Annotated in this window: 53 protein-coding genes (2 of these 53 running past the window's edge); 30 read left to right on the top strand and 23 right to left on the bottom strand. The window is 41.0% G+C overall.

Annotated elements, in window-relative coordinates; translation table 11 throughout:
• From MHO82_RS07415 to MHO82_RS07395, 5 genes are all read right to left on the bottom strand, one after another.
• A protein-coding gene (locus MHO82_RS07415) for an ABC transporter ATP-binding protein (protein WP_239183236.1) crosses the window boundary here: on the bottom strand, positions 1–243 show its start. It extends 1,398 nt beyond the left edge of the window; 243 of the gene's 1,641 nt are visible here — the first part of the coding sequence; its start codon is at positions 241–243; the stop codon falls past the left edge of the window.
• A 3-nt stretch (positions 244–246) separates the two neighbouring features.
• Positions 247–1,266 (bottom strand): ABC transporter permease, encoded by a 1,020-nt coding sequence (locus tag MHO82_RS07410; protein ID WP_239183235.1) that lies wholly within the window; start codon positions 1,264–1,266, stop codon positions 247–249.
• Between the two features lie 3 nt (positions 1,267–1,269).
• Positions 1,270–2,358, bottom strand: coding sequence for a microcin C ABC transporter permease YejB (locus MHO82_RS07405; protein WP_239183234.1), 1,089 nt, complete (start codon positions 2,356–2,358; stop codon positions 1,270–1,272).
• A 2-nt stretch (positions 2,359–2,360) separates the two neighbouring features.
• Positions 2,361–4,175, bottom strand: coding sequence for an extracellular solute-binding protein (locus tag MHO82_RS07400; protein WP_239183233.1), 1,815 nt, complete (start codon positions 4,173–4,175; stop codon positions 2,361–2,363).
• A gap of 202 nt (positions 4,176–4,377) precedes the next feature.
• The gene (locus MHO82_RS07395) at positions 4,378–6,966 is read right to left on the bottom strand and encodes a family 20 glycosylhydrolase (RefSeq protein ID WP_239183232.1); all 2,589 of its coding nucleotides are present in this window, start codon (positions 6,964–6,966) and stop codon (positions 4,378–4,380) included.
• Positions 6,967–7,434: 468 nt separating this feature from the next.
• Between MHO82_RS07395 and MHO82_RS07390 the strand changes: the two genes are divergently transcribed.
• The 6 genes from MHO82_RS07390 to MHO82_RS07365 all read left to right on the top strand — a co-directional run bounded on the left by MHO82_RS07390 (position 7,435) and on the right by MHO82_RS07365 (position 16,759).
• Entirely contained in the window at positions 7,435–9,054 is a 1,620-nt protein-coding gene (locus MHO82_RS07390) for a methyl-accepting chemotaxis protein (RefSeq protein WP_239183231.1), read from the top strand.
• Positions 9,055–9,197: 143 nt separating this feature from the next.
• Positions 9,198–10,445: a hypothetical protein gene (locus MHO82_RS07385; RefSeq protein WP_239183230.1), complete on the top strand. Its 1,248-nt coding sequence runs from the start codon at positions 9,198–9,200 to the stop codon at positions 10,443–10,445.
• A 14-nt stretch (positions 10,446–10,459) separates the two neighbouring features.
• The gene (locus tag MHO82_RS07380; protein ID WP_239183229.1) at positions 10,460–10,855 is read left to right on the top strand and encodes a phosphate ABC transporter substrate-binding protein; all 396 of its coding nucleotides are present in this window, start codon (positions 10,460–10,462) and stop codon (positions 10,853–10,855) included.
• A 92-nt stretch (positions 10,856–10,947) separates the two neighbouring features.
• Entirely contained in the window at positions 10,948–14,973 is a 4,026-nt protein-coding gene (locus tag MHO82_RS07375; protein ID WP_239183228.1) for a transporter substrate-binding domain-containing protein, read from the top strand.
• Positions 14,974–15,017: 44 nt separating this feature from the next.
• Positions 15,018–16,193 carry an EAL domain-containing response regulator gene (locus MHO82_RS07370; protein ID WP_239183227.1) on the top strand — a complete coding sequence of 392 codons (1,176 nt, stop codon included), beginning with the start codon at positions 15,018–15,020 and terminating at the stop codon, positions 16,191–16,193.
• Between the two features lie 101 nt (positions 16,194–16,294).
• The gene (locus MHO82_RS07365; protein ID WP_239183226.1) at positions 16,295–16,759 is read left to right on the top strand and encodes a hypothetical protein; all 465 of its coding nucleotides are present in this window, start codon (positions 16,295–16,297) and stop codon (positions 16,757–16,759) included.
• A 196-nt stretch (positions 16,760–16,955) separates the two neighbouring features.
• Here the strand turns inward: MHO82_RS07365 and MHO82_RS07360 are convergent, their stop codons facing one another.
• Together MHO82_RS07360 and MHO82_RS07355 are read right to left on the bottom strand one after the other, a co-directional pair.
• Positions 16,956–18,152 carry a DUF3103 domain-containing protein gene (locus MHO82_RS07360; protein ID WP_239183225.1) on the bottom strand — a complete coding sequence of 399 codons (1,197 nt, stop codon included), beginning with the start codon at positions 18,150–18,152 and terminating at the stop codon, positions 16,956–16,958.
• 208 nt (positions 18,153–18,360) lie between these two features.
• Positions 18,361–20,025 (bottom strand): FAD-dependent oxidoreductase, encoded by a 1,665-nt coding sequence (locus tag MHO82_RS07355; RefSeq protein WP_239183224.1) that lies wholly within the window; start codon positions 20,023–20,025, stop codon positions 18,361–18,363.
• 179 nt (positions 20,026–20,204) lie between these two features.
• Here MHO82_RS07355 and MHO82_RS07350 point away from each other — a divergent pair, with 179 nt between their 5' ends.
• The 5 genes from MHO82_RS07350 to rlmF all read left to right on the top strand — a co-directional run bounded on the left by MHO82_RS07350 (position 20,205) and on the right by rlmF (position 24,424).
• Positions 20,205–20,627: a YeeE/YedE thiosulfate transporter family protein gene (locus MHO82_RS07350; RefSeq protein ID WP_239183223.1), complete on the top strand. Its 423-nt coding sequence runs from the start codon at positions 20,205–20,207 to the stop codon at positions 20,625–20,627.
• Between the two features lie 10 nt (positions 20,628–20,637).
• Entirely contained in the window at positions 20,638–21,078 is a 441-nt protein-coding gene (locus MHO82_RS07345) for a YeeE/YedE family protein (protein WP_239183222.1), read from the top strand.
• 101 nt (positions 21,079–21,179) lie between these two features.
• Complete coding sequence (locus tag MHO82_RS07340; RefSeq protein ID WP_239183221.1) at positions 21,180–21,923, top strand: YggN family protein; 744 nt, start codon at positions 21,180–21,182, stop codon at positions 21,921–21,923.
• 23 nt (positions 21,924–21,946) lie between these two features.
• Complete coding sequence (locus tag MHO82_RS07335) at positions 21,947–23,341, top strand: sensor domain-containing diguanylate cyclase (RefSeq protein WP_239183220.1); 1,395 nt, start codon at positions 21,947–21,949, stop codon at positions 23,339–23,341.
• A gap of 75 nt (positions 23,342–23,416) precedes the next feature.
• Positions 23,417–24,424: a 23S rRNA (adenine(1618)-N(6))-methyltransferase RlmF gene (gene rlmF / locus MHO82_RS07330; protein ID WP_239183219.1), complete on the top strand. Its 1,008-nt coding sequence runs from the start codon at positions 23,417–23,419 to the stop codon at positions 24,422–24,424.
• Positions 24,425–24,487: 63 nt separating this feature from the next.
• On the opposite strand, the gene MHO82_RS07325 is transcribed toward rlmF, so the two are convergent.
• On the bottom strand, positions 24,488–25,387 hold the full coding sequence (locus MHO82_RS07325) for an EamA family transporter (RefSeq protein WP_239183218.1): 900 nt from the start codon (positions 25,385–25,387) through the stop codon (positions 24,488–24,490).
• Between the two features lie 95 nt (positions 25,388–25,482).
• Here MHO82_RS07325 and MHO82_RS07320 point away from each other — a divergent pair, with 95 nt between their 5' ends.
• The 3 genes from MHO82_RS07320 (at position 25,483) to MHO82_RS07310 (ending at position 27,296) form a co-directional block, all read left to right on the top strand.
• The gene (locus MHO82_RS07320) at positions 25,483–25,983 is read left to right on the top strand and encodes a MarR family transcriptional regulator (protein WP_239183217.1); all 501 of its coding nucleotides are present in this window, start codon (positions 25,483–25,485) and stop codon (positions 25,981–25,983) included.
• A 134-nt stretch (positions 25,984–26,117) separates the two neighbouring features.
• The gene (locus MHO82_RS07315) at positions 26,118–26,597 is read left to right on the top strand and encodes a YbaK/EbsC family protein (protein ID WP_239183216.1); all 480 of its coding nucleotides are present in this window, start codon (positions 26,118–26,120) and stop codon (positions 26,595–26,597) included.
• A 12-nt stretch (positions 26,598–26,609) separates the two neighbouring features.
• Positions 26,610–27,296 carry a spondin domain-containing protein gene (locus MHO82_RS07310; RefSeq protein ID WP_239183215.1) on the top strand — a complete coding sequence of 229 codons (687 nt, stop codon included), beginning with the start codon at positions 26,610–26,612 and terminating at the stop codon, positions 27,294–27,296.
• Positions 27,297–27,389: 93 nt separating this feature from the next.
• On the opposite strand, the gene MHO82_RS07305 is transcribed toward MHO82_RS07310, so the two are convergent.
• On the bottom strand, positions 27,390–28,004 hold the full coding sequence (locus tag MHO82_RS07305; RefSeq protein WP_239183214.1) for a hypothetical protein: 615 nt from the start codon (positions 28,002–28,004) through the stop codon (positions 27,390–27,392).
• A 298-nt stretch (positions 28,005–28,302) separates the two neighbouring features.
• Here MHO82_RS07305 and MHO82_RS07300 point away from each other — a divergent pair, with 298 nt between their 5' ends.
• From MHO82_RS07300 to MHO82_RS07290, 3 genes are read left to right on the top strand one after another with little or no spacing between them, the layout of a single operon-like run.
• The gene (locus tag MHO82_RS07300) at positions 28,303–28,863 is read left to right on the top strand and encodes a hypothetical protein (RefSeq protein WP_239183213.1); all 561 of its coding nucleotides are present in this window, start codon (positions 28,303–28,305) and stop codon (positions 28,861–28,863) included.
• 8 nt (positions 28,864–28,871) lie between these two features.
• Positions 28,872–29,771 carry a hypothetical protein gene (locus MHO82_RS07295; protein WP_239183212.1) on the top strand — a complete coding sequence of 300 codons (900 nt, stop codon included), beginning with the start codon at positions 28,872–28,874 and terminating at the stop codon, positions 29,769–29,771.
• A gap of 59 nt (positions 29,772–29,830) precedes the next feature.
• Positions 29,831–30,853 carry an Imm49 family immunity protein gene (locus tag MHO82_RS07290; RefSeq protein ID WP_239183211.1) on the top strand — a complete coding sequence of 341 codons (1,023 nt, stop codon included), beginning with the start codon at positions 29,831–29,833 and terminating at the stop codon, positions 30,851–30,853.
• Positions 30,854–30,970: 117 nt separating this feature from the next.
• On the opposite strand, the gene MHO82_RS07285 is transcribed toward MHO82_RS07290, so the two are convergent.
• The 4 genes from MHO82_RS07285 to MHO82_RS07270 all read right to left on the bottom strand — a co-directional run bounded on the left by MHO82_RS07285 (position 30,971) and on the right by MHO82_RS07270 (position 33,420).
• The gene (locus MHO82_RS07285) at positions 30,971–31,282 is read right to left on the bottom strand and encodes a hypothetical protein (protein WP_239183210.1); all 312 of its coding nucleotides are present in this window, start codon (positions 31,280–31,282) and stop codon (positions 30,971–30,973) included.
• A 9-nt stretch (positions 31,283–31,291) separates the two neighbouring features.
• Positions 31,292–31,612, bottom strand: a complete 321-nt coding sequence (locus MHO82_RS07280; RefSeq protein WP_239183209.1) for a hypothetical protein — start codon at positions 31,610–31,612, stop codon at positions 31,292–31,294.
• 239 nt (positions 31,613–31,851) lie between these two features.
• Positions 31,852–32,634 (bottom strand): transporter substrate-binding domain-containing protein, encoded by a 783-nt coding sequence (locus MHO82_RS07275; RefSeq protein WP_239183208.1) that lies wholly within the window; start codon positions 32,632–32,634, stop codon positions 31,852–31,854.
• A 219-nt stretch (positions 32,635–32,853) separates the two neighbouring features.
• Complete coding sequence (locus MHO82_RS07270) at positions 32,854–33,420, bottom strand: PhnA domain-containing protein (RefSeq protein ID WP_239183207.1); 567 nt, start codon at positions 33,418–33,420, stop codon at positions 32,854–32,856.
• Positions 33,421–33,658: 238 nt separating this feature from the next.
• Here MHO82_RS07270 and MHO82_RS07265 point away from each other — a divergent pair, with 238 nt between their 5' ends.
• Positions 33,659–33,874, top strand: coding sequence for an acetyltransferase (locus MHO82_RS07265; RefSeq protein WP_239183206.1), 216 nt, complete (start codon positions 33,659–33,661; stop codon positions 33,872–33,874).
• Positions 33,875–33,997: 123 nt separating this feature from the next.
• Here MHO82_RS07265 and MHO82_RS07260 read toward each other — a convergent pair whose 3' ends face one another.
• On the bottom strand, positions 33,998–34,972 hold the full coding sequence (locus MHO82_RS07260) for a sensor domain-containing diguanylate cyclase (RefSeq protein ID WP_239183205.1): 975 nt from the start codon (positions 34,970–34,972) through the stop codon (positions 33,998–34,000).
• 529 nt (positions 34,973–35,501) lie between these two features.
• On the opposite strand from MHO82_RS07260, the gene MHO82_RS07255 reads away from it, so the two are divergent.
• Positions 35,502–37,103 carry an AbgT family transporter gene (locus MHO82_RS07255; RefSeq protein WP_239183204.1) on the top strand — a complete coding sequence of 534 codons (1,602 nt, stop codon included), beginning with the start codon at positions 35,502–35,504 and terminating at the stop codon, positions 37,101–37,103.
• A 93-nt stretch (positions 37,104–37,196) separates the two neighbouring features.
• Here the strand turns inward: MHO82_RS07255 and MHO82_RS07250 are convergent, their stop codons facing one another.
• Together MHO82_RS07250 and MHO82_RS07245 are read right to left on the bottom strand one after the other, a co-directional pair.
• Positions 37,197–38,585, bottom strand: coding sequence for an alpha-amylase family glycosyl hydrolase (locus MHO82_RS07250; protein ID WP_239183203.1), 1,389 nt, complete (start codon positions 38,583–38,585; stop codon positions 37,197–37,199).
• Between the two features lie 241 nt (positions 38,586–38,826).
• Positions 38,827–39,390, bottom strand: a complete 564-nt coding sequence (locus MHO82_RS07245; RefSeq protein WP_239183202.1) for a gamma-glutamylcyclotransferase family protein — start codon at positions 39,388–39,390, stop codon at positions 38,827–38,829.
• Between the two features lie 169 nt (positions 39,391–39,559).
• Here MHO82_RS07245 and MHO82_RS07240 point away from each other — a divergent pair, with 169 nt between their 5' ends.
• Positions 39,560–40,114, top strand: coding sequence for a hypothetical protein (locus tag MHO82_RS07240; protein ID WP_239183201.1), 555 nt, complete (start codon positions 39,560–39,562; stop codon positions 40,112–40,114).
• 111 nt (positions 40,115–40,225) lie between these two features.
• Positions 40,226–40,600: a hypothetical protein gene (locus tag MHO82_RS07235; protein ID WP_239183200.1), complete on the top strand. Its 375-nt coding sequence runs from the start codon at positions 40,226–40,228 to the stop codon at positions 40,598–40,600.
• A 44-nt stretch (positions 40,601–40,644) separates the two neighbouring features.
• Here the strand turns inward: MHO82_RS07235 and MHO82_RS07230 are convergent, their stop codons facing one another.
• Positions 40,645–41,262, bottom strand: a complete 618-nt coding sequence (locus MHO82_RS07230) for a hypothetical protein (protein WP_239183199.1) — start codon at positions 41,260–41,262, stop codon at positions 40,645–40,647.
• A gap of 457 nt (positions 41,263–41,719) precedes the next feature.
• Between MHO82_RS07230 and MHO82_RS07225 the strand changes: the two genes are divergently transcribed.
• The gene (locus MHO82_RS07225; protein ID WP_239183198.1) at positions 41,720–41,926 is read left to right on the top strand and encodes a cold-shock protein; all 207 of its coding nucleotides are present in this window, start codon (positions 41,720–41,722) and stop codon (positions 41,924–41,926) included.
• A 91-nt stretch (positions 41,927–42,017) separates the two neighbouring features.
• On the top strand, positions 42,018–42,266 hold the full coding sequence (locus MHO82_RS07220; RefSeq protein ID WP_239183197.1) for a DUF1496 domain-containing protein: 249 nt from the start codon (positions 42,018–42,020) through the stop codon (positions 42,264–42,266).
• 46 nt (positions 42,267–42,312) lie between these two features.
• Here MHO82_RS07220 and MHO82_RS07215 read toward each other — a convergent pair whose 3' ends face one another.
• Positions 42,313–42,612, bottom strand: coding sequence for a YfcZ/YiiS family protein (locus tag MHO82_RS07215; protein ID WP_239183196.1), 300 nt, complete (start codon positions 42,610–42,612; stop codon positions 42,313–42,315).
• Positions 42,613–42,819: 207 nt separating this feature from the next.
• On the opposite strand from MHO82_RS07215, the gene MHO82_RS07210 reads away from it, so the two are divergent.
• The gene (locus MHO82_RS07210) at positions 42,820–45,000 is read left to right on the top strand and encodes a lipoxygenase family protein (protein WP_239183195.1); all 2,181 of its coding nucleotides are present in this window, start codon (positions 42,820–42,822) and stop codon (positions 44,998–45,000) included.
• A 95-nt stretch (positions 45,001–45,095) separates the two neighbouring features.
• On the opposite strand, the gene MHO82_RS07205 is transcribed toward MHO82_RS07210, so the two are convergent.
• Positions 45,096–46,754 (bottom strand): AMP-binding protein, encoded by a 1,659-nt coding sequence (locus tag MHO82_RS07205; RefSeq protein ID WP_239183194.1) that lies wholly within the window; start codon positions 46,752–46,754, stop codon positions 45,096–45,098.
• A 290-nt stretch (positions 46,755–47,044) separates the two neighbouring features.
• Between MHO82_RS07205 and MHO82_RS07200 the strand changes: the two genes are divergently transcribed.
• The 6 genes from MHO82_RS07200 to MHO82_RS07175 all read left to right on the top strand — a co-directional run bounded on the left by MHO82_RS07200 (position 47,045) and on the right by MHO82_RS07175 (position 53,980).
• Positions 47,045–47,506: a TetR/AcrR family transcriptional regulator gene (locus tag MHO82_RS07200; RefSeq protein ID WP_239183193.1), complete on the top strand. Its 462-nt coding sequence runs from the start codon at positions 47,045–47,047 to the stop codon at positions 47,504–47,506.
• Positions 47,507–47,659: 153 nt separating this feature from the next.
• The gene (locus tag MHO82_RS07195) at positions 47,660–49,036 is read left to right on the top strand and encodes a TolC family protein (RefSeq protein ID WP_239183250.1); all 1,377 of its coding nucleotides are present in this window, start codon (positions 47,660–47,662) and stop codon (positions 49,034–49,036) included.
• A complete protein-coding gene (locus MHO82_RS07190; RefSeq protein ID WP_239183192.1) occupies positions 49,033–50,010 on the top strand; it encodes an efflux RND transporter periplasmic adaptor subunit in 978 nt (325 codons plus the stop codon). The genes MHO82_RS07195 and MHO82_RS07190 overlap by 4 nt, the downstream gene beginning before the upstream one ends.
• 9 nt (positions 50,011–50,019) lie before the next feature.
• Positions 50,020–51,180, top strand: a complete 1,161-nt coding sequence (locus MHO82_RS07185; RefSeq protein WP_239183191.1) for an ABC transporter permease — start codon at positions 50,020–50,022, stop codon at positions 51,178–51,180.
• On the top strand, positions 51,177–52,319 hold the full coding sequence (locus tag MHO82_RS07180; protein WP_239183190.1) for an ABC transporter permease: 1,143 nt from the start codon (positions 51,177–51,179) through the stop codon (positions 52,317–52,319). Before MHO82_RS07185 ends, MHO82_RS07180 begins: the two co-directional genes overlap by 4 nt.
• A 347-nt stretch (positions 52,320–52,666) precedes the next feature.
• Entirely contained in the window at positions 52,667–53,980 is a 1,314-nt protein-coding gene (locus MHO82_RS07175) for a dicarboxylate/amino acid:cation symporter (RefSeq protein ID WP_239183189.1), read from the top strand.
• Positions 53,981–54,063: 83 nt separating this feature from the next.
• Here MHO82_RS07175 and MHO82_RS07170 read toward each other — a convergent pair whose 3' ends face one another.
• From MHO82_RS07170 to MHO82_RS07155, 4 genes are all read right to left on the bottom strand, one after another.
• On the bottom strand, positions 54,064–55,296 hold the full coding sequence (locus MHO82_RS07170; protein WP_239183188.1) for a styrene monooxygenase/indole monooxygenase family protein: 1,233 nt from the start codon (positions 55,294–55,296) through the stop codon (positions 54,064–54,066).
• Between the two features lie 266 nt (positions 55,297–55,562).
• Positions 55,563–56,357 carry a heme ABC transporter ATP-binding protein gene (locus MHO82_RS07165; RefSeq protein ID WP_239183187.1) on the bottom strand — a complete coding sequence of 265 codons (795 nt, stop codon included), beginning with the start codon at positions 56,355–56,357 and terminating at the stop codon, positions 55,563–55,565.
• Positions 56,357–57,391, bottom strand: coding sequence for an iron ABC transporter permease (locus MHO82_RS07160; protein WP_239183186.1), 1,035 nt, complete (start codon positions 57,389–57,391; stop codon positions 56,357–56,359). Before MHO82_RS07160 ends, MHO82_RS07165 begins: the two co-directional genes overlap by 1 nt.
• A 17-nt stretch (positions 57,392–57,408) precedes the next feature.
• Positions 57,409–57,671: the end of a hemin ABC transporter substrate-binding protein gene (locus tag MHO82_RS07155; RefSeq protein WP_239183249.1), read on the bottom strand. 571 nt of this gene lie beyond the right edge of the window; the window shows 263 of its 834 coding nt (coding positions 572–834); the start codon falls outside the window, past its right edge; the stop codon is at positions 57,409–57,411.

The following is a 57,671-nucleotide window of genomic DNA, read 5'->3' as shown; positions in this document are numbered from 1 at the left end:
TAGTGTGTCTGTGTCGTAGTATTTGATGGTGCCATTCAGGTAGTGAGTGCTGGTTTTGGGCAGCAGTTTTAAAATCGCATTTGCGGTGACTGATTTTCCTGATCCGCTCTCGCCCACTAAGGCCAAAGTTTCGCCTTTCTCTATGCTTAGGCAGACATTGTGGGTTGTAGGGACAATACTGGAGTCGAGTTTGGAACCAAAGCCTATGGATAGGTTGTCAATCTGTAAAACGGTATTTTGCATAATCTATCCTTGGTGATGAGGATCAAAAGCATCTCGAACGGCTTCGCCAATAAAGACTAATAAACTCAACATAACGGCAAGAACGGTAAAGGCAGAAAGTCCAAGCCAGGGTGCTTGTAAGTTAGCCTTTCCTTGGACTAATAATTCGCCTAACGAAGGAGAACCAGCAGGCAGACCAAAGCCAAGAAAGTCTAGGGACGTTAATGTGGTTACTGAGCCACTGAGAATAAACGGCATCATGGTTAAGGTGGCGACCATGGCGTTGGGTAACATATGTTGACGCATAATACGAGCATCGCTCACACCAAGGGCTTGAGCTGCTCGTACATAATCAAAATTTCGGCAGCGTAAAAATTCGGCTCTGACAACACCGACTAGTCCCATCCAGCCAAAAAGCAGCATGATACCGAGTAACCACCAAAAGTTAGGCTCAATAAAGCTTGAGAGAATGATTAATAAAAATAAGGTTGGCATACCAGACCACACTTCAATAAAGCGTTGACCAAATAAATCTAACCAACCACCGTAGTAACCTTGAGTGGAACCAATAATGACGCCCACAATACTCGATGCAATAGTAAGCGCAAAGCCGAATAAAACTGAGATCCGAAAACCATAAATGATCCGGGCTAAGACATCGCGGCCTTTGTCATCGGTGCCTAACCAGTTGATGTCATCGGGTGCTGAAGGGGCTGGCCCTGTTAGGTTGTAATTAATGGTGTCGTAGCTAAAACGTATAATAGGCCATAGTATCCAGCCATTTTCTTGTTCGATCAGATCGATAATGTACGGGTCGGTGTAATCGGCTTCTAAGTCAAATTCCCCGCCAAACTCAGTTTCAGCATATTGAGTAAAAATAGGGGTGAACCATTGATCTTTGTATTGAATAAATATGGGTTTGTCATTCGCAATGAGTTCAGCCAGTAAGCAAATAAGAAAGAGCAGGGTGAAAATCCATAGTGACCAAACTCCGCGCTTATTTGCCCGAAAACGTTGCCATCGTTGTTGTGCGAGTGGAGTCATGAGTTATCGAGCCTCAAAATCAATGCGAGGGTCTATCCACATGTAAGTTAAATCGGAAATAATATTCAGCATTAAACCCAGTAAGGTCATAATATAGAGTGAACTGAATACTAAGGGGTAATCTCGTTGAATAGTGGCTTCAAAGCCTAATAAACCAATTCCTTCTAATGAGAACATCACCTCAATCAGCATAGAGCCCGTAAAGAAAATGCTGATGAAGGCGCTGGGAAAGCCTGCAATGATGATCAGCATTGCGTTACGAAAAACGTGACGATATAAAATCCTCTGATCGTCTAATCCTTTTGCTCGTGCAGTCACTACGTATTGTTTGTTAATTTCATCTAAAAATGAGTTTTTGGTGAGCATGGATAGGGTGGCAAACCCACCAATGACCATGGCAAGGGTTGGAAGAGCTAAGTGCCAAAAATAGTCGATAATTTGTTGATACCACGTCATTTGATCGAAATCTGCGGAAACGAGGCCCCGTAACGGGAACCAACTAAAGTAGTTACCACTAGCAAAAAAGATGATTAAAATAATGGCGAATAAAAAGCCTGGAATGGCATAGCCGACAATGACCATAGAGCTGGTCCATACGTCGAATCGACTGCCGTGATGAATCGCTTTTTTGATGCCAAGAGGAATGGAAATAAAGTAGATAATCAGGGTGCTCCACAACCCTAACGAGATAGACACGGGCAGTCTATCAATGATTAGGTCGATAACATTACCTCCTTTGAATAAGCTATCGCCAAAGTTAAAAGTTGCGTAGTTGAACAGCATGGTGAAGTAGCGCTCGTGTATGGGTTTATCAAAGCCAAATTGCTCTTTAATGGCAGCGACTACTTCAGGATCGAGCCCGCGTGATCCTTTATAACCTGAGGGGCTTTCTTCTGGTGATTCAGAGCCGACTTCTTTTGCTCCCGCACCAGAAAAGCGTTCCATAATACCGGAGTTATGCCCTTCAAGCTGAGCAATAGTTTGCTCAACTGGCCCGCCGGGGGCCAATTGAATCACAAAAAAATTAATGGTGATAATGGCCCATAGGGTTGGTATCACCAGTAATAGCCGACGAAGAATATAGCTAGCCATAATTAACGCCGCTTTTCTGGCAGTTTTTGAGCTTTGTTGGTATCAATCCACCAAGTATCTATGCCTAAATCGTATTTTGGTCGAGTGGCGGGTCGAGCAAACTTGTCCCACGTAGCCACACGAAATTTACTGATGTGCCATTGTGGGATCACATAAAAATTCCATTGCTGGACACGATCTAAGGCTTTTCCGTAGGCCAATAGTGCTGCGGGATCGTCTTGTATATCGGCAATTTTTTCTACAAGGTAATCAATGCTTGGATCACGTACTCCGGCTGTATTGTAAGTGCTGTCTAGGTAATCACTGTGCCAGGCAATTTTTAAGTTGTTATTGGGGTAAGCGTTAGCGGAGTAGCGGCTAGACACCATATCAAAATCGCGATCACGTAAGCGTTTGATGTATTGGCTGGTATCGACGGTTCGGATTTTCATCTCGATGCCCATCAGTTTGAGGTTTTTTTGTAGTGGTATGGCGATTCGCTCTGTGGTTGGGCTGTATATTAATAGTTCAAAACTGAAAGGTTTGCCTGTTTTGCTATTAGTTAATACTTTGTTTTTAAGTTCCCATCCAGCACTTTTAAAGAGCCCTAACACTTTGCGTAGCTGGCCGCGAATTCGTCCCGAACCGTCACTGACTGGAGGCTGATAACTTTGATTAAACACACGCTCAGGTATTTTGCCCTTTAAAGGCTCAAGAATGAGTAGTTCTTGTTTTGAGGGCAAGCCAGTTGCTTCATATTCGGTGTTTTGAAAATAACTACGTGTTCGTTGGTATTGGTTGTAAAAGAGGGTTTTGTTCATCCATTCGAAGTCCATGGCGTAATTTAACGCTTCTCGGACTCGAACATCTTGAAATTGTGGCCGTTGAGTATTAAAAACAAAAGCTTGCATTGATTGGGGAATGTTGTGATCGATTTCTTCTTTTTTGATAAAGCCTTTTTCATAGTTGGTGCCAGTGTACATCGTGGCCCAAAATTTCGCCGTATTTTCTAAACGAATGTCGTATTCACCCGCTTTAAAAGCCTCTAAGGTAACGGTTTCATCACGGTAATAGTCGTATTGAATGTTATCAAAATTATGGCGACCAATATTGACAGGTAAATCTTTGGCCCAATAGCTATCTAGGCGCTGGTACGTAACGCTTTGCCCCATTTTGTATTGCGTGATTTTATAAGGGCCACTACCAACTGGTGGTTCACTTAGGGGCTCTGATAGGTTTCTGTCTTGCCAGAAGTGCTGTGGTAACACGGTCATATTTTGGACAAGAGAAAACAGCATTTCGCGGTCGGGTTTACTCATTTCAATACGAACAGTGAGATCGGAAATGGCTTCAACTTTCTTAATATCTTTATAATACACACGGTATTGCGGCACCCCTTCGGTCATGAATTTTTTAAACGTAAAAGCAATGTCATGGGCAGTAATAGGGTGATTATCATGGAAGCGAGCTTGTGGCCGGATATCGACTTCCATCCAGCTATAATCGTCAAGGTAGCGGACTTTTTCTGCGATCAGAGGATAGTAACTGTCGATTTCATCTTGAGCATTGGTGAATAGTTTATCGTAAATACTGTCAGCCGCTGCCACAGAAACCCCACGACTGGCGTAACGGTTAAAGCTATCAAAGGTACCTATTTCCGCAAAGGTGACGTTTCCGCCTTTTGGTGCGTCGGGGTTTACATAATCAAAATGAGTAAACGTGTTGCTGTATTTGGCGCTGCCAAAGCCCACCAAATGGTGTGAGGAAATCACTTCTCCTGCCAAAAGTGGAGCTGCTGTGAGCACAGCAGTAATTAAGAACGATATTCGTCCTAGCATGACAACTCCTTTGTCTGTTTGATCCTACATTAAGCATAGAAGAAAAAATCAAATCATTTTTATTACCTGCTGATTTTTATGTAAATAAGGAGAGTAAATAGTGCGATTTTTAAAAATCAAATACGGCTTTGGTGAGGGGGATAAGGCAAAATGCCCCTATTTACAGGTGGAAATAGGGGCGTGGTATAGCTGATAAAACTAATTATTTAGCTGTTGTTACTCGGCTGGTACGGTTGCCTGAAACTGTACGAACGCTGACTTCTCCAGTTACTGCTGGTGGTGTTGCTTGGTCGTAGGTCGCCCATGTGGCTCCGCCATTGGTGGAGTACTGAATGGTTAACCCAGGGAAAGTTGAATTCGCTTTAAGCACGCCAGCTTCAACGATGGCACCAGGTACAGGTAGGTTAAATGCAATCCCTTCTGCTTCTAACTTAGGTAAAACTTTCTGGCCCAGTAAATTAGCAAAGTGATTGTAATTTTCTGTACGCGCTGCTTCGTTTAGGGGCTTACCATTTAAATCGTGTGCTTCCCATGATGCTGTATGCCAAGCACGCTCAGCTAAACCAAGTACGCGTGGGAAAGCCATACCTTCAAATTGATCTTCAGTACGAATAGTTTCTGTCCATACTGAACCTTGTATACCAAGAACATTTTCAGGACGCTCTAGTGATTTCACACCAGCAACAGCAAGAACTTCTTCTTTAGTAATTGGCGCACCTGCACGAGTGAAATCGGCATTGGCGTATACATCATCTGGCATGTAACCATACGTTTTACGAGTGTCGATAAAGCGAGGTGCCCAGTAGTAACCACGTTCGTTTGCATCTGGCTCGTATGGGTGGTCAAAGTATAGGTGGGTTGCATGGTTATAAACCACATCGTACCCGCTATTTGCTAGGTTATAAGCACGGTCAGCTACGCCCCATTCCCAAATATTTTGCCAAGCGTTACCCCAGACTTGCTGGTTAGCGACTTCAGAGCGAGGGTACACTTTACCTTCGTTCATCAGGCCATCTTCCCAGCCTGCTAAATTTAGACCGTGGTTTGCTGTAATCACCGAGATTCGTTCAACAAAGTAGCGGCTTAGTTCAGATACATTGGTTACACCATGAGTGTTGTTGGCAATGAAGTCTTGACAAATTGGGGAATCTTTCCATGCCCCTGCAATTTCATCACCACCAAAGTGGAAGGTTTCAAGTGGTTGAATACCTTGATGAAGCTCAACGAGGTTGGCAACAACGGTATCAACAAAGTTGTAAGTGGACTCCATACATACGTTGATGGCATTGTCTTTAAACATCTGTACAGAGAGGTAATCTGACTTATCATTAAAATCAGTTAACAAGTACTGGTTTGCTTTAGCTTCGTTCCCTTGAGCCATGTAGTTATGATAACGAGCTTCCATGGCTTTGATTGCAGCGTGAGCATGGCCAGGTACGTCAACTTCAGGAATGAGTTGGATGTTTAAACTATCAGCGTAGCTTAAGATTTCACGGTAGTCAGCAGCAGAGTAGTAACCGTTAGATTCTGGCGTTCCGTTAGGGCCTGCGCCAAGGAAAGGCAGCATACAATTACGTTCTTCTGGATCATGACATCGGTTTGCACCCACTTGGGTAAGCTCAGGAAGGTCTTTGATCTCGATACGCCAGCTTTCATCGTCTGATAAACGTAAGTGCAATTTATTCAGCTTAAATGTTGCCATTTGGTCGATAAGTTGCAGTAAAGATTCTTTGCTTCGGAAGTTACGTACTGCATCAACAGAAAGGCCACGGTAAGCAAAGCGAGGTGCGTCGCTCACTTGTGCTGTTGGGATTTCAGCCCCTTCTTTTAGCTGTAATAATGTTTGAGCAGCGTAGAAAGCGCCTGCTTGGTCAACAGCATTGATTTGGATAGTATTGACAGCCTTATCGACGGTTAGATTATAAGCTTCACTCCATTTTTGTTCGCCATCAACAATCACTTGTCCCCAACCGATACGGATTGTTTTCTCCGTTGCTGGCGACCATGGGGCTGCGGTTAGCCCTAATTGTGCCGCTAAATATTCAGCTTGTTCTTGGTAACCGTTATCAAATACAACGACCCAAGTGTTGTCTAAGGTTACGCTGTCACTCCCAGTGGTGATACTGGCTGGAGTAGGGATGACGCCTGAAACGTTATTGATAAGAGATAAATCAGCACTGCGTGCGAAACGATCTTCAGCAGTAAAAGGGTCGTAGAAGTCAGTGATTGCAGCGCTGTTATAGCGTTTCCATTGCTGAGGAGTATCGAAATCGGCAATAAACGGCAGCTCATCGTTTGGTTTTACAGGTACTTTGCCATTGATGGTATTGCTGGTGCTCTCAATAAGAGCGGTAATGGATTGACCATTTTCTTCTGCCACAAAATACCAGTTAGGCATAATGTCTGTTTTTGCTACTTGCCAGTCGGCGTTATCAAATTGGAAGGTAAAGTTTTCACCGGGTTTTACTGGGGTAAATTGGCTGGTTGGCTCAATTTTGAAAATGTCACCATTCACATGGGTAAATTTTATGGCTGATGTATCAAGGGTTTTAATTAAGCGTGTGTGGCTAAAGTAAATAGCCCAGCCTGAAGCGGGTAACGTTGTCGCGCTGTTATTCGTGAATGACAATTCCGCTTTGTGTGTGCGCCAATCGTCTTGCGTGTTATCGACTACGCTGTATACCACATCGACGCCTTGACCGAGGTCATTGAGGTTTGCAGATGTAATTGCATGGGCTGGTGCACATAGCGCAGCAGCGAGAGTTAGGGATAACAGAGATTTTTTTAACATATAAAACACCTTACTTATTTCGTCCCGTGAAATAAAGATATACTAACCATGTTTTATATAAAGATAGAAATATCAAATAACATATTTATAAATTTATCGAGAGTTAATGCTGAGCTCGTCCAAAAGCTTTTGTATTTAATGCGTAAATGTCTCATTTATGGAATGGAAAAATGGGCGTTTTTATAATTATCAATATATATTGCAAGGTTAAAGGATCCGTTCACTGTTATTTAAGTGTGATCAATATCACATTTTGTGCATGTGGATTAAAGGGAGTGTAGGGGGGAAAGCCAATGCTGTCTCCACTTTAAAACACTGTTTTAATGGGGCATTTAGAACTTTTGATATATACGCTGTACCAATAAAATAAAAAATTATGTTTTTTACAATGGTTGTTAGTTACAACTATCGTATATATACTCCGCGAAAATCAGTTTTATAAAAATAATTTTCCTGAGTTATTCGCCTATGAACTTGTCTCGTTTACTTACGATCCGCCATCAGTTGTGGCTATTAATGGGTCTTGGCTCCTTTGGCGTCGCTGTGATTATTGGGTTAAATATTAATGTGCATCAAGCCAATAATCGCCATTTAGCAACATTAGAGCAACAGTACTACCCTGCCATGGAAGTGGTTGTTGAGTTGAATGGTTTGTTACCACAGCTGGTGCAGCAATTTGAGACCGCTGTGACGACAGGTGAGGAAGAGGCGATAGAATCTGCACATGATCTATACAATGCAATGAATGGGCTGGTGTTTCAAGCTAAACGTCTATTGCCCAATCAAACTTCACAACTGGCTAAAACAGAACATACGTTGCAGCGTTACTTTGTAAACGGAAAGCAAACGGCAATGGATTTTATCCAGTTTAGTAAGCCAATCGCCGATATTTCACGAGATGCGGAGCGTAATATTGCTTTGCAAAAGCAGTTGGAAAAAGGGTTAGCTGATATACAAACCCAAGTTCGTGAGCACGTCGTATTTATGATCAGTGATGCGAGAAAAAGTGCCATTAGTGCTCAAAGTAGTTCTATGATTTCGGGTGCGATTATCATTGTTTTATTATTGATCTTTGGTTTTGCGATTTTACGTTCTATCAGTAGCTCTATTTCGATTGTGGCAGAAAGGCTACAAGAAATTGCTATGGGAGAAGGGGATCTGACCAAACGTATTCAATACGATGGTAAAGATGAAATGGCCAATTTGGTGAATAGCTTTAATGTGTTTATTGGGCAGCTGCATCAAACAATTTCTATGATGGTGACAAGTACAGATCAACTGAAACAGATTACAGAATCATTGTTAAATAGCGTTCAAGACACGACACATCAAGCAGATGAGCAAACAGATAAAATTCAGCAAGTGACGTTATCAGTAGGTGAAATGCTGCAAACGGTGAGTCACGTGGCAGATTTTGCGCACCAAGCCTCAGATCAGGCTAATGAAGCAAATGCAGATGCCGACAATGGCCAACAAGTGGTAGAACAAACGATCGAGGTGATTAATCAATTGTCTCAAGAAGTCCAAAATACAGCACAAGTTATTGATAAATTAGCTAAAGATTCAAACAATGTAAGTTCTATTTTAGACACTATTAGAGACATAGCCGATCAAACTAATTTATTAGCCCTGAACGCTGCCATCGAAGCGGCTAGAGCTGGTGAGCAAGGGCGAGGTTTTGCTGTTGTTGCAGATGAAGTACGTACATTAGCGGCACGTACTCAACAATCTACGACAGAAATTCATGCCGTTTTAGCGGAGTTACAAGTCGCGTCACAACATGCTGTTAGTGTCATGCAGTCGGGTCTATCCAGTGCAGAGCAAGGGGTCACTTACTCTGCGAAAGCGGGGGACAGCCTCCATTCAATCACTACTAAGGTTGCGGAGATCACGGTTGTTAATGATCAGATTGCTTCTGCTACTGAAGAGCAGCATCAGACTTCAGTTATGATTCAAGATTTACTCGGCAAGTTTGGTGAAAGCTCTACAAAAATGGCCGAATCCACAGAACGGCTCGGTTTTTCAGGTAAAGAGTTAATTGACATTGTTAATCAGCTGAATGAATCAACTTCCCACTTCAAAGTGTAATCTTTATACGCGTTTTTAGCCTAGCTATCAGTTCGCCAAAGAAAAATACTTAGGTTGTATTTGAATATCGTGAATGCAACCTAGCTAGTCCCGACGTTAATCGTCACAACACACATAAAAATCATAATCACCGGAGTAATACGATGACAATTAAGGCATTTAGCCTATTGCTACTTGCTGCGCTGTGCTCGTTGAGCGTGCAAGCAAGTACCACTTCTACTGAGGAACGAATCACAGAGCTTGAGCAGCAAGTTGCTGTATTATCAGAGCAGCAAGGCTCATCTTCAGAGGAGCGTTTTCATTTTAATGGCTTTGCTTCTATTAACCTACAAGCGGCGAATAATAGTGCTGGATACGCTGGTGCGACAAATAAAGCCAACTTAGATGAAGGATCACTGGTTGGTTTACAAACGGTATTTGATGTTAATGATGACACCAAAGCAACTGTTCAACTTGTTAGTCGGGGAGCAGAATTAGAAAATTGGCAGCCACAGGTCGAATGGGCTTTTATTAGTCACCAGTTTACATCAAATGTGACAGGGCGAGTTGGTAAATTACGTTTGCCACTATTTATGTTGTCTGATTATTTAGAAGTGGGTTATGCACAATTGGGAGTAAGGGTTCCACAAGAAGTGTACAGTACCGTAGTGGCTACTTCTTTTACCGGTGGTGATATTCTTTATGATATTGAGCTAGATGATAGCACTATTTTGTTACAAGGTTTTGCAGGCTCACACAATTTAAGTTCTAACAAAACCAAATTTAGGGCGGAAACCGAGTTTGACAACATCGTTGGTGCAGCCGCGAATTGGAGTGATGATTTTATTACTTTACGCGCAAGTTATGCTCAAGCCAAAGTAAATTCTTCTCAAAACTGGGCATCGGGTAATACGCTCATGCCTCAGATTAACAATACCACTTTTAGCAACGATGAGGCCAAGTTTTATGGCTTAGGTGCAAGGTATGATGGTGAGCAATTGTTAGTAATGTCTGAGCTGACTCGAACGGAAACCAGTGGTTTTTATCCAGATGTGGATGCTGGTTACATCACCGTTGGTTATCGTATTGAACAGTTGACGCCGTACGCAACGGTTTCATATATGAAAACGAAAGATGATGAGGTAAGAAAGGCGTCATTACAAAAAGCAGTGATAGGAGGCAGTGCTCAAGATGCTATCTCTGCAGGCATGACACAAGCTCTTCTGAATATGGAAAGAACCAGTTACAGCCTAGGTTTACGCTGGGATATGGCAACTAACTTGGCTCTGAAAGCAGACGCGACTTACGTAACCGATTTTGAAGAAACCAATGGTGGTTTAACAGGAGCAGTAACGCGCCCTTCATTGGATGACACAACGGTTTATACCGTGAAATTAGATGTGGTTTTTTAAGGGGTACGGCATTTATGTTTAATAAAATACTGTGCACATTACTGGTTTTGATCAGCTTTGGTGCCCACTCTTCGGTTGTAGTTATTGCTCACCCAAGTGTTACTGATTTAGATTCCGCGACCATTAAAAAGATTTATTTAGGGAAAGCAAAATCGTTATCGATAATGCCCATTGAACTAGAAGATGGTGCTTCATTAAAGAGTGAATTTCATAATAAGGTGACAGGAAAAACAGAAGCGCAGCTTCAAGCTTATTGGGCCAAAAAAGTATTCACAGGTAAAGGAAAGCCACCCGAATCGGTTTCTTCTAGCGCAATAATGAAAAATAAAGTATCCAGTATCAATAATGCGATCGGATACATTGATGAGGGTGATGTTGATAGTAGTGTTAAGGTGATTTTTCGCCCTTAATCCTTTAAAATAGTGGGTCGCTCCATCTAATAAGGCTCATTAGATGGAGCATTCGCTTTTTTATTTCGATTTATCGGGTACTTGGGTTTTTAATGTCACAAAGCAGTTTTTCTTATAGGCGATTGTTCGTATTTTTCCTTCTGGTTGCCATCAGTGTGATACCAGGCTTTTCTTACGCGAACTCTGAACATATTATACGGGTTGGCTACCCGTTAGGAAACATGCTCCCATATTCTCAAGCAGAGCAGAATCACGTCGAAGGCTTATTACCAAGTCTTTTTGAAAATATCGCAAAGGAAAGCGGTTACACCATAGAAAATAAAATCTATAACAGTATTGATGACGTTATAGCAGCATTTCATCTTGGTGAATTAGATGCTGTGATTGGTGTGTCTGATAATGCCCAACGTCAAAAGCAAATGTTATTGTCTGAGGTTATTTTATCCACTCGACGAGTTGCCATTGCGAATGGTGAAATACAAAATTACACGGATTTAAATAACAAAAAACTAGCGATCATTGCTGGTTCTTCAGACAACATGTTGATTGATACTAGTTTTAATCATGTTGAAAAACTGCCGCGACCCACTCCTAAACAAGCCATTGAAGCTATCTTCTCTAAGCAAGCTGATGCTCAAGTTGGTGATGGTTTACTTCTGTATTCAGCTTGGCGGCAAAGTGGTTATGATAAAAAGCTAAAATTGTCCTTAATGGATGATCTTCCCGTCAATAATCTGTATATCGGGGTTCAAAAAAATAACCCAGATCTGTTGAATAAACTGAATGTAGCCATTGATAACCTGCAAAAGAACACTGAGCGATCCAAAATATTAAACAAATGGCTAGATGAAACTCAGCTTCGTTTTTTATTGGTTCAGTCTTATGATCTTGCACTAACCGAGGTAGAGCAGCAATGGTTAGATGAAAGCCCAGTAATCAAAGTGGGGATTGAAAAAAGCTGGGGGCCCATAGAAAGTATTACACAAACAGGTGAATACATTGGTGTTGCTGCGGATGTGCTAAAAGAGATAGCACGTCTGACGGGTATCCATTTTGAATATGTTCAGCATTCATCTTATGAAGCAACTTACCAAGCTTTTATTCGTGGTGAGATTGATATGCTGTCGGCGATCTCGATTAATGAGCAGCGTCAAACCCAAATGAACTTTACTCAGCCATTTATGCAAGAACCTTGGGTGTTTTTAGGGCGTTCAGCGAACAGTGCTATGCACATAAAAGAGTTCATCGCGTTCTCAAATGTTAAATTTGGGGTTGTTGCTTCTACTTATGGTGAGTCTGAAGTGGCTTCAGTGTGCTCTCATTGTGAAGTTAAAAAATACTCTGATATTGATTCTGCTTTAAAGGCACTAGCTGATCGCGAAGTGGATGCGGTATCTGCTTCGTTATTAATTGCTTCACCTCATATACAAGAAGAGTATTTAGGGCAAATCAAAGTAATCAGTAATCTATCTTTTGCTCATGTCAGTTTTGCCGTAAATAAAGAACAGCAATTGTTGCTTAATGTTTTGAATAAAGCGTTAAGTTCTATCCCTCCTAGCCAGATGAGAGAAACAAAGCGGCGTTGGATCACCAGCTCTTACCATAATGGTGAATTAAGTTCCGATATGCTGTTGATTATTGTTTTGGGAGCCATTGTTGCTTCTATCATTCTTATTGCAGTTATTGCGTGGAACTGGCGACTGAAAAAAGAAATAGCACAGCGTATTAAGGTTGAAGCTGAATTGCATGAAGCTGAGCAGCATATGCAATATTTAGCTGATAACGTTAGTGGTGCAGTGATTCAGCATGCTCAATCAGATGAAGACTTAGATGAATTTAAGTTTACGTTTATCAGTGCTGGTATTTTCCAGTTGATAGGCATGAGAGCTGAATATCTAATGGAAGTGCCTAAATCTATTTTTGATGTTGTTGATAAAGCTGAAAAAGAACGAATCATGAAAGCAATGAACGTCGCTTTGAAAAAAGGGCGTTTGCATGAAGAGATCCGTATTAATTTCCAGGGTCGACCAAAATGGATCCAACTCCAAAGTAATATTACCAATAAAGGAGATGGTTTTTTCTATTGGAATAGTGTACTGACAGACATTACGCCATTGAAGGAAAATCAGGAAGAGCTTAATAGTGCCCATTTAAAAGCTGTGGCAGCGACTGAAGCGAAATCTCGTTTTTTAGCGAACATGAGTCACGAGATTCGTACACCAATAAGTGCGATTAAAGGTTTATTAGAGCTGATGGAGAGCTACCCGCTTTCTCATGATGTTCAGAAATTACATACGAGTTTGTCACAATCAACAAGAAATTTACTTCATATTGTTAATGATATTTTAGATTTCTCAAAAATCGAGGCGGGTAAACTTGGTATAGCGCTTAAAGAAACAGAGTTACAGGGGTTTATTGCGAAAATTGTTCAGCCTCAGGCCATTCATGCACACAGTAAAGGCTTATCGTTTGAAGTATGGTGTGATCCAGCCATAGCAAGCGTGGGTATCATTGACGAAACTCGATTAAGCCAAGTACTGAATAATCTCATTAACAATGCCATTAAATTTACTGATTTTGGCAAAATTGAGCTGAGAGTGGATTGTGTTCACACGAAACATAAACGACAAATGTTGTGTTTTTCTATTATTGATACGGGAATGGGCATTTCAGAAGATAAACTTGCTGAACTGTTTCAGCCGTTTGAGCAATTGGATCTCAGTACCAGCCGTAAGTTTGGAGGAACAGGTTTAGGCTTAGCGATCAGTCACCAACTTAGTAAGCTAATGGGCGGAAAAATTTCTTGTGTGAGCCAGTTAGGGCAGGGCAGTAGTTTCCGTGCATTGTTACCAGTAGATGTTCATACCGAAGCCTCTCTACCTTCTTTTGAAAATAAGTCGTGTTTGTTGATTGCTGAAAATATGCCACAGCAAGAAGAGCTAACAGCGTACCTTGAGATGTGGGGTATGAACCTTCATCACCGCAGTGTGAAAACCAAAGCCGAAATGGGTAAGTTAGCCGTTTCTTCTGAATGTCAGTATTTGGTGATTTTTCAAGAAGATTATCAGCGTTTAGGGGTTTCGGTGGAATGGTTAAAGCAAAAGCTACCAATGATCAAAGTCGTGCTACTGACAAAAGAGGCACAATTATCTCCAGAGCCTTATGATCAGCACTGGTGCATTTCTGTTAATCCGTTGCTACCACATCATTTAGATCATGCTTTATCTGAAAGTGTTGATTTGTTTGATCCTGTTGAGGAAGAAGTTGTTTCTTTACGAGAGCCTGTACAAGGACGAATACAAGCAGAAGTCGCAGGGCGTTTAATTTTGGTTGCGGAAGATCACCCCATTAATCAGCAGGTGATTGGTGCACAGCTAAGAAGGTTGGGCTTTCATGCCGATATTGTTGATAACGGAGCAGAAGCCTTACAGCGTTTAAAAGAAACGAAAGATTATCGATACGGCTTGCTACTGACTGATTGCCACATGCCAGAAATGGATGGCTATGAGCTGACAAGGCAAGTCAGAGAGCGAGAAATGGCAGAGGATCTGCCTCGTTTGCCTATCGTTGCGCTAACAGCGAATGCCATTGAGGGTGAAGATCAAAAATGTATTGAATTAGGCATGGATCATTTCTTAACCAAACCTGTTGAAATGGGCACATTGAATAAGTTGCTAACGGATTGGTTGCCAGACATAAATGGTCATACTCAGAAAGTAATTGAAACAAATAAAGAAGAAGCAGCATTGGTGCCGAGCGCTATACTTCCTTATGAACAAGAAACTAAAAGCCAAGGTATTTACGATTTCATTGATTACGATGAAGTCATGGATATGTTTGGCGATAAAGACGTGGTAGAGCATATGGTTCGTGAGTTTATTGTTAGCCACGATACTGGCTTTAAGACCTTGTTAACAGCGGTTGAGCATGAACAACATCGGGAAATTACGGATATCTCTCATCAAATGAAGGGAGCGGCAGCCATGATGACCTGTACTGTGTTAAGTTCACCGTTGAGTGAATTGGAATTGGCCGCACAAGTGAACGATAGTCATCGTTACGGGCCATTGATCCAGACTTTGAAAAATATCACCGAGCAATTAAATAAATTCGTTTAGTTAGTATGAGTAAAATATATAGCAACACAGTAGGAGTTGGCTGAATGAAAGTGCTTGTTGTAGAGGACCATCAGTTTCAAAGAGAAGTTCTCATTAAACAGTTGAGCTTATACCCCGATCTCGATATCGAAGGGGTTAGCAATGCATTTGATGCACTTGCCTTTATTTCAAACAATGCACCTGATTTGGTTATCTGTGATTTAAATATGCCTGAAATGGATGGCATTACGTTGCTACGAGCAATTTCTGAGCAAGACTTCCAAGGCCATATTGTTATCTCAAGCGCTGTTGAAGTTGGCGTTTTGAATTCAGTAAGCCATATGTGCATGGCTTATAAGCTGAACTTGTTGGGCTCTTTACCTAAGCCTGTACGTAAAAATCAATTAGACGAGCTGTTTGTTACGTTAAAACAAAGTAAACAAGAGAATAAGGTACGTAAAGAGCGAGAGTCACTTGTTTTTAGCGAGCAAGATCTTAAAAAGGCATTAGCAAACAATGAGTTTGTTCCTTTCTATCAACCATTAATCGATTTTTCAACGGGAGAATGGGTTGAAAGTGAAGCATTAGCGCGTTGGGATCACCCTGAGCATGGCATATTACCACCAGCTTTATTTATAGAGCCTCTTTCGAAATATGGTTTAATCACTGAGTTAAGTAAACAAATTTTGCTTCAAGTTGCGCAAGATTTGCCTACTCTTGGAATGCGCAAAGTTGCCGTAAATTTAACGGTGCAAGACTTAGCGGACCGCGGCTTTGTGGACTTTGTTTTAAGCCATAATATATCGCCTAACTTAGTTCGATTTGAGTTAACAGAATCTGAGTTAATAGACAGTTTTGGTTTGACTTTGGAATCGGCTTCTCGCTTGTGTATGAATGGCTTTAAGCTAGGTATTGATGATTTTGGAACGGGTTATTCCTCATTGGCCCAGTTGGATCACTTACCCTTTTCAGAGCTAAAGCTGGATATGAGCTTTATTCAATCAATTGAACACAGCCGATCGGCCAAGGCTATCGTAGAATCTAGCTTATTTTTAGCGAAAAAGTTGGACTTAATTACGGTGGCGGAAGGGATAGAAAATCAATATTTATGGCAAGAACTTAAAGCATTAGGAGCCGATTTGGCTCAAGGGTACTTTATTGCAAAACCGTTTTCTATTGATGACGTTGAAGATTGGTATCACGACTGGCAAAAGCGTTCTATTGAACTTAGTTCTCAGTAGGTAGGATGCATTCGTTTGCGTTAAATCTAATTCTGAAAGTGTTGGACAATTGTTAGAAATTGTATTATTTACCTTGGCGTTATGATGTTTTAGGTAAATAAATGATGATAGATTGTTCTCAGGTCGTTTCTATAGGGTCTTTGACTCATATGGTTTCCACCTTATCGAAGAAACAATACCAAGAAGAGTTCACCAAGCTGGGTGTTTCTTTAAAACCGGAACAAACTTATGTTCTCAGTATTGTTGTACAAGGTGGTGGCAGTGCCCCACAGTCTGATTTTAATCAAATGACGCCGATTATTGGTGATAAAAGCCAAATAAGCCGAATGATTCAGGATATGGTGGCAAAAGGGATTTTAAATCGGGAAGCGGATGTCAATGATCGACGCTTTACCGTGCTAAATCTGACAGAAAAAGGCTGGCAAGAGGCGAAGTTAGTACAGCAAGCACTAGAGAATCGATTAGCGGTGTGGCGCGCGAATTTTTCTGAGGAAGAGCTAGAAACACTGAGCCGATTATTGAATAAAGGCTTAACAATGCTTAAATCTGAACTGTCTGAAAAGTAGCTGCTTTTAACGATAGAAATCTATCACTCATGTTTTTAGCCACTTTTTAAATCCCTGCCTCTTTATCATTTCACTATCGAACAAAGTTCAATTGTTTGCCTATAAAAATATTCAATGTTTTTATTTTGTCTTAAGATGAAAAAACTAAAGGCCATGAACTGACCTTTAGTGATTAAGATATGGTTTTGAATGTGAATTAATCGCGTGTTGGATTAATGGTTAATGGGGTGAAAGTTGCGACCGCATTACCACCTGCTGCTGGGTGATCAACATACTCACTGTCTTGCATCAGGGTATAGAAAACATCAACGAAATCATCATCATTAGTTAGTGCGCCATCAGGAATTGCATCAATGATCTTTCCGGTTAGTTGCGGAATGATTAAATACGCTTGCACTTCAGGATCTGGGATGGCTTTCATTACTTCCGTTGCAACTTCAACAAGAAGCTTAGCAAGTTGTTTGTAATCAGTGCCGTCATCTTGCTCCATTAGGATCATGTCAGCAGCGCCCCAACGGTAACGTTTCCAGTGAATCACAACTTGGTTTGGGTAGTAGTCCTGCTTATCGTAATCCAGGTATGGCATGTCAATGATATCAACAATAGGCTCATCTCGGCTTGGGTTAACACCTGTTACAATGCTGTAAATTTCAGATTTACCAGAAATCCACGGTTCTTTATCATCGTTTAGACGAATTTTCTTTAAAACCGTTGTAGAAATTGGTTCTGCTTTTTCTGATGCACTTGCTACTTGAGCAGAGTAAGTCATCGCAGAGCGTGATAGCTGATTTGTTTCAACACTGTCTGTATTTTGCAGGCGTTGTATTTCTTCTCTCATAGCGGCAATACCGGCACGAAGTTCTTCGTGACTGTTGCTGTCTACGACAAGAACAGGTCTTTCGGGAATATCATAAACATCTAGCTGGTGTAATTGACCATTAATGTCGTACGCTTCGATGTAATTCCACGTGTTATCGTTGCCTTCTGGCTCAAATGCAAACAGTGGGCTTTGACCCGTTTGCCAGCGAGCAAGCATGGATGGATCCGCAAGGCGAAGCTCTAGTATTTCATTTGTATACTCTTCGATACCTTTCACTTTACGAATTTTAGTATCAGCCGATTGTAAACTGTGAGAAAACTGAGCAATAGGCTGTTTTTCAACTAATGAAGAGACTGAAACCGACAGTTGGTATTCATTAATTTCTGTTCGTAGTGTTGGTTCCATTTGAGCAAATTGCTGGCTTAACTCTAATGCAAGCTGGCGTTTCTGCTCAGCAATAACAGAACTTGTTGATTGCGCGTTTGCTGCCGTTTGAGTCGTTTGTTCTGATTCAGTTTGGCAGCCTGTTAATCCTAAAGATAGTAGCAAGGTAAGTGGGATTAGTTTGTTCATACCGTTCTCCTTATGATTGTGATGTGAACAGTGTGTCTTGAAAACTACCATCAAATAGAGCAATAAGTCTAATTTATAAAATCAAAGAAATGAATTTTTGTACAGAATGTCAAAGTTTTCATCAATGACTTAGCGAAAACGGGCTAATTGCTAGCCCGTTAGTTATATAAATGTTATTTATGATTCAGTTAGTTATAACGATTAGATATTAGCTGGTAGAGAATCGGTAGGTACGATAGCCACCAAGTAGATTTTTTGCTTTATAGCCGTTATTAACCAGCTGTCTATAGGCGACGTGACCACGTAATCCGACTTGGCAATAAATGATGATTTCTTTGTTTTTTGGTAACTCATTCATACGCTGGCGAAGTTGATCCACAGGGATGTTGACGGCCCCTTCAATATAGCCATTTTTTAGCTCTGCTGGGTTTCGCACATCTAATAAGACTTGATCATGGTTTAACTGGTGGATCTGATCATAATGGATCGAGGTAAGATCGCCTTTCATTATGTTGGTTGCGACAAAAGCCGCTTGGTTGATCACGTCTTTGGCGGATCCAAATGGTGGAGCATAACAAAGTTCGACATGCTGTAATTGTTCTACTGTCATCCCCGCACGTTGGGCTACAGAAATAATGTCTATGCGTTTGTCTACGCCATCTTTACCGACGGCTTGAGCACCTAATATCTTTCCTGTTTTAGGATCAAAAAGTAGCTTAAACGAGATGGTTTCAGCACCTGGGTAGTAGCCTGCATGGCTGGCGGTATGGGTATAGACTTTGTCAAAATCGATCCCAGCTTCGATTAGTGCTTTCTCATTTTTTCCTGTAGAGGCGACAGCAAGATCGAAAACTTTACAAATCGCCGTGCCTTGAGTTCCTTGATAAAGCTCTTGACGACCAAGCATGTTATTGGCGGCCATTCTTCCTTGGCGGTTGGCAGGGCCCGCTAGTGGCACGACACATGGTTTTTGGGTAAGGTAATCTTGTTCTTCAATGGCATCCCCTACGGCATAAATGTAAGGGTCGTTGGTTTGCATCATAGAGTTGGTACGAATCCCTCCTAAAGCGCCAATATCTAGCCCAGCTTCTTTGGCAAGTTTGGTCTCAGATTTTACACCAATAGCCATAATGAGAAGTTGGGTAGACAAGGTGTTGCCATCACTGAGAGTAAGCAAGAGTTGCTCTTCTGACGATGTTGTATTTTGGGGAATGTATTCCACACTTTCTAACGCTGTATTTAACTTTAGATCGATCCCTTTTTGTATAATTTCATGGTGAACAAAGCCTGCCATTTCTCGGTCAACGGAAGTCATCACTTGGTCAGCTTGTTCAAGTAATGTGGTGTGAATATCACGCTGATGGAAGGCCTCCATCATTTCCAGACCAATAAAGCCACCACCTACTACTGTCACGTGTTGAATGTTATTAGTATTGAGTTGGTTAAGAATTCTGTCCATATCTGGAATATTACGCAGAGTATGAGTGAGAGGGTTGTCAATACCTGGTATTTTAGGTGTTACGGGCGCGGCACCAGGGCTGAGTAATAAATAGTCGTAACTCTCAGAGTACTGCGAGCCATCGATTAGATTTTTCACCGTGACTGTTTTGGCTTCACGGTTGATGGCAATAATTTCATTCATGACCCTGACATCGACATTAAAGCGATTAAGGAAGCTCTCAGGAGTTTGTAATAGTAACTTGCTTCTGTCTTTAATGTCGCCACTGATATGGTAAGGCAAGCCACAGTTTGCAAACGATACGAACTCGCCACGCTCAAACATAATGATTTCGGCATCTTCACTGAGTCTTCGAGCACGTGCTGCCGCAGATGCCCCTCCGGCCACACCACCAATAATTACGATTTTTGTCATTTCAAATTCCTATTCAAACAGTTAGTTATATTTTATTGAATCCAGTGAGAGTTCAGTCTTGTTTGCGGGTCACATCATACCTTGTTGGTATTGTCTTTTATAATTTAAATAATGCTAAATTAGTATTGACTAAATGATATTTATTAGTCAATACTAAAGTAAAGATTGTTCAGAAAGGAATGATGATGTTCATGTATTGGGAACCTTTATTGGGCGGAGTACTTATTGGTTTGTCTGCCACCATTTTGATGCTAATGAATGGAAAAGTGGCGGGGATTAGTGGGGTTTTATCGGGGATATTGAAAGCACAAAAAGGCGATAGATCTTGGCGTATACTTTTTGTTTTAGGCGTTGTTGGCGGTGGCGTATTGGCTTCTTCTGCTGGTTTTTCATTCCCGGATAACTTCACTAGTGCCAATCTTGGTATTGTGATGCTCGCGGGATTATTAGTTGGAATTGGTACCAAGTTAGGTAATGGATGCACAAGTGGGCATGGTATCTGTGGTATTGGCCGAATGTCAGTACGTTCGTTAGTGGCCACGGTAGTATTTATGTCGGCGGCCGCGTTGGTGGTATTTGTTCGACTACATTGGTTGGCATAGGAAGGTCGGCATGTTCGAAAAAACAAGTTCGTTAATTGCGGGTTTACTGTTTGGCTTTGGCATGGTGCTATCTGGCATGGTTGATCCGGAAAAAGTCATTGGATTTTTAGATGTGACAGGCCAATGGGATATTAGCTTATTGTTTGTGATGGGGGGAGCGCTTGCGGTGTTTATGCCGAGTTATTTTTTGTTAATTAAGCCACGTAATCAGCCTATAGCAACACCTTCATTTTCTCTTTCAACCATCAAAAAAGTCGATGCTTCGTTGATTTCTGGCGCGGCCATTTTTGGTACGGGATGGGGAATATTAGGTATATGCCCTGGGCCAGCTTTAGCTTCCATAACGACGGGAGATGTGTCTATCGTCGTTTTTATTGCGAGTATGTTTATTGGGTTTGGTATTGTGAATTATGTCCGATCCTATCGGTTGTTTAATCCTGCTCCTCAATGATAATAAGCGGGTGTACCGTACGATACGTATTGTTTTGTTAAAGTTGGTCTGAAAGGTGAATCGAGCTATAGTGAAGTTTCTATTTCGGACAAGGCTTTATTATGAAACGTATACTGACCGCATCCATTTTACTGGTTTCAGGAGCAGCATTTGGCCAAAGCTGCCCGATTGATATTAAAAACGAAGTGCATTTAAAGGAAGGGACTGTATCGGTTTATCAACAACAAGAGCCAAAAGTGGTTATTGATGGCTCTAACCAAGTATTTATTAATGGAGAAAAGCTGGATCTGAACCAGATGCAGCAACAAGCATTAGAGGCCTATCACAAAGGGGTACAAGAGCACCTACCTCAACTGGTTGATCTTGCTAATGATGGCATCTCTATTGCCAGTGATATTACCAATGAAATTGCTTTAGGGTTTGAAAACCCTGAAGCGTTTGACGGTGTTAAAAAGCTAATTGATGATTTTAGTGCTACAGTAAATGATAAGTTTTATCAAGATGATACGTTTGTGATCCCAGCAGATGTATTGGATAAAGCGAGCTCAAGTTGGATGAGTGAATTTAATCAAGTCATTGAAAATATCAGCATGGAATCAATGGAAAGTGCATTCAGTGCTTTAGCAGAAGAAATGAAGCAAGAAGGCGGAATTAACTTTGCTGAATTGAAAAACAGAGTGATGGAAATGAAAGCGACTATTGAAGAAAAAGTCGCTGCTCGATCCAAAGAAGTGGAACAAAAAGCAACAAACTTGTGTGACTCTGTGCAGGACTTAGCAACAGAAGAGCAAAAGTTACAAGAGTTGATACCTCAATTAAAAGACTACCAAATATTTGAAATTTAAAAATATTTGCTAGGGAGAAAACGATGCGTTGGTTTGCTGGGTTTGTCGTACTTTGTTATTTGTACCTATCTACTGCAAATGCAGATGAATTACCCAGCAAGTTAACTGTCGCAAACTCGAAAGCATGGAAGCCATTTTCTTATCTTGATGGCAACGGTAACCCGAAAGGATTGCTCATTGATTATTGGAATGAGTTTAGTCGTGTGAATAATGTGGAAGTGGAATTCATTTTGGTTGATTGGAATGAATCACTCCAATTGGTTAAAGAGGGTAAAGCGGATGTCCATGCAGGGTTACTCTATTCTGAAGATCGCGATCAATACCTAGATTATTCTCGTTCCTTATTTGATATTCACGCCAATTTATACATTTCGACTTACATCGCAGGTAAACCCAGTGAATCCTATATGGATGGTTCGTTTAAAGTGGGTGTTGTTGAAGGGGGCTTTGAAGCCAGTTTTGTTAGGGAGCATTACCCAAATGCCACTTTAGAGCTGTTTGATAACAATGGAGTCATGATTGATTCAGTAATAAACGGCGACATTAATGTGTTTATTGCAGATACTCAGGTCGCCAATTTTTATTTGTACCTGAGAAAGGAATTTGAAAATTATATAGGCATTAAGCGATTATACAGTTTACCTTTGTATGTGGCGGTGCAAGAAGGGCAAGAGGCATTAGTCAGTTCAATTGACTCTGGACTCACGAAGATCTCATTGGATGAGGTTGATCGAATTATGCAGAAGTGGATCAGTACTGAAACCGTTTTTCCGAAATGGATCCTCCCCGTTAGCGCTTTTACATTTTCTCTTATGGTCATGATGTATGTTGTGAGCTTACGCCGGGCGGTGGTAAGCGCTACTCACGATTTACGAATTGCTAATGAGCGTTTAAGAATACAAGCCAACCAAGACGGATTAACAGAAATTTCTAACCACCGATACTTCTTTGAACAACTCGATATCGTTTGTAAAAATGCTTACCAAAAGAAACAATCTCTGTTTATTCTTATGGCAGATATTGATCATTTTAAACAGATTAATGATCAATATGGCCATCAAGTTGGCGATGATGTTATTTCTGCGGTTGCCCGTCGTTTATCAGCACCACTCGACTCCACTTGCTTAGTAGGACGCATTGGGGGGGAAGAGTTTGCTGTAGCTATGGTTGATATTACAGAAACAGAAGCCAAACGGTGGGCGGAGAAGTTACTGGAAAAAGTGTCGTTGAAGTCGATTCCTACCTGTGGTCATGATGTTCCTTGTACCGTGAGTATTGGTGCTGCGTTTTTTTATGGGGAGCAGCTATCCTTTGATCAGTTAACTACAACCAAATTAGTACACGAAGCAGACACTTTGCTGTATCGATCTAAGCGAAGTGGACGAAATCAGGTGTCTTTTTCGGTGATTCGCATGTAGAGACCGTGGTATTGAAGCGTAATGAGGCTAAAGTCGGTATAATCTAATCAATTATCAGTAATTAGCCGTAGTACTATGACTAAAGCAACACGTAAAAAGCAGTCGCCTGCATCTAGCCCTAAAAAGTCGGGTTTACATCCTCGAAATAAGCACAATCAGCGTTATGATTTCCCTGCATTAATGGCAACTTGCCCAGATCTTGATGAGTTTGTAACAGAGAACCAATATGGGGATTTATCGGTTAATTTTTCTGATCCTCAGGCGGTAAAAGCACTCAACAAAGCATTATTACAACATTTTTATCAGGTTGAGCATTGGACAATTCCTGATGGTTATTTATGTCCACCTATTCCGGGTCGAGCGGATTATATTCACCACATTGCTGACTTATTGGCGGTAAGTAATAATGGTGAGCAACCTAAAGGGAAAGCGGTAAGAGCGTTAGATATTGGTATGGGTGCAAACTGCGTTTACCCTATTGTTGGTCACCGTGAGTATGGTTGGCATTTCACGGGATCTGATGTCGATCCGATTTCAGTAAAAACCGCGAATTTTATTGTTTCAGCGAATCCGTCATTAAAAAAAGGCATTACCTGCCACTTACAGAAAAATCCTGACAACATCTTTGTCGGTATGTTTGGTGAAGATGATGTGTTTGATTTCACTATGTGTAATCCACCTTTCCACAAGTCATTGGCTGAAGCGAGTGCGGGAACTGAGCGAAAATTACGTAACTTAGCAGCGAACAAACAGAGTAAAGGTACGGAATCTTCTTATAAACCAAAAGAGAAGACATTGAATTTTGGTGGGCAGAATGCGGAGCTATGGTGCCCGGGTGGGGAGTTTGCTTTTGTGCGTAAAATGGCACAGCAAAGTACTCAATTTGCAGAGCAGTGCCTGTGGTTTACGACTTTAATCTCTAAAAAAGATAACTTGAAAGGGCTTTATAAAGAGCTAGAAAAACTGGGTGTTAAAGAAGTGAAAACAGTAGAAATGGCCCAAGGTCAGAAGATCAGTCGTTTTGTTGCTTGGACATTTTTAAGCAAAGATCAGCAGCAGCAGTGGGCACAAGAACGCTGGTAAATATCTTTTTATCTCATATTACAATAACTGACGGGCTTTTTAGGGCCCGTTAGTTTTATATGCTTACATTTGTTTTTTTACTCGATGTCTAAAAAAGGCTGTTTTTCGAATGGCTGCAACAATTTGTGGCAGTAACGATCCCACAATCATGATTAGCATTAAATTATATTGAAATAGGCTAAACTGCTCTCCAACCAGTACCGCTCCCATCAAAATCCCGGCAACAGGGTTTGCAATACCCGCAAAACTCATCTCAGTAATGGTAATTTTCTGTAATACCCAGAAGAACACGCCATAAGCCAAGGCGGTATTAAGAATCACGATCCAACCGATCCCAAGTAAGCTTTTTAGATCAACATTCAACATGCTTTGATAAGCCTCTGGGTTGAAATATGCCTGAATGAAAGCAATAGGTAGTAAGCATAAGCCTCCTAAGATCAGCTGCCAGACAAGAATCGTCCACCAATGAATAGAACCATACATTTTTTTGGCGAATGTACTTCCGGTCAACATACAGCTAATGGCAGCAAACAAAGCCAGTATCCCAATCGGATTGATACTGATCTGATTTGGGTTGAATAACAAAAGTGCAGCAATAATCATGATGATACTGGCAACCACCTGTACTTTGGATGGTGCTGTTTTGTAAGCGAAGAATGCCAATAACATCGCGAAAACAGGAATTGAGACCATACCAATTGCAGCTAAGGCTGAAGGTAAAGTTTGGGCCATCAAGAAAATTAAACAGAAAAATATTGCAATATTCACCGCTCCTAAAAAGAGCAATGGAAGCCACTGGCTTTGTTTCGGCCATGTTGGTTTTAAAGCCAGTAGGAGTAAGCCAGCAGGTAATGCACGTAGGCATGCTAAAGCCAGTGGTGGCCAATCTGGTAGTGTAAATTGAGCGACAGCATAAGTGGTGCCCCAGAAAAATGGCGCTATCATCGCAATAAGTAAGTTCATATAAAGTATCTCGATGTAAAGATAGTTCGAACTGTACAGAACAGGTAGCTTCTTGTAAAGTATCTTTATGTAAAGATAATATTGCTCGGTACAAAATGGACAATCAAACCACAGATGCACTCGATACAATTGTAGCTCAATGGAAACAAGAGAAGCCGCACTTGAATACTCAGCCAATGGAAATCTTAGGGCGCATGGCTCGCTTAGCAAAGCACTTAGAAACTGCCATTACGGCTTGTCATAAACAGTATGATCTTAAGCTAGGTGAGTTTGATGTGCTAGCAACGCTGCGTCGTGCAGGAGCTCCATATTCTTTAACCCCTTCTGAATTAATTGACTCTATGATGCTCAGCTCTGGTGCGATGACCAACCGATTAGATAAGCTTCAAACAAGAGAATTGATTATTCGTACTCACAGCGAAGAAGACAGAAGAAGTGTGACGGTTAGCCTTACTTCACAAGGAATAAAGCTCATTGATGAAGTCATGGAGCAACATGTTCAAGTTCAAGAAAAAGTGCTTGAAGGCTTTTCACAGCAGCAGCAAGCACAAATAAATCAATTGTTTAAAACGTGGCTTTCTAATTGGGAAGAGTAACTTCATGCTCTCGTGAACATAGACGTAAATGGTGAAATATACGGGCAGAACTATACTTTAGGGAACCGCCAAGAGGAGGGGAAACCGAATTATCTCTTGGCTATAATCTGAGTAGAACGTTCAAGGAGATAGCGATGACTATTTCAACCCGACTTAATGAATACTTGGAAGAAAACAATATTCACTACCAAACAGTACCTCATTTTCATAGTACAGGCTCTATTGGTAGTGCTGTTGCCTCTAGCGTGCCTGCGAAAAAAGTAGCTAAGGCCGTTGTGCTTTCTGATCGGCAAGGGCATAAAATGATGGCTGTGCTGCCTGCGGATAAAAAGATAAGTTTTTCAGTATTGAATGAAAAGTTTAATACTCGATACCAACTCCTTCATGAAGAAGACATTTACGACATGTTTGCCGATTGTGATGACGGTGCAGTGCCTGCTGCTGGTGGAGCGTATGAAATGGCAATGGTCTGCGAGCAGTTACTCGATATTTTGGATGAAGTTTATATTGAAGCGGGCGATCATGAAACGTTATTACGTTTAGACAGCCAAGCATTTAAAACCATAATGGCAGATGCAAAACACATCCGGTTTGGTAAGGAGATGTACCATTAAGCGGTTGTAACGATGACGGTATGTAGAATACTTATTTTAGTTTTGTGCGCGCTAATCACCAGCGCGTGCAGAATTAGTTATGGAACCTCTTCTGACTCAACGGCGTTATACGAGCTTGAGTTTATTACTCACTGGTCGGCAGCCAATTTCAGTACAAATTTTCCTACGAATCGACATTTCTCCGGCTTAATTGGGCTAACGCATAACAGCGATATTAAAATATTTGAAGTGGGGTCTCTGGCTTCTTCTGGTATCGTCAGCATGGCCGAGACAGGGTCAAAAAGCCTATTAAAAACAGAAATTGAAGATTTTCAAAATCGCGGTCAATCAGGATCGACGATTGATGGATTGGGAATACCTTCAACATCAAATTCTGTCTCTGTGATATTTGAGGTTTCTCGAGATCACCCTTTGGTTTCGGTTGTTAGCATGATCGCGCCAAGCCCGGACTGGTTTACAGGTATTAACAGCGTGCCTTTATACTCTGATGGTCAGTGGGTAGAGCAAATCGACATCAGTGTAATTGCTTACGATGCAGGCAGCGACAGTGGCGTTACCTTTAGCTCTAGTAATTTAGCCACCATTCCTCGTACTTCCATTACCAAGCTTTCATCATCTCGCACTGACACGGATTTCCAAAATGGCGTTCACTTTTCCAGTTTACTCTCTATTGGCCGTTTTACACTGACTAAAAAATAGGTTTAAGAAAGAACTCTGAGTGTTTGTAGGGTAGAATCGAAAACAAGGAAGAGCATGAGTCTATGACCTTCCTAGTTTTTTAAACTTAATTATCTAATATATATAAACAGCCCCAGCATCTTTAGCGCTATTATTGCTTTGATCCCCATTAATCCCAGTAGTATTGGAGCCTTCGCGACAAGCAGTAACAGCTAACGTTTTTCCATTAGAAGGCAGAGCTACTTGGCTGTCAAATAGATCGCCCGCATCGAGAGTAGAGGCTTTTATATAGCTGACCATTTTTGAAATTACATCTGATGATATGATTTTTTCAGCGGATAATTGTTTTTCATCTTCTTTAGAGGCAAGAATGAAATACTCATTAGTTATTGCACTTAATAAATCTTTTATTTCAATGGATACAGATGTTTTGTTGATGACTCGAGTAAGCTCTAGGCAGTTATCTGGTTGAGCAGTTTCTTTTTTGCATAGTTTGTATGTGATCCCATTGATTGAGCTATGGCTTGCAGCAGTTTCCCAAGATACTTTCAGTCTTTTTATATAGCTATCATCATTTTCAATACTAATTATATTAAAGCTAGATAAATATTTAGAGTTATCCGAGCTATTTGAATTATTGGCTGTATTTGAGCCACCATTGCAGCCAGTGAGCCCAGATAAAGAGAGGGGTGTGATAAGTAGTAGGGCTATACTAGGTCTCAATTTCATGAATGAAAACATTCCAAAATAGTTATGTTTTTTATGATGTTATGATTGTTTTAGTAAAATGCCATAACAACTTTTAGTTAACGTATTATACAGTAATAATTACTATTATCACTGATTGGTTGTAACTGTATTCTGTTTCAGAAATGAGAATAATTCTATCAAATTGATATTGACATATGTATTATTTATTATCTTTGGTGGATCTTGTATTTTAAGCGTGATTAGGATTTTATTGTGAGTGGTTGGCTTATAAATTGACCATTTTTGTATATTGATGTTGCTAGTGGAGGAGGTATTTATGGGTTATGGTTTAGTGCCATATCAGGTTGATTTAGAGTCTTTATGTTCAGTATTAGGAGCTAAAGACAGAAACTATATTAGTGGATTTTTACAATATAGATATAATGAATTACTAGAAGTTGATGAATTGGCAGAAGACCTTCTATCTGATAATGAAAAAAGAAGGCCTGCACTTGAAGTTGCTATTGATATGCTAACGAAGCCAAATTATAAAGATCCAAATGTTTTTATTCAGGGGCGTATTATAGAAGTAATGATATTAAGTTTTGGTAGTACAGAACGGTTAGATAATGCTGAGTGGTATCGGTGCAGCATTCCTGATTTTCTTTATTTTGATTCTGAGATATCCCAGTATAGTCTTGAATGTGAAAAAAAAGGAATATTTTCAGGCGTTGAGAGTCCTTTATTTTTAATAAAGCATGAATTTGCACAAAATGTCCTTGATAGGTTTATAGAAAAATATTCCCAAGATATCAATCATGAAGCTGTAGATGAATTTTCTAATTGGATAAAAAGTTCAATTGAGAAAAAATTAGATTTGGCAATATATTACTACTGATTAACATTATGATAAGAAAAATAAAAAGAAATATTTTTATTAAAAAAATAAAAAGTAAAATGATAATAAAGGGCTTAAAAAGTGAAATAATTACCTTAGAAAGTAGAAATAATGAAAAACTATTTATTAAAATAGATAAAGGGGAAGAACATTTAGCTACAATTGACTTATCGAGTTTTTTAAATAATTTAGACATTGACTCATATAGGAGCGTTGAGGTTGAATTCTTCAATCTTTTTGAGTGGTTAGTCAGTGTAAGTGATAGAGAAAAATCTATTCTTCCTATGTTAGTTCCTACTTCTTCTGTCGATGATGCACTGATGTCAGGAGATATGCAGTATTGGAGTATATTTACGGGGGATAGGAAGCTAAGAATTTTACCAGAGTCATCAAAAAATAAACCTGGTACAGGAGAATGTAAAAATTATGAGCCTATTATTTTCGAAAGGTTTACTGATTCATTATCAGTGATCTACTCTAGGTCAAGTGAAGAATCAACAGTGGAAAAAGATATAATATCCTCCTATGATTTAAGTTTAATGGGTATTAATAAAGATAAATTAGAAGCCCTAGCTTTGAATAATATTGTTAATTATTCTTTACGGGATGAACTATCGACTTACAATTTTGAAGTTGGTGTTGGTTTTGTATCAAATATGGAATTTGGAGCATCACTAATATTATGCCCTAATATTGTGTCATATATTAAAATGTGCCTTGGAAGCGAATTTGTTGTGTATATACCTTGCTATAATAAAATGCATTTTGTGAAGGATAATTGCGATGATATGTTTATGCAGTATGCTGCTGAACTTTATTTTGATGATAGTTCTCTCCCATTATCACCATGTTCTTTGAGTTATGAATCTGGTTACTGGTTTGATAATCCACCATTCATTGAATCTTGAATAAGCCAGTAGGGTGATGATGTTTTATGCTGTGGTTACTTCCGTTAAAATAATCGATTATGATCAAAAAGATCTCCGTCTTCCATGTGGGTAAAGTAAACATGAATATTAACCAACATCACAATAAATATCGCTGGATGGGTGAAGAGCGAGAAGGTCGCAGCCTTGAAACAATAGAAGATGTAAATAGTAAAAATGACAATGTTATGAATAAGGTGCTCGATCCGAAACACATTCAACGCATTTGCCCATATTTTGTTTATTATTATCATCGTTATTGGAGTGATGCATTAATTATGGAGTGGCCTAAAGCACATTGTCGTTGGTTGTTGACTACTGCGAGTGATTTGGCGGTGATGGATATGCGTATGCACCGGTTATATGGTCAAAGAATAGAAATGACCTTCTGGGGAAAGACAATTTCGTTGGTACCAGAAAAGTCAGGTTATAATGATGGCTTATATAATTGGCTTAATGCGGTATGCCTTGCAATTCTTAACCAAGATGACGATGGAGTTAATGAGCTGTGTTTATGGACGGCAGGTGACTTAGGTAAAGCAAAGCGATTGAAAAGCCCTCAGATCCCTCAGGCATTTTTTGAATTGTTTAAAGCTTACATACAAAATGAGTCTGATCCAGAAATTCAACGCCAGCTTATTAGCAATGTGCTCCCTTATTTGGCATCGGGTGTGATTGAAAAGTTGGAAAGTCACTTAGCAGAAGGCTGGAATAAATTTATGATTATTCCGCTTTTTAGCATGGTAGCCCAAGCTTGGGGGGCTGACTCTACTGATTGGGATACAACAGTGAAATCGGCAATGGAAGCTAATTACGATTATTTTTCATATTTAGCTCCTCAAGATGGCGATGAAAAGGGTAAAAATGCCGTTACTTTATGGGGAGCTTCAGCAATGATACATCATATGATCATGGCGTTCTCTGCGCTTCATTATCGCCGTACAGGAATTATGGTTACCTTTGAAAGTGATTACATTCCTGCCTGGGTAATAAAAGGAGAAGGGCCTTCTAACCATGAAATAGGGGATAACCCACCTATTTTTGAATTAGAAGCTGTGTTGTGAAAATAGCTTGGTATAACTTTGAGCGTTTAAATGTAGGTAAAATATTTAGAATATGTTACTCAAAGGGAATAAAAATGGAGCTATTGATTAGCTCCATGTAAATAGAAAAATAGCAGTCTACGGACAGCTGCTTGTTGACACTTGGTATGTCACGTTATGATCATTAAACAGGTAGTTTGCTCGCATGTAGTCAGTCACTTCCCTTTCACACCAGCTTAGTGCCATTGATTTAGAACTATAGCCATTACCAAATGCGCTCCAGCATTGCTGAAGGTCTTTCGTACGATCAGAAGCATCTGCCGCTTCTGACTTGATAATACGACATGATGAATAAGAGTTAGAACTTGAATTGTAGTTGTAACTGGAACTGTCTTCAGAATTACAACCAGCTAGAGCGAGTAAAGTAGCCGCGACAAAGATTTTTTTCATGTGATTCCCTTACTCTTGGCTACTGAATGTTTCGTTAAAAGTCACTTGGCTGTTGCATGGGACTTCAAAGTAATCATGCACCATTCCTTTTAATTGTATTTCTAGGCTTGTATAGCCTACACATTCGTAGGTAAGTCCAGACATCGGAGGTAAAGTGAACTCGTCGCCGTAGATATCAATTTTTACTTCAGTGTCAGCAATATTCTGGATTGAAAGTGCTTTTTCTTCGGTTATAGATGCACTAATACCATCAATCGGTGTGGCAATATTTTGGGCTTGGGCACATAAAGACACCAACCCTAGCATAAGGGCTGTACAACTTCTTTTCATGGGTGTTCCTTTAAACTGACGTGTAAGTGTTCTGTCTAGCGGCTATTTTTAGTCGCTTATTATCATTGATAAGGCTAACGCAAATCATTCGCGTGGATTATGCATAAGTGTTTGCAAAAATTATGGGATTAAGATCACATATAGTTGAGGTGGCTTTATAAAATGCGTTGGGTGTCGTAATATCCATCATCACATGTATAAATAGTCGCCAACGGACTTTTATATAACTCAATTGAAAGCTATCTATTCCAATACTTACTTCTCGATTCGGATATCACGTCATCTCGAATAGCACTGATGACTTCCCAAATTTGGTTAGCCAATATAGGATTGAGCTGAACGAATTTATGGCTTAATACTAAAAAATAGTCTTTGGTTATTATGGCGGGTTGTATCTGTTCCACATCATACAAATTGTGGCGATATAGGTACTCTTGAGCAATGGAGTTTTGGATTGCAATGGCGGCCACGCGTCGGGATCTTAACATATCAAATAACTGTGCTGTGGTTTTTACCTCATGCACACTGAGCTTTCTTTTCTTTAGTTCTTTAACTATGGAAAAACCGAGGTGGGCACCTACTTTTTGTTTAGTGTTGTATAAGTTAATTCCATCCCACTCTAGAGGTTCACTTTTCAGCTTGTAGAAATAGTAGCCTAAAGTGGCAATCCGTTTGCTGCTATCGGGCGCTTTTCCTTTCATTGGGTATTTCGCATATTGTGCTCGTTGGGTGTTGTACGAAAAAATAAATCCGCCGTCTACTTTTCCACTTTTTATTGCTTGTAAAACCCGTTTTCCGGGTAGACGAACATAGTTAACTTCAATCCCAATCTTGTAGGCTGCTGCGTTAATTACGTCTAGTGCTAAACCAGGTAGAGCGGGAATTTTGCTGCCATTACCAACTTGATATGGGTAAGATTCTACGTCGGCATAGGCGAGTGTAAGCGTAGCCGCGGTGATGGAACAAAAAGGAAAAAATGTTAGTGATATAAAAAGTAGGCACCAGTGTACATATCTTTTCATAAGCGCCCTCTATGTTTCTTTTAAGCATAGAGGGGGATAATGTCGTTTTCCCCTAAAATGAAAGACTTTGGTGTAATTCCCAGATTTTGTCTGGTTTTGTTGACTGCGATATCAAGCTTATTGGCTAAGTGAATTTTTGATAAAGTTTTCCAACAAAAAAGGCGCTGATTTGCGCCTTTTTTATGTCGATTTACTCGCTGTAATTTAGCGAATCAGAGCTTATTTTTTACGGCAGTATTCAGCAATAACATACATAGATTGGCCGCCATTTGCTTTACCTGAAACAAGCTTAGGATCGTTGCCAAGGCTGATGCCACGGATAACCGTGCCTTGTTTGATCACTTGGTTAGTGCCTTTAACAGGAAGGTCTTTAATCACGGTTACGTCGTCGCCTTTTTTCAGTTCAACGCCGTTTACGTCGCGAGGTTTTTCCTCGTCGTCGTCCATCCCGATTTCTGCCCATTTAGCAGTTTCTTCTTCCATGTACATCATGTCTAGCAGATCTTGCGCCCAGCCTTCAGCTGATAGGTGCTTAAGCTGACGCCATGCGACAACTTGTACTGCAGGAACCTGACTCCACATGCTGTCATTTAGACAACGCCAGTGGTTAACATCCATGCTATTTGGGTCTTCAATCTGGCTGCGGCATGTTTCACAAATCATCACACTTGTATCTACTGTGGTGTGGCTTTCTGGTGGCACAACAAAAGCAGCAAGAGTGGTGTCTGAAGAGCAAAGCTCACATTTTGAATCGCAGCGCTGTAATAAAGTTTGTTCGATTGACATAGCATTTAGCCTACATTTTTTTTAGTGGCGCTATTATGCCAATTTTTTCTAATAATAAAAGGAATGATAGAAGATAAAATGGAAATACACCTATTTTATGTATTGGTATTTTTAAAAATGTTAAAAAATATGCTATTGAATTTAAAGGAGAAATAGAATTGATTTTCAGTGGCTACCAATTAAGACGTTCTATGCCATACTTACTTTTGTGTAATGTTTGTTCAATGTGGAGCAGAGTATGTTTCTTAAAGAAGATCGTACCGGTGATTTGGTTGATGTTATTGATATGAGTTCTTTAACAAACCCATTCATGACAGATGTTTCGGTTCAGTTCCAATCTGGAGAGGACTTAGCCGATCCAGTGACAATTGATAAACAAAAGTTGATTTTTCCATCTGGCGAGCAATTGCCTGAGTGTTGGCTTAATGGCTACTATCGTCAAGAAAATAGGTAGTGATTATCTACCAAGTAGAATGAAAGTCATCGACTAGAAATACGAAATTTATTGCGTCGAAACTTAAAAAGGGCAACATTACGTTGCCCTTTTTAAGTGCGCCTACAATATAGAAGCAGCTCGTTAATGATGATCACCTCTGTGATGTTCTGCTTTACAACGATACATAGCTCGGTCTGCAAGCAGTAATAACTCCATTTCCGATGTGCCTGAGTTTGGCTTATATTCTGCTACACCAACGCTAAACTCTATTTTATAACCTCTGGATTTGATGGTGTTAAAGGCGCTGAGCATTCCTTCTAAACGCATGATGGCTTGTTGAGCCTGGGTTAAATCTGAATTCATGAATAAAACGACGAATTCATCGCCTCCTAACCTTGCGATAATGTCAGAGCTCCTGAATGTACTGAGTAGGGCATTAGAGAAAGTATGCAGCGCGCGATCACCTTCATTATGCCCGTATACATCATTGATTTGTTTGAAATAGTCCAGATCGAAAAACATGAGGGCTGAAGTTTGATTGGTTCTGTCGCACCAGTTTAAAGCGTGGCTAGCCATGGCTTCGAACCCACGTCGGTTAGAAAGCATGGTCAGTTCATCTAACGTTGCCAGTTGGAATGTTAGTAGTTCTTGCTCGGCCACTTGGCCTAAATCGAACAGCAAAGTGGAGTCTTCTTCACGGAAGTTTCGAGGTTGCGTGTCGATCACACATAATGTACCTAATCGGCTTCCATCAGGATGTTTTAATGGATAGCCCGCATAAAACTGAATGTTAGGCTGTGAGGCTACGATTGGGTTATCAAAAAAACGCTCATCTTTGGTGGCATCATTAACGATAAAGATGTCATCATTTAAGATAGCATGTCCGCAAAAAGAGACATCTCGCTCTGTCTCTGTCACATTGAGTCCCTGTATAGATTTAAACCATTGGCGTTCAGAGTCAACCAAGCTGATTACTGAAATTGGAACATCAAATAGACGTAATGCCATACGAGTTAATCGATCAAAACGTTCTTCTGGCATGGTGTCGAGTACATTCAGTGATCTGAGGGTTGAAATACGCTGCTGTTCGTTGTCTGGAATATCAGGCTTTCTCATCAGGGCACACTCAAACTTCTATAGATTAAAATAACTATAGCATCAGAAAAAATATTGGGCGGTTAGGAAGCCTGAATTTATGGGCCTTTTGCCTCCGCTTTTGCGATAGGGCAGTTGTGATCTAGGGCTCATTATTGATACTTAGTGGTTCAGTTATTGGTGTTGTAAATAATTGTTAGCAAAAACTAAGGTCAGTAAATACGTATTTAAGGGGAAGGGGTGCGCTAACTTATTGTTATGAATGTAGAGATTTTTGTATTCATATGTATTTCTCTTTATTCATTATTATAGTGTATTTATTTTTAATACTAACTTTGTTTCGTATTTCTGTTAATATTTATGGGTTGATTATTGTGATTTGTTTGTTGTTTCAAGGTTAATTAACCATAAATTAACATTATTGTGGTTAATTCTTCCTGCATAGAAACATTTTCTCACATTTTGGGGTTCCCATTGTGTTAACAATAGCGTAACCTCCTTGACGTTTTTGGATGTACCCACGAATGGGATTTAAACAAGGAGGAAACAGATGAGTTCATCTGCTTCGCATACACAAAAAGCTTCACCACAAAAAAAAGCGATGTTTACACGCTTTTTAGATTCGGTTGAATATCTAGGTAACCTATTACCGCACCCTATTACCTTATTTGCTATCTTCTGTGTTGCCATTTTAGTGGCTTCAGGTATTGCTGGTTACTTTGACGTTTCAGTTGTCGATCCTCGCCCTGAAGGCGCAAAAGGTCGTGCTGCTGATGGTATGATTCACGTTGTAAGCTTATTTAATGCTGAAGGTTTACAGCTTATTGTTACTAACCTAGTGAAAAATTTCACAGGCTTTGCACCGTTAGGCACGGTTTTAGTTGCTTTACTTGGTGTTGCGATTGCTGAGCACTCTGGCATGCTATCTGCTGCTATGCGTGGGTTAGTAATGGGCGCTTCACGCCGTATGGTTACGCTAACAGTGGTGTTTGCAGGTATTATTTCAAATACTGCATCAGAGCTAGGTTATGTTGTTCTTATTCCTCTTGCCGCTATGCTTTTCCATTCGCTTGGTCGTCACCCTCTAGCAGGTTTGGCTGCTGCATTTGCTGGTGTATCTGGTGGTTATTCTGCAAACCTGCTGCTAGGTACAGTCGATCCGCTGCTATCTGGCATTACAGAAACAGCTGCACAAATGATTGACCCTGAATACGTTGTTGGCCCTGAAGTAAACTGGTACTTCATGTTCGCTTCTACGTTCTTCATTACAGCAATGGGTGCATTTGTAACCGAGAAAATTGTTGAGCCTAAGTTGGGTAAATACAACCCAGAAGAAGCAAGCGAAGACCTATCTAAAGATAAGATGGGTAAGCTAACAGACAAAGAAAAGTCTGGCTTGAAAATGGCTGGTTTAGCAATGGTGGCGGTTTCTGCTCTGATTGCGTTAACTATTGTTCCTGAAAATGGCGTTCTGCGTAACCCTATTACAGGTGAAGTTGCTGGTTCTCCATTCTTGAAAAGTATCGTTGCTTTCATTTTCGTATTCTTTGCTATTCCTGGCTTTGTATACGGTAAAGTAGTTGGCACGATGAAAAATGACCGCGATGTTATCGATGCAATGTCTAAATCTATGTCCTCTATGGGCATGTACATTGTATTGGTGTTCTTCGCTGCTCAGTTTGTTGCTTTCTTCAAATGGACTAACTTCGGACAGGTATTTGCGGTAGGTGGTGCAGACTTCCTTCAAACAATTGGTTTGACTGGCCCTGCCTTGTTCTTCGCTTTCATTGTTATGTGTGGCTTTATTAACTTAATGATTGGTTCTGCTTCAGCGCAATGGGCTGTTACTGCTCCTATCTTTGTTCCAATGTTAATGCTAGTTGGTTACGCACCAGAAACTATCCAAGCGGCGTACCGTATTGGTGATTCTGTGACCAACCTAATTACACCAATGATGAGCTACTTTGGCTTAATCCTTGCGGTTGCTAGCCGTTACATGAAGAACTTAGGTATTGGTACGCTTATCTCTACCATGCTGCCATACACCATCTGCTTCTTAGTAGGTTGGAGCATCATGTTCTACGTGTGGGTATTTGTATTCGGTATTCCGGTAGGCCCTGGCGCAGCAACATACTACAATGTTGGTGGGTAGTTTATTTAGCTTCTAAGACGATATTAAGCGTTTAAATGTTGAAAAGCGGTCACATGAGTGACCGCTTTTTTGTGCTTGTTATTTATTAATTTCTTACTTATGAATCAAAATCATGGCTGCACTTTTTGCCTGTAACTTGACGTTAATAGTGGCATTTTTCACCGTGAAAGAGTGATCTGTTAAGGTGTCGATAAACTTGGCGTTTTGATGACCAGAAAGAACTGGAATGGTTAATACTGCTGCTTCGTTTGCGTTATTAATGGCCACAATACCTTTGTCTCCGCGATAAAAGGCGAGCTGCTCATCGGTTGCCAGTACATTTTGCATACGAGTACCATGAACGGCATTATGGAAGCGGATCATGTTTTGCAGTGGCTTCGATTGCCATGCATCTTGCCAACGTGGTTGTTGATTTGCGCTGAGTGTATTGCTGGTGTTTTTATCACTGTAAATCAGTGGTACGCCACCATCTCTTCCTAGTACATAAACATGAGTTAAATGTTCGTTGACTTCACTCATTACTAAGGGCAAGAATACATCGTTGTTAGGAATGTCATGGGTGATGGCAAACGTAATAGCCCGGGATTTAGCAAGGGCTTCTCCATAGCAATAAGGATTGATAAGTGCCCTTATTGACTGATTATTTTGAAAGGTATCATAAAGTGTATGAAATAAAGGGAAGTCATACGCAGCTAAAGAAGTTTGCTCTAAATAAGGTTGTAAAAAGAGCTGGTACTCTTCTTTGCTGACCCCCCCATCTGTAATGATTTCACCAAAAATATGAACTCCTTGAGCTAAGTCGTCCGTCCAAACTTGCTGAATATGTTCAATGGACATGTGTTTTGCTGCATCAATACGAAACCCTTTCACTCCTAAATCTTTTAATGCTTGTATGTATTGCTGCTGTTGTTTGATGACATAGGGGCTACTTCGTAATGTTGGTAAGCCGGGATCGTGTGGCCCTCCAGTAATGCGGCCATTTTGGACTTGCCATTTATCTTTCCAATCTTTTATTCCAAAGGCCTCAACAAAATCATCAGAGGTGAAAAGCGGTTGGGATAAATCCCCAAAAAGCTTTTGCTGTTCAAAATAAGAGCGGTTTGCTTGGTATTCTGCTAAAGATGTGCTGCAAGGGTAGGTGAGATCGTCTCTCACGGCTGATTCATTTGCCATATGGTTAAACACAATATCGACATAGGTTCGAATGCCTACTGCTGCTAACGCTGCCACCATGGCTGTAAAGTCGGAGGTATTCCCCAATTGATTATCAATAACTCGATAGTCTTGTGGCTGATAGCGTTGCCACCACTTTGTTTCTCCTTCTTTTTTCATGGATTTTTGTGGAGGAGAGACCAATACTGATCGATAACCCAATGTACTGATTTTTTCTGCTTGTTGAGAAACTTCCTCATAACGCCAGTCAAAAGCGTGGAGAATGACATTGGTTGATGAACATTTCTGATCATTATGTAAGTTATTCATGAGTTCCATCATCTAAATTACAGAGCTGGGTCATTATAAGAGGCAAGTTATGACCAACACTCCCCCTGAAAAATACAAAGTAGGTATGAGTGTTGGGGGCGTAGAAAGGGGAGGATGGCTATAAGTCAGTAAAAATGGCCGCTCTGGAGTTCAAGTAGGAGAGCGGCAATATTGTCCGAGGGTGTTTAAAGCTGTGTACAGGCTCAAAAATGAGCAATCTGTCACACTTTTATAGCCTGCTTTAACTGAGGGAAAGGACTGGTTTTAGTAATTGATCTATCTGCTGGCGGTGATGATCTTGTACGCCAGCAAGGTTGCCATAAATTGGATTTTCTCTGTCATTAATTAACGCATGTTGCCAGCCATCGGTCGTGTTGATAAAGGTTTGGGCAAAGTCGTGAGAAATAGATAAGCACCCAGCGAGCACCGTATCAATGTAAGATTGAACAATAGGCTGATCATGGCAAGGTATTTTAGGGTTAGGGCGAACATAAGCCCAAACCGGGCTATCTAATCGGACTGGCGCTTGTAAAAAGGTAATGTGTTCAGGCTCTATGATAATGCGTTGGTAGCCTTTCTCTCTTAAATCAAACTGTGCCAATGCAATATCATCTATTTCGACCAATACACCATTGCATTCGCCTTTGCCTTGCTGAGCCGCAAGGGGAGAAATGGAATAACGAGAGTCTATTTTACCAAAATGACGTGTTAAGCCAGAGATAGAAACTGGGTAGGAGTTTCCTGTTTGGCCAGTCTTTTGTCTAGAGTAGGTATTTATTAAGCTTCCATAACCAAAAATGTACATTTTAATTCCACTTTCTTGCATCGTTGAATTTTTATACTAACGTCTATATGGCAAAGATTGAAGCTTATGCTTAGTTTTGTCATTAACTAGATACCAAGTATTCATTGTTTTTTGTATTCATGATCGTATGTTATTTTAACAGTTTGCAATATTGTATATGGAGATAAAGATGAATAGATTGATGTGGACTTTACCTCTGTTATTAGGGCCATTGAAAGAATCTTATGCATGGCCATCAGATCAAACGTTAAGGGCACTCGACGCAGTTCAGTCTCAAATTACGAGTCATGAGAATGTGATGACGTTTCTTGAACAGCAAAATCACACGCATCGTTTATTATCGGATGATGAGAAGCAACAGCAGCATGTAGCGTGGACAAAAGAGCTTGAGGACCGTTACTCACCCATGATGGCGAAAATATCATCCAATGTGATATCGGATTTGCTTTGGGAAATTCAAATTGAAAACGAGCTGGCATTTGCCCAAGTGATTGTGTCTGATGCAAAAGGCATAATTGCAGGGCAAAGTATCGTTAGCCCTAATTACCGAGTCGATCATGATATCAGTTGGGACAGGGCCATGCAGGCAGGACAAAATATCATTGATGATGAAAGTGCCATTTACCCAATAAAGAACGAAAATGATGTCGTGATTGGTGCCGTGATTTACCACTTTGAAGTACCTAGATACATAAGATATACAGCGCATAAGTTTCAATATTAAGAATACATTGCATTCCTAAGAACTGGGCTTGGAATCTTGAACGATATCGTACGCGGTAAAAAATAAGATCTATACTTCTTTAACATAATGGTTCAGGTGAAAGAGAGTAGTATGAAGTTTGAGAGGTATTATCTCCAGTTAGGCTCTGGTGACGTTCTTGGTGCTTGTCTATTACCCCCACTGAGGGATTTAATGACATCGAAAGGTGACAGTGTACTGCATGCTTTTGTCCGGATTAATGGTTTACCAAAAGAAAACCAGAAAAAACCCGTTGCAATAAAACGCTGTAGTGACTATCGCTTCGAAGTGATAGCGTTTGTTCCATCTCTTGAGTTGAACTACATTCTGGACATTCACGTCGGGTTTCAAAAGATTGAGGCCATCTATTTTATTAAACGAACCCAAATGGGCGATGTAGAGAACGTACCTCTTAACTTTTTAAAAACGGAAGAAATCGATGTACTCCCGAGTACGGTGGTTGTTTAACAAGGTGCTCGTTTAACAAGTGGCGGTGTAACTTCTATTGTGACTTATTTAAAGACATAACCACCGAGCTTTAAGTCTTCAGGAAGTGATTGAAGCTGTACCCCACCTAGATGAATATTGCCTTTGACTTCCAAATTGCTGGGTAGCTCAGTGATTTTTGTATGGCCAAGAAATAAGTTTCCTTCAACGTAAAGGTGTGAAGGAAGCTCTTTAATAGGGGTTCTTACTAAACTTAAATCACCGTAAACACGTAACCCAGGCTGAATTTGCTGCAATAACGAGCCAGCAAAGTTAATGAACCCGCCGACTTTAATGTTAGCTGGATAATAAGTGATCGGTGTGTTTGCAAGGTTCAAATAACCTTTAACTTTTAACCCTCTCGGCATACGGCTAATCTCAGTGCGTGCTAGGTTCAGACTGCCTTCAACTTTTAATCCTTTTGGCAGCTTCTTAATGGTGCTGCCTTCAATGTTTAGGTTGCCATTAACTATTAGGCCATCGGGTAAAGAAGAATATTCTGCATTGCGTAGTGAGACATTGCCATAGGAGTCAATATGATTGATAAGTTTATGATGAGTTAGTGGTTCATTGGCAATACTGATAGGAACATGACCGATCATTACAATAAGTAAAAAAAAGTGCATGTAAGCGGTAATGTTCACGTTCGATTTCCTAGATATGAGTGCTTAAACACTGTATCGGCAGGTGGTTCGTTTTATTAAATGATTTATTGAGATTTTGTTGATTTTTTTGATAAAAAACGAATGAGTCCAGTTGCGTAGTTAACCGACTATTTATAGCACTATTTTGGCGTATTTGGCATTTTTCTTTGTGATTGATCGTATTTCTATTCAAAAATTATGGGCTTCTCACATTACTGCATTTATTTGATTATATTCGCTAAATAAGCCTTGATATACGCAAATGTCTGCCTAATAATTAACTCGGCTTGTATATCAGTCATACTTTGTTACATCAAAAGCGAATACTAGCACGTAGCTCTTCATCGTAGATGATAACGTTGTACCCTGAACTACGGAATTTGATTTTTTGCAACATAAGTACTACGAACACTAGCCACACTAAATTGAATAAATTAATACCCAGTCAGGAGACGTTATGTCTAAAGCAACAGGTACCGTTAAGTGGTTTAACGAAGAAAAAGGTTTCGGTTTCATTTCACAAGAAGGCGGTGCAGACGTATTCGTACACTTCAGCGCAATCCAAACTGAAGGCTTTAAAACTCTTAAAGAAGGCCAAGCGGTATCTTTCGACGTTGAGCAAGGTCCAAAAGGCCCACAAGCTGCAAACGTTAACCTAGCTTAATCCCTAATTAAGCTACGACAAAATTGTAAGGGTTCCAATATACTCTATTGGAGCTCTTTTTTATGTGCGGTGGAATTGGTAGGAGTAAAGGATGAAAAGTAAACTCGCAGTATTGTGGCTAAGCCTTGCTTACGTTTGCTTACCTGCGTACGCGCAAGTAATTAAAACACCAGACATTAATATCGGAACTGGATCGTTGAAAAACCGAGTATGCTTATACGATGGAAAAGCTTACAGTTTAGGTTCTATCTTACAGGTTGGTCGGGTGTACTTAGAGTGTGTGCCTGAAAAGAGCATTGAGAAGAATGGCAAGCTAATGTGGAAGCAGATCAAAGATTAATGAATGACGGCACTCATAAGCAGGCCGTCATTGATTCGACATCGTTTTATTTTGCGAGTGAACGGCTTTTTAGTTCAAAGATAAGCTTTTCAGCACTGCATTCAAATTGGAAGCGAGCGTGCAGCTCTGTTGCTGTGTCGCTAATTTCTTGAGCCTCATACTTTACTTCAGCGTTCACTGTTTTTGCTAGCGCCAAATATTCGCCGAGTTCTGCTTCAAGCTGTGCTTTATTTTCTGCATAAACGGATACTTCTGCCACATCATCACCTTCCTTGATGATAAAGCCCATTTCAGCGCTACAACCACATGCTTCACACGGTTGGTTTTCTTGATTTTCAGTTGTCATTATTTTCCCTACTAAAAATAGTGATATTACTCGATTCTAATCGCATAAGTCGGATAAAAAAAGGCTTATTTCATACTTTTCTATAGGAAAATGAGAGGTTGGCTGACGGTTCATAGGAATAAATTCACTTGTTGTCTTTTATTTACGAAATTGTTGTTTATAGTGATGTTTTTAAAAATAATTGATAATAATAGAAAGGACCGCAGTGTGGATTCAACAATAATACTACCCAATCTAGTAACAGACGCTGAGCAATTAGAAGAGCGCGATTATCACTTAAAGTTAGCCCGTACTAAGTACAATTACATGCAAACCTACTTGCCGGGTGTGCCGATGACGGCCAGTGTACCTTCCGAAGACAATTACTCTTTGGCATATAAAGCTAAGGTATTGAGGGTCGGTAAGGTTATTGCAGAAAACTATAAAAATGTATTGGTGCGATTGGTTGAAGAAGATCTGAAAAACGATTTGGATTTTGGGTCGTTTAAAGAGCTTAAAGAAGCTTGGGAAGATTATGAAAATACCAGTATGGTTAATCTTCCTAAAAAGCTTAAAAAGTTAGAGAAATTGATCAAAGAGCTGAAAAAGGTGCCTGATGTCGTAGAAAGTACGGTGGAAGGGTTGATCAAATTGCCAAAAGACATTGCTCAAATTGTCACTGGTGTTGAGAATGTGGTTAAACAAGTAGAAGAAGAAGGTTTAACGGCCATTCTAAAATCAGGCTTGTATGAGCTTTTAGGTGACGCGGATAGCAAAGTCATTTTGAAAGGCACTTCAGCAGAAGATTATGAAAATCTTTTTGAGACAATCGCAAAACCTTTAATGATGGACATTCCGCATAAAGAGTGGATGGCGACTGGCACTAAACCTTGTGAGCAAGATTGGTTCTTCTCTTATTTACAAACCGCAGGTTTTAACACCACTAACTTAATTCGTGTTTGTACAGAGTCTGAAAAAGAGTCGATGACCCATGCGATAACGCTTTCTGAGCTTGTGGGCGCGCCTTTATCGGAAGATGAGAACTCCAAACGTCACTTCCCAATTACGGATGAAATTTTACAGTCTGTGGTTGGTGATAAATCCGTGACATTAGAAGAGGCCATTAATAATAAACTGCTTTATGTTTGTAACTATGAAGTATTGGATGGCGCGAAAACCAGCACCTTTAATGGCATTCCGCGTTATTTAGCTGCTCCAATTGCTTTGTTCTATTGTTCTCAAAAACTCCCAGAGGGCTACCCGCCGGCAGATGGTGGTTTTTTAGTGCCTGTCGCCATTCAGCTTAAGCAATTGAACGATTGTGGTGAAGGTGGAAAAGGTAGTGCGCCGATTCTGACGCCTAATGATTGTTCTGGGGCGAATGATCCAGAACTGCATAAATGGAAAGTTGCGAAATTCATCGTGAACACTGTCTGCGCCATTCAGCATGAATCTGTTGCGCATTTAGGAGCATGCCATTTAACGGTTGAACCTATGATTTTGGCAGCTCATCGCCAGCTTTCGAAGCAACATCCACTGTTTCATTTATTAGAGCCTCATTTCCGCTTCACCTTACAAATTAATGATGATGCAAGAAATAGTTTGATCGTGCCTAGAGGGGTGGTGGCGACTAATGTTGGCCCTGCGATTGAGTCTACGTTAGATTTGGTGGCCAAAGCACATCAAGCATGGCGTTGGGATGAACAAAACCCAGATCAAATCTTTAAACTAAGAGGGGTAGATGCACTGCCAACCTTCCCATTCCGTGATGACACCCGTCTGTTATGGGCGTCTATTAATAAGTTTGTTTCAGGTTATGTTGGGTATTACTACGAAAACGATGCGGCAGTGAAAGCAGACACGGAACTTCAAGCATGGATAAATGAGTTAGTGAACCCAGAATTTGCAGGTTTTAAAGGGCTTAATGGTTTAAAAGAAACTGGAAATGCAGAACAACCGTACATGATTGATAGTACTGAGTATTTGGCAAAAATGATTGCTCAGATCATCTACATTGCTGGTCCTCAACACGCTTCTGTTAACTTTGCTCAGTACCCGCTGATGTCATACATGCCAAGCGTAGCAGGAACGATTTATCGTGATATGCCGACACGTGATGAAGTACTAACAGCAAAAGACTGTTTTGATTGGTATCCGCCATTAGATGTTTCTTTGTATACCTTCTCATTCGAGTATCTACTGAGTAACATTCAATTTGATACCTTTGCCTATTACAGTGATGATCCGCGAGTGCCTTATTTTGATTCCCCTGAGTTAGAGGAGTTGTTAGCGGATTTCCAAGGGGAACTGTCGATGCATGAAGTGTCCATTCGTCAGTTAAACAAAATTCGCCCAATGCCTTACCCATTCCAGCTGCCTTCTCAAATACCAAACAGCATCAGTATTTAATTAGAGCCTTGGTATAAACAACGAGCCCCATGGCATGATAGTCATGGGGCTCGTTTTTGGTTAGTATCTAAAAATATATGGTGTCGATGTTACATTTATAGCTGATCTTCCCATTGGACTTTGGTGCCTTTAGGCCAGTTTGCACCAATATCGTGGTAGTTTTTCTCAAGCAGATGACGTTTGATTTTTAACGTGGGTGTTAAAATTTCGTTGTCTATGCTCCATGGTTCTTTAATGACAAGTACACCACCAATTTTTTCATGAGATTCTAGCTCGTTATTGATTTGATCCAGGACGCGATGGAGTTTGCGTTCAAAGCGCGATCTGTCGAAGTTAGGAATGTCATGTGGGATCGCTAATAGAATAGGGGCGGGCATGCCTAAACCAATCAAACACATCATCTCAATATTACTGAGCTCGAATAAACGTTTTTCAATGGGCACAGGGCAAACGAATTTTCCTTTTGCTGTCTTAAAGTTGTCTTTTTTGCGGCCTTGAATGGTTAAGTAGCCTTCATCATCTAAAATACCAATGTCACCAGTATGTAGCCATTCATCGACAACGGTTTCTGAGGATGTTTGAGGATCTTTGTAGTACCCATCAAATAGGCCTGTCGATTTCACTAAAATCTCATCATCGTCAGCAATTTTTAGCTCGACACCTGGGCCTGCATTACCAACTGAACCAATCTTATCGCTTCTGAATGGGTAGTTTAGGGTGCTGTAAGCAAAAGATTCTGTCATTCCCCATGCTTCGGTAATGTTAAGGCCGATACTTTCATACCAGCGTAATAGCCCAGCAGAAACGGGTGCAGATCCACAACCCAGAACTCGTGCTTTGTTTAACCCGAGTCCATCAGCTAACTTACGTTTAATTAAGGTGGAAACGAGTGGGATTTTTAGCAGCAGATCGAGTTTTTTCTGAGGTAATTTTTCTTGGATACGTTGTTGGAATAGTGTCCATAAACGCGGTACAGAAATAAACAGGGTCGGGCGGTGCATCTTCACATCTTCAATGAAGGTATCCAGTGACTCTGGGAAAGCGACAGGAATCCCCGCAGACATTGAGGTTCCAAGGATGTAAACACGTTCCGTAATGTGAGCCAGTGGTAGGTAGGAGAACAGTTTATCCCCTTCTTGCATACCTATATGTTCAATCAGCTTATGAGAAGACCATGTAAACGCGCCGTATTTTAAGAGTGCTCCTTTTGGTAGGCCGGATGTGCCGGAGGTATATACGATGGACATTAAGTCAGAGTCTTTGCGCTCAAGATTGCAAGTTGCTGGTTGGTACTGCGCGATAAGTTCGTTCCATGAATAACGGCACTCAACGGTTTTGTAAGGCATTGATACCGTGTGAAGATCATCAAAATGTGCCAGAGAAGCAGATGTTGCCTTTGTATCGTCTAATTTTCCAACAAATACGGCTTTTGCTTCACTGTGGCGTAAGACATGAATGATGGTGTCAACCCCTGCTGTTGGGAAAATGGGGACACTCACGTAGTTACCTAGCATTAACGCTAAGTCAATAATGAACCACTCAGCACAGTTTTTTGATATCAGTGCAACTTTATCGCCCGAATGAAGTCCCATATCTTGCAAAGCGGCTACAATTCTAAGAGCATGCTCGTAGACATCGTTATACGTGAAATCTTTAAATTGGCGATCAATGATTTGCCTTAGGAATACGTCATTGGGTTTTTGAGAAGCCCAGTGTGCAACCTGTTGATGTGGGTATGGGTAGTTTTGTTCCATTTTATATCCCTATAAGTATTTATTATTAGACGCGATTGTATTGATTGCATATATGATTGTTATTATAGTGTTAATATGGAGTTAACTCACTGGTCAGTCAAGTTTTAGTGCAAATAATTGCTTGCCGATCTGATTGATTACATGGAGAATGCTTGATCTAAAATAATAAGATAAACAGAATTAAGTTCTGTTAATAATATATAATCAATATTGATTATTATTTACTAATGCCAAATTGAGTCTTTCATTCTTGGTGAATATGGATTTTACAAAGAGAAGAGCCTTTAGTTATGCCAAAGCGTAGTAAAGAAGATACCGAAATCACTATCCAGAAAATTATGGATGCCGTAGTAGATCAACTGCTGACCCTAGGTTATGACAAAATGTCATATACAACTCTTAGTCAACAAACTGGTGTATCACGCACAGGTATCAGCCATCACTTTCCGAAAAAAACAGATTTTACAGCTGCATTAGATGGCCGTATTTTCCGTCTTTTTGTCGAAAAATTAGATATGCAGAATGGTAAAGATGCATTCATCAACAGCTGGATCAGCTCGTTAGAAGACACACAGTTCCGTGCTGTATTACGTTTGCTATTCCATCATATTGTGACTTCAGAAAATGCACATGAGTTTGCGAAAAATGGCGTTGAGCGTCTATACAGCTTATGTGAAGACTTATACGGTGCCGACAGCCGTAAAGATCTTGAATGGCTAATTGGTAAGTCATTGATTCGTATGAGTCAGTAATTTATTCAGATGATTAACTCTTAGTTATCCACAGTCACTAAGAGTATTAAAAGGCTTGCCTACGGGGAGGCCTTTTTTTGTGCTATTTTCTCATTAAATTAGAGTATATACTCTATTTGTTTTACGTCGCAGTAGAGAAAAGTAATGAGAAAAATAAAACACTCGATGGTTACAGTATTAGTGTGTGGGTTATTCAGTTCACCTTTAATACAAGCTGAAACAGTGGAATTTAAACAAGCTTGGGATCGTGTTTTGGTTAACAGTGATGAGCTTGCTGCGCAAAAAGCCAATATAAACCGCTCTGAGCACCTTCAAGATGCCGCTCGGGATCTTTATCTGCCAAGTATTGGATTGTCGGCCATGTACACCCGGTTAGATGACGACGTTACGTTGTCAGCCTCTGAATTTGCCGACAGTACGCCCATTGGTGGTGAGATGCTAAAAGGCTTAGATCATTTGCTCACTTCCACGATTACGGATCGCAACATTTTCACTACCTCTATCCGTGCCATTTGGCCTATTTTTACAGGTGGTCGTATAAGTGCAGCACAAGATATTGCCGAAGGAAAAAAAGAAGAGGCAGAAAGCCTATTAGGGATGAAACAACAGGCAAAATTTGAAGATCTAGCCAAATACTATTTCAGCGTTGTTCTGGCGAAAGATGTGTTTGCTACTTATCAAGAAGTGGAAGATGGATTGCAAAAACACCGTGATTTCGCACTGCGTTTAGAAGAGCAGGGGCAAATAGCCAAAGTTGAACGTTTACAGGCTGAAGCGTCATTAGATAAAGCCAAAGTGGATCGTAAAAAAGCGCAACGCGATTTAGAAATTGCTCAGGTTGCCCTTACTAAACTCATCAAAGCTGAAGGCGGTGTGTTGCCATCAACACCACTTTTTATCAATCACTCTTTGCCGGAAATGCAAGCGTTTATCGACAAAACCTTATCCACTTATCCAGGCTTGGCAATGTTAGATGCCAAACACAAACAAGCCTCAAACCTGATAAAAGCCGAAAAAGGTAAGTATTACCCTGAAGTGTACTTATATGGAAATTACAACCTACATGAAGATGACAGTTTAGCTTCTGCGGTGGCTCCAGATTGGATGGTGGGTGTTGGCGTTAATGTTCCGCTGGTGGATACATCGGGGCGCTCGGGCAAAGTAAAAGCGGCTCATAGTGCGGTATTGCAAGTGAACCATTTGCGAGCGCAGGCAGAGCAAGATTTAACGGTATTGGTTGAAAAAACATACCGTGAAGCGAACCAAGCCATTGAAGAGTATCAAGGTTTATCATCCAGTTTGGCATTGGCGTCTGAAAATGTGCGTTTACGTGAAAAAGCATTTCGCCAAGGTTTATCAACTTCATTAGACGTAGTCGATGCCGAGCTCTATCTGGCAAGCGTTAAAACTCAGCGTTTAGCGGCTTCGTTTAATTATGTTATCTCACTTTCTAAGTTGCTGGCGATCAGTAATGAGATGAACAGCTTTTCACAATATCAGTATGATGCACAAGTTAAGGTTAAATCATGAATAAAATTAAAAGCTTACTAGGCTTAGTTGTTGTAGGTAGTGTGATCGGCTGGTTAAGTTACAGTTTTTGGTACGCTTATCAGCCTCAACCTGTACGCTTGCAAGGTCAGATTGAAGCACAGCAATACAATGTGTCTTCTAAAGTCCCTGGTCGTATTGATGAAGTACTGGTTCAGAAAGGAGAACAAGTCAAGCCGGGTCAGTTAATCTTTACTATTTATAGCCCAGAGCTTGATGCCAAGTTAGAACAAGCAAAAGCAGGCCAGCAAGCGGCTGGAGCCATGGCTGAGCAAGCACAAAAGGGCGCTCGCATTCAGCAAATTGAAGCTGCGAAAGATCAGTGGCAAAAAGCAAAAGCGGCGGCTGATTTAATGGAAAAAACCTACCAACGAGTGGATAACTTATACCGCGATGGTGTTGTTGCTGAGCAAAAGCGCGATGAAGCTTATACGCAGTGGCAAGCGGCTAAGTACACGGAAAGTGCAGCTAAGCAGATGTTTGAACTTGCTAAAGAAGGTGCTCGTGATGAAACCAAGCGTGCAGCTGTTGAAAAAGAGAGAATGGCGGCTGGTGCGGTAGCAGAGGTCGAAGCGTATGCAGCGGATACCAAAATTACCAGTTGGCATAATGGGGAAGTCGCTCAAATTTTGCTGCAAGGTGGTGAATTAGCCCCTCAAGGTTTCCCTGTAGTGAGTATTATCGACATGGATGACGCGTGGGCTACTTTCAATGTGCGTGAAGATTTACTCAAAAACTTTCAACAAGGTGCCACGTTTAACGCTGCCATTCCGGCATTAGGGGACAAAAGCTATCCGTTTAAGGTGAGTTATGTTTCTGTAATGGGCGATTACGCCACATGGCGTTCAACTGATGCCACTGCTGGTTTTGACATGCGAACGTTTGAAGTGGAAGCGCGCCCAGTAACTCCGATTAAGGGGCTTCGTGTGGGCATGAGTGTTCTTGTTGAGCAGTAAGTGGGATTTATGTCTGTAAGCCTAAAACAACGAATGTATTGGGTATGGCAAGATAAGTGGTTGATCGCTGTCTTAACTTGGCTTCCCTTTTTACTGTGTTGGTTGATGTGGTGGATATTCTCAGCGGGTTTAGTAAGAAGCTTACCCATAGGCGTGGTCGATTTGGATCACAGTCAGTTATCCCGTCAGCTTGGAACTCATTATCAATCGAGCCCTACGTTGAATGTAGCGGCTCATTACCCTTCAGTTTTAGAGGCTTCTAAGGCATTAAAATCTGGAGATATTTACGCCGTTGCGGTGATCCCGAGTGATTTTGAAAAAAATACACTACTTGGGTTTCCGCCCAAAGTGACTGCCTTTTATAACAGCCAGTATATTTTAATTGGTAAATTAGTCAGTTCAGCATTGCTACAAGCCCAAGGTACGTTTGCTGCAAAGGTAGATACAGTTAAAGGATTAGCGGCGGGTAATAAAGTGATTTCACAGGCTCTCAATAGTGCAGTGCCTGTGCGAACGCAAATTACGGCGTTGTACAATAAAAACAATAACTATGCCCATTTTTTAGTGTCAGCGATTGTGCCTGCGATTTGGCAAGTTATTGTTGTAGCAGGCACCATCATGGTGTTGGTGAATATCACACGACACCAACAGCTGAGTGGGGGCAGGTCGTGGCTGTCTAATCAACCGGTGAAAACATTCATCGCTCATCTGTTACCCTTTTATGTGATTTTCTTATTACAAGGCATGGTGTTGATCAGCGCGTTATACATTGGCTTATCATGGCCGATGCAGGGCAGTTGGCTGTGGTTGTTTTTTGCTCAAGGCTTGATGGTTGCCGCTTGCATGATCATGGGGTCGCTGTTTTTCTTACTGACTTTTGATGGTGCAAGAGCATTGAGTTTGGCAGGGGCGTATACGGCTCCGGGTTTTGCTTTTATGGGCGTCACCTTTCCTGTAACAGACATGACTTACCCAGCCCAAGTTTGGCGAAGTTTGCTACCAAGCAGTCATTATATTGAGATTCAGGTGGCACAAGCGAACTATGGGCTGCCTGCGTTTGATTCCCTAGAGCCGTTTATGTGTTTAGGGCTTTTTGTTCTGCCTTTTATTTTTGTGGTGTTGTTAATTAAAAAGCACGTAAAGCAATTCAGTACAGAGGTGTGTTCATGAGCTGGTGGCAATTAATTAAGGCAGAAATTCAGGCCATCTTTTCAAATCCGGCCATTGTACTTACGGTATTTGGTGGTGTGATCTTTTATTCATTTTTGTATCCACTTCCTTATGCTCAGCAAACTCCACGTGAGCAAGCGGTTGCGGTTGTAAATTTAGATGGCAGCCAAATGAGCCGTGAGTTAGAGCGTATGGCAGATGCGACACCTCAAGTGAATATTGTGGCGCGGGTATCGTCGATAGATACCGCTAAGCAACTTTTTCTTGATGGAGAAGTCAGTGGCATCTTGGTTATTCCTGCCCATTTTTATCGTGATTTATTGCAAGGTAAAAGCCCGGTTTTGTCGTTTGCTGGGGATGCTTCGTATTTCTTAGTGTACGGAACTGTGGTGGAAGGGTTAGCAACCGCAGGAGGAACACTTGCCGCCAAAGCTTCTGTGTCACGTTTAGTGATGTCAGGCCAGTCATTGGTCCTCGCGGCTGAGCAATATTCAGCGGTTAAATTAAATTTAAAGCCAACCTTTAACCCAACATCCGGTTATGTGAATTACGTAGTGCCTGCTGTGTTTGTGTTGATTTTACATCAAACGTTGATCATGGCAGTAGGCTTGTTAGGTGGCACCCAAAAACAAGAAAAAGTAGGTTATTGGCAGAGAGTGTCTCGTGCTCGGCTGTTGTTAGTGCGTAGTGTGGTTTTTAGTGTTATCTACGTATTTTTAACCATGTACTATTTTGGTTTTAGTTTTGATTATTACAATATCAGTAGGTTGGCAGAGCCAGTAAGCCTCTTTATTCTGCTGACTCCTTTTTTATTGTCAGCGATTATGCTCGGGGCCATATTAGGTCAGATTGTGCCTCGACGTGATATTGTGACGTTAATTGTGTTGCTGAGCTCGATGCCATTAGTTTTTACGGCTGGCTTTGTATGGCCAGAATCGGCCTTGCCAGAGCTTATTCATTGGGTAGCACAAGCCATACCAAGCACGCCTGCCATTAAAGGCTTTGTTAGCATGAATCAAATGGGGGCTGATTTTGGCGACGTACGTCATTTGTGGTTGCAGCTATGGTTTTTGGGCATTTTATATGGAGTTATTGCTCTATTTGTTTTCCCGAAAAAACAGAGTGAATCGGTAACATAATGATATATAGAGATTATTATCATTAAGGGGAGGCTCATTTGTTCTCTTATTTTTGTTAACAACCTCTATAAAAAACATCAGATAATTAACCAAAATGATCGGTAATAGCCTCAATAACGGGGCTATTTTCTTATTTTTTGTATACTTATTGCCCTTTAACTCTGATTTGGTAATAATTTTGTTAATTATTATGTTTTTAGAATAATGTTCTGCTTCTGATTGTGTGATTCAAGTCAATAAACCGTGCAAATTTGTTATTTTCACTTCGCATTATTTTAGATAGTGCTGCTACTCTGCGGCGCGCTTTGAATGAACTCAAAGAATAAAATGATAAGGAGTGTTCAATAATGGATACCAAAAAGAAAAAGATGTCACTGACTGGTCGTGTCATCCTTGGCATGGTAATGGGGATTATTACCGGTTTTATTATCCGTTCCGTATTTTCAGATGTAGCCTTTATTCATGATTACCTTGTGAATGGCTTATTTGATGTCGGTGGCAAAATTTTTATTGCTAGCTTGAAAATGCTAGTAGTGCCACTGGTGTTTGTTTCTCTGGTGTGTGGAACCAGCTCATTAAAAGACATTAGTACTTTAGGTCGCTTAGGTGGTAAAACCCTTCTTTTCTATTTAGTCACAACAGCGGTTGCCATTTCTTTAGCTCTGGGCATGGGTGAATTATTCCAGCCTGGTGCAGGTGCAGACTTAACAGCGGCAACTTCATTTGCGGCAAAAGAAGCACCATCTTTGGGTGATGTGATCATTGGCATGTTCCCAACCAACCCGATTAACTCAATGGCAGAAGGCAATACATTACAAATCATCGTGTTTGCTCTGTTGTTTGGTGTTGCTATCAGTGCCGCTGGTAAACCTGGTGAGCGTATTGCCGCAATCTTTACAGATTTAAATGAAGTTATCATGAAGCTAGTGGCGTTATTAATGAACATAGCGCCTTATGGTGTGTTCTTCTTAATGGCGAAACTGTTCACTGGCCTAGAATTAGGCGCCATTTTAAAGTTGATGAACTACTTCTTTGTATTGGCTGGTACGCTAATTCTGCATGCGCTGGTTACTTACACTTCAATGTTAAAAGTGCTTGCTGGTTTAAGCCCAATTACGTTTTTGAAGAAGATGAAAGACGCGGTAATGTTCGCGTTTTCAACGGCTTCTTCCAATGCGACGATTCCAGTTACGATGGAAACGGCTACTCACCGTTTAGGTGCTGATAATAAAGTGGCATCTTTCACGGTTCCTTTAGGTGCAACCATCAATATGGATGGTACTGCCATCATGCAAGGGGTAGCGACAGCGTTTATTGCACAGGCATACAACATTGATTTAAGCATGAGTGATTACTTAGCTGTGATCATGACGGCAACATTAGCTTCGATTGGTACGGCAGGTGTTCCGGGTGTTGGCTTGATCATGTTAGCAATGGTTCTGAACCAAGTTGGTCTACCAGTTGAAGGTATTGCGCTGATTATGGGTGTTGATCGACTGCTGGATATGATCCGTACTGCGGTAAACATTACTGGTGACAGTGCCGTGACGTGTATTGTGGCGAAGTCTGAAGGTGCATTGAACGTTGATAAGTTCAATGACATGCAAGCAGGTGCTAAAGAAGAGCATGTAGACTTTCACGCGATTAAAAGTAACAGCTAAAAAATAGCGACGGATTGACTTTGAGTATATAAAAGCCGGAGGTGATTACTCCGGCTTTTTTATTGCCTTAGCTATTTATAGTCTTAGTTATTTGCTGCCATGGAAGCCAAATATTGTTCAGTTTCTTGTGGATCTGCGAACCAAGGGAACAAATCTTGAGGATCATCAAAGGCGTTCGCTAACCGATCAGCAAGTTGCGGATATTTCATTGCTGAACCTAATAGGTTGAGAACAAACTCTGGTGGGGGAGTCAGCATCATATTAGACCACTGAGTCGACCATTGGGCTTCTTCCCAAAAACGCTCAAATGTAGCGCTCATCCACTGATCATCAAACTCTTTGTCTCCGTGTTCCAATATTTGGCTTAAGTACACTTTAGCCGCTTTCGTGGCATTGTTAGCTCCTTGCCCTGTAATTGGGTCGTTAACACAAACCGTATCGGCTATACCAAGCACAGAGGCTCCTGAAGCGAGCTTAGCCACAGGATGGCGAACTGTTGGTGTAATGTAACCTAATAAAGAAGCGTTAGAGTCTATTATTTGGGCTTCTTTGTGGTGTTCATATTCCCAAGGTAAATACTCTTTTAGGAGTGATTTTGCTTTGTCTAGCACGGCTTGTGGCGTGTCCACTCTTGAGAAACAGTCCATCGCTGAGCTGTTAGTTGCTTCAAAAAGAAGGGCTTCACATGGCCCAGAATGGGATAGCACTGGAATAGCAAAATATTCCCCAACACCTGGGATAAAGTTTGCACTTACACTAGATCGTGGTGCTGTGTGGGGGTTGCTAACGTAAACGGCGGTAAGTTTGCGTTGTGGCTTTTTAAAAGGGCTGCGTTCACGATGGATCTGGAACAATTGTTTTAAGTAGCCTTTGCCTGATGCGATAATCACAAGATCACTGTGCTCGGCATAATGGTTCAAATCGTCATCTGTGACTTCTTTAATGACAAGTTCTCCTCCTTTAGCCTCAAACTCAGCCATCCATTGTGGAAATTTAACACGTTGGTCAACAGACAAAGCAGGCTTATTTAGCTTACCTTGCCATTCAATCATTTTTGTTCCTAGCGTTTCAGGATCGGTGATGCACACTTTCATGTGTTGGATGCTAGGCTCTTGTGTATGCCAGTTATCTAGCCCCAGTTCCTGCTCGATAGCGAGCGAAGAGCCGAATAGACATTGAGTGGATAAGATGGAACCATTCGTGACGTGTTCAGGTGTTTTATCTGTGATGATTTTAACTTGATAGCCGTGTTGCAGTAATCCATGACCAAGGAGCAATCCAGCTTGACCAGCTCCGATAATTGTAATTTTTCTCACCGACTTTTCTCTGCATCATAAAAGGAGTAGTGGTTTTTTATGCCTTTTGATGCGCATTGTATAGAGGAAGTGGTCCGAACTTTGATGCTGAGCCCGATATTTTTTAGGGGTCTTTTGATATCGTTTGAGTGGCGGTCATGGAGTAAATTATTTCTAGAATGCTATTCATAATGCTGATGTGCAAAGTGAAAGATAGGCGATATAAAAAACCTTCGGCTTCCACCAAAGGTTTTTATTTTTAATCATTTGATAAATATGTGCGCTATTTAAGCGGCGTACACCACAGGGTAATCATCAATAGGGTGTTTAGTGACTAACGTTTTATGGCCGTATACGTTTTGAATCATGGATTCTGTCAAGGCATCCCATGGCTTCCCATCGGCTTGAATCTTTCCGCCTTTCAGCACGATAAGTCGATCTGAATATTGAGCAGCTAGGTTTAAGTCATGTAAAACCACAATCACGGCAGCCCCTTCATCCGCCATTTGTCTGGCTAACTTTAAGGTATTGTGCTGGTGAGCCAAATCAAGTGCAGAGGTGGGTTCATCCAGCATCAGAATTTTTTGATCTTGAGTTTGGCTTATTTGGGTTAACACACGCGCAAAATGTACCCTTTGTTTTTCACCACCAGATAAAGAAGGGTAAAGACGCTCACTTAAATGAGTCACTTCGACTTTTTCCATCATCTCTTGAGTGATGACTTGGGTGTCAGCGCGGGTCAGTGCCAAAGGAAGCGCGCCTAAATCCACCACTTCTTGTACTGTGAACGCAAAACTGAGCGTACTGTTTTGAGGCAACATACCCAAATGTTTGGCCAGTTCAGGTTTTAGCCACTTAGAGCGTTCACGGCCAAAAAATTGGATATCCGCATCAGAAGGAATTTCTCCACACAGGAGTTTTAATAAACTACTTTTTCCCGCGCCGTTAGGCCCTAGTAGAGTAGTTAGCTGACCTGAATGAATATCAAGAGAGACATTATTCAGTAACTCTTTACCACCTAACGTTAAATTCAAGTGGCTTGCAGAAATAGCCAGAGTGTTAGTTTGAGTGCGAGTCGTCATTACATTCTGCCTCGTTGTTGGAAAAGTAAATAGAGGAAGAAAGGAGCACCAATTAAAGCAGTGACAATACCGACAGGCAGTTCTGCTGGGCTCATTACAACACGGGCAAACATGTCTGCTGCAGTAAGCAGTAAGGCACCTAAAATAGCAGAAAGAGGAAGTAAAGTTTTATGATCTGGGCCTGCTAGCATGCGGCCCAAATGAGGAATAATGAGGCCAATAAACCCAATCATGCCTGATAAGCTGACGGTAATACCTACCCCAGCGGCAGAAAGAATGATCATTCGGCGTTTGAGTTGTTGAACATTCACACCAAGATGGCCAGCTTCGGCTTCACCAAGGAGTAGTGCATTCAGTCCCGTTGCATGGCGCATAAACAGGGCAAATAAGAGAATAAAGCTGACTACGGCTAAACCAATGCCTGACCATTGTGCACCAGCCATTGAGCCCATTGACCATAAAGACAGATCACGCAGCATTTGGTCGTCGGCCATGAAGTTTAAAAAGCCGATACCTGCACTAGAAAGCGCCGTGATGGCGACACCAGCCAGCAACATAATGGTGACCGACGTTCCCCATTTGCTGCTACCAAGGTGATAAACCAATAACGTCGTTAATGCACCACCAATAAAGGCGAACACAGGCACGGCGGCAATATTCATCAGCACGGGGAAGTTTGCACTTAGCTGTGAAAAACCAACAATGGCAATGGCAGCACCTAATGCTGCGCCCGCAGAAACACCAATAATACCAGGTTCAGCAAGAGGGTTTCTAAATAGCCCTTGCATTACGGCTCCGCATACCGCCAATGTGGCACCGACCGCCATGCACAACAGTGTACGTGGTAAACGTATTTGATGGATCACAAGCTGAACATGGGCTGGCAAATCGGTTTGCCAAGGCAGTAAACCTTTTAGGCTATCTGTCATGGAAATTGCCATTGGCCCGGTAACAATAGAAGTGACTGCCGTAAAAAACAGCAGTGCAGCACCAATGGTAGCCAATATAGGAAGAGGGGTTCGTCGTAACAACATAATATCGACTCTGTGAATTATGGGTAAAGCGCTAGATTTAGGCGCTTCGCTTCAGACAGGCTTTTTAGACCTAAACCACCAACCAGTGCGCTGCCATCAATCGTTTCAATGGCTTTATTCTTTCCTGCTGGTGTTGCTGCAAGCATAGGCAAGGCTTTAAGTAGGGCGTCTGCACCACCTAGTGTCTGCCAGCTACGGCCACTGACCAAAATCACATCTGGTTGCATGGATACCATGGCTTCCATAGAAAGTGGCTTATAAGACTCTAGCTGCTCTGCTG

This window comes from Vibrio sp. Of7-15 (assembly GCF_022347565.1).
Lineage (GTDB): Bacteria > Pseudomonadota > Gammaproteobacteria > Enterobacterales > Vibrionaceae > NORP241.
Note: the sequence above shows the minus strand (reverse complement) of the source record. Positions and strands in the feature narration are given on the sequence as shown.

What these genes read in the sequence shown, in the direction of transcription:
- MHO82_RS07410 (WP_239183235.1), bottom strand. Translation starts at nt 1,266, where the DNA reads ATGACTCCACTCGCACAACAACGATGGCAACGTTTTCGGGCAAATAAG.
- MHO82_RS07405 (WP_239183234.1), bottom strand. Translation starts at nt 2,358, where the DNA reads ATGGCTAGCTATATTCTTCGTCGGCTATTACTGGTGATACCAACCCTA.
- MHO82_RS07400 (WP_239183233.1), bottom strand. Translation starts at nt 4,175, where the DNA reads ATGCTAGGACGAATATCGTTCTTAATTACTGCTGTGCTCACAGCAGCT.
- MHO82_RS07395 (WP_239183232.1), bottom strand. Translation starts at nt 6,966, where the DNA reads ATGTTAAAAAAATCTCTGTTATCCCTAACTCTCGCTGCTGCGCTATGT.
- MHO82_RS07390 (WP_239183231.1), top strand. Translation starts at nt 7,435, where the DNA reads ATGAACTTGTCTCGTTTACTTACGATCCGCCATCAGTTGTGGCTATTA.
- MHO82_RS07385 (WP_239183230.1), top strand. Translation starts at nt 9,198, where the DNA reads ATGACAATTAAGGCATTTAGCCTATTGCTACTTGCTGCGCTGTGCTCG.
- MHO82_RS07380 (WP_239183229.1), top strand. Translation starts at nt 10,460, where the DNA reads ATGTTTAATAAAATACTGTGCACATTACTGGTTTTGATCAGCTTTGGT.
- MHO82_RS07375 (WP_239183228.1), top strand. Translation starts at nt 10,948, where the DNA reads ATGTCACAAAGCAGTTTTTCTTATAGGCGATTGTTCGTATTTTTCCTT.
- MHO82_RS07370 (WP_239183227.1), top strand. Translation starts at nt 15,018, where the DNA reads ATGAAAGTGCTTGTTGTAGAGGACCATCAGTTTCAAAGAGAAGTTCTC.
- MHO82_RS07365 (WP_239183226.1), top strand. Translation starts at nt 16,295, where the DNA reads ATGATGATAGATTGTTCTCAGGTCGTTTCTATAGGGTCTTTGACTCAT.
- MHO82_RS07360 (WP_239183225.1), bottom strand. Translation starts at nt 18,152, where the DNA reads ATGAACAAACTAATCCCACTTACCTTGCTACTATCTTTAGGATTAACA.
- MHO82_RS07355 (WP_239183224.1), bottom strand. Translation starts at nt 20,025, where the DNA reads ATGACAAAAATCGTAATTATTGGTGGTGTGGCCGGAGGGGCATCTGCG.
- MHO82_RS07350 (WP_239183223.1), top strand. Translation starts at nt 20,205, where the DNA reads ATGATGATGTTCATGTATTGGGAACCTTTATTGGGCGGAGTACTTATT.
- MHO82_RS07345 (WP_239183222.1), top strand. Translation starts at nt 20,638, where the DNA reads ATGTTCGAAAAAACAAGTTCGTTAATTGCGGGTTTACTGTTTGGCTTT.
- MHO82_RS07340 (WP_239183221.1), top strand. Translation starts at nt 21,180, where the DNA reads ATGAAACGTATACTGACCGCATCCATTTTACTGGTTTCAGGAGCAGCA.
- MHO82_RS07335 (WP_239183220.1), top strand. Translation starts at nt 21,947, where the DNA reads ATGCGTTGGTTTGCTGGGTTTGTCGTACTTTGTTATTTGTACCTATCT.
- rlmF (WP_239183219.1), top strand. Translation starts at nt 23,417, where the DNA reads ATGACTAAAGCAACACGTAAAAAGCAGTCGCCTGCATCTAGCCCTAAA.
- MHO82_RS07325 (WP_239183218.1), bottom strand. Translation starts at nt 25,387, where the DNA reads ATGAACTTACTTATTGCGATGATAGCGCCATTTTTCTGGGGCACCACT.
- MHO82_RS07320 (WP_239183217.1), top strand. Translation starts at nt 25,483, where the DNA reads ATGGACAATCAAACCACAGATGCACTCGATACAATTGTAGCTCAATGG.
- MHO82_RS07315 (WP_239183216.1), top strand. Translation starts at nt 26,118, where the DNA reads ATGACTATTTCAACCCGACTTAATGAATACTTGGAAGAAAACAATATT.
- MHO82_RS07310 (WP_239183215.1), top strand. Translation starts at nt 26,610, where the DNA reads ATGACGGTATGTAGAATACTTATTTTAGTTTTGTGCGCGCTAATCACC.
- MHO82_RS07305 (WP_239183214.1), bottom strand. Translation starts at nt 28,004, where the DNA reads ATGAAATTGAGACCTAGTATAGCCCTACTACTTATCACACCCCTCTCT.
- MHO82_RS07300 (WP_239183213.1), top strand. Translation starts at nt 28,303, where the DNA reads ATGGGTTATGGTTTAGTGCCATATCAGGTTGATTTAGAGTCTTTATGT.
- MHO82_RS07295 (WP_239183212.1), top strand. Translation starts at nt 28,872, where the DNA reads ATGATAAGAAAAATAAAAAGAAATATTTTTATTAAAAAAATAAAAAGT.
- MHO82_RS07290 (WP_239183211.1), top strand. Translation starts at nt 29,831, where the DNA reads ATGATCAAAAAGATCTCCGTCTTCCATGTGGGTAAAGTAAACATGAAT.
- MHO82_RS07285 (WP_239183210.1), bottom strand. Translation starts at nt 31,282, where the DNA reads ATGAAAAAAATCTTTGTCGCGGCTACTTTACTCGCTCTAGCTGGTTGT.
- MHO82_RS07280 (WP_239183209.1), bottom strand. Translation starts at nt 31,612, where the DNA reads ATGAAAAGAAGTTGTACAGCCCTTATGCTAGGGTTGGTGTCTTTATGT.
- MHO82_RS07275 (WP_239183208.1), bottom strand. Translation starts at nt 32,634, where the DNA reads ATGAAAAGATATGTACACTGGTGCCTACTTTTTATATCACTAACATTT.
- MHO82_RS07270 (WP_239183207.1), bottom strand. Translation starts at nt 33,420, where the DNA reads ATGTCAATCGAACAAACTTTATTACAGCGCTGCGATTCAAAATGTGAG.
- MHO82_RS07265 (WP_239183206.1), top strand. Translation starts at nt 33,659, where the DNA reads ATGTTTCTTAAAGAAGATCGTACCGGTGATTTGGTTGATGTTATTGAT.
- MHO82_RS07260 (WP_239183205.1), bottom strand. Translation starts at nt 34,972, where the DNA reads ATGAGAAAGCCTGATATTCCAGACAACGAACAGCAGCGTATTTCAACC.
- MHO82_RS07255 (WP_239183204.1), top strand. Translation starts at nt 35,502, where the DNA reads ATGAGTTCATCTGCTTCGCATACACAAAAAGCTTCACCACAAAAAAAA.
- MHO82_RS07250 (WP_239183203.1), bottom strand. Translation starts at nt 38,585, where the DNA reads ATGAATAACTTACATAATGATCAGAAATGTTCATCAACCAATGTCATT.
- MHO82_RS07245 (WP_239183202.1), bottom strand. Translation starts at nt 39,390, where the DNA reads ATGTACATTTTTGGTTATGGAAGCTTAATAAATACCTACTCTAGACAA.
- MHO82_RS07240 (WP_239183201.1), top strand. Translation starts at nt 39,560, where the DNA reads ATGAATAGATTGATGTGGACTTTACCTCTGTTATTAGGGCCATTGAAA.
- MHO82_RS07235 (WP_239183200.1), top strand. Translation starts at nt 40,226, where the DNA reads ATGAAGTTTGAGAGGTATTATCTCCAGTTAGGCTCTGGTGACGTTCTT.
- MHO82_RS07225 (WP_239183198.1), top strand. Translation starts at nt 41,720, where the DNA reads ATGTCTAAAGCAACAGGTACCGTTAAGTGGTTTAACGAAGAAAAAGGT.
- MHO82_RS07220 (WP_239183197.1), top strand. Translation starts at nt 42,018, where the DNA reads ATGAAAAGTAAACTCGCAGTATTGTGGCTAAGCCTTGCTTACGTTTGC.
- MHO82_RS07215 (WP_239183196.1), bottom strand. Translation starts at nt 42,612, where the DNA reads ATGACAACTGAAAATCAAGAAAACCAACCGTGTGAAGCATGTGGTTGT.
- MHO82_RS07205 (WP_239183194.1), bottom strand. Translation starts at nt 46,754, where the DNA reads ATGGAACAAAACTACCCATACCCACATCAACAGGTTGCACACTGGGCT.
- MHO82_RS07200 (WP_239183193.1), top strand. Translation starts at nt 47,045, where the DNA reads ATGCCAAAGCGTAGTAAAGAAGATACCGAAATCACTATCCAGAAAATT.
- MHO82_RS07190 (WP_239183192.1), top strand. Translation starts at nt 49,033, where the DNA reads ATGAATAAAATTAAAAGCTTACTAGGCTTAGTTGTTGTAGGTAGTGTG.
- MHO82_RS07185 (WP_239183191.1), top strand. Translation starts at nt 50,020, where the DNA reads ATGTCTGTAAGCCTAAAACAACGAATGTATTGGGTATGGCAAGATAAG.
- MHO82_RS07180 (WP_239183190.1), top strand. Translation starts at nt 51,177, where the DNA reads ATGAGCTGGTGGCAATTAATTAAGGCAGAAATTCAGGCCATCTTTTCA.
- MHO82_RS07175 (WP_239183189.1), top strand. Translation starts at nt 52,667, where the DNA reads ATGGATACCAAAAAGAAAAAGATGTCACTGACTGGTCGTGTCATCCTT.
- MHO82_RS07165 (WP_239183187.1), bottom strand. Translation starts at nt 56,357, where the DNA reads ATGACGACTCGCACTCAAACTAACACTCTGGCTATTTCTGCAAGCCAC.
- MHO82_RS07160 (WP_239183186.1), bottom strand. Translation starts at nt 57,391, where the DNA reads ATGTTGTTACGACGAACCCCTCTTCCTATATTGGCTACCATTGGTGCT.